General features: G+C 45.0%; 47 protein-coding genes and 1 pseudogene. 12 read left to right on the top strand and 36 right to left on the bottom strand.

The features are described 5' to 3' along the window. Nucleotides 1-541: 541 nt before the first annotated feature. The 7 genes from R7D93_RS23540 to dusA all read right to left on the bottom strand — a co-directional run bounded on the left by R7D93_RS23540 (nucleotide 542) and on the right by dusA (nucleotide 7,545). Complete coding sequence (locus R7D93_RS23540; protein ID WP_005382748.1) at nucleotides 542-1,321, bottom strand: phosphoadenylyl-sulfate reductase; 780 nt, start codon at nucleotides 1,319-1,321, stop codon at nucleotides 542-544. Beyond that, a complete protein-coding gene (gene cysI, locus R7D93_RS23535; RefSeq protein WP_017821724.1) occupies nucleotides 1,314-3,050 on the bottom strand; it encodes an assimilatory sulfite reductase (NADPH) hemoprotein subunit in 1,737 nt (578 codons plus the stop codon). The genes R7D93_RS23540 and cysI overlap by 8 nt, the downstream gene beginning before the upstream one ends. Then, nucleotides 3,050-4,921 (bottom strand): assimilatory sulfite reductase (NADPH) flavoprotein subunit, encoded by a 1,872-nt coding sequence (locus R7D93_RS23530; protein WP_213868980.1) that lies wholly within the window; start codon nucleotides 4,919-4,921, stop codon nucleotides 3,050-3,052. The genes cysI and R7D93_RS23530 overlap by 1 nt, the downstream gene beginning before the upstream one ends. A gap of 117 nt (nucleotides 4,922-5,038) precedes the next feature. Beyond that, a complete protein-coding gene (locus R7D93_RS23525; protein ID WP_005381264.1) occupies nucleotides 5,039-5,269 on the bottom strand; it encodes a hypothetical protein in 231 nt (76 codons plus the stop codon). Nucleotides 5,270-5,426: 157 nt separating this feature from the next. Next, entirely contained in the window at nucleotides 5,427-6,086 is a 660-nt protein-coding gene (locus R7D93_RS23520; protein ID WP_213908356.1) for a TIGR04219 family outer membrane beta-barrel protein, read from the bottom strand. A 98-nt stretch (nucleotides 6,087-6,184) separates the two neighbouring features. Next, entirely contained in the window at nucleotides 6,185-6,400 is a 216-nt protein-coding gene (gene pspG, locus R7D93_RS23515) for an envelope stress response protein PspG (RefSeq protein WP_005381266.1), read from the bottom strand. 164 nt (nucleotides 6,401-6,564) lie between these two features. Then, complete coding sequence (gene dusA, locus R7D93_RS23510) at nucleotides 6,565-7,545, bottom strand: tRNA dihydrouridine(20/20a) synthase DusA (RefSeq protein WP_017821727.1); 981 nt, start codon at nucleotides 7,543-7,545, stop codon at nucleotides 6,565-6,567. 321 nt (nucleotides 7,546-7,866) lie between these two features. Here dusA and zur point away from each other — a divergent pair, with 321 nt between their 5' ends. After that, nucleotides 7,867-8,331, top strand: coding sequence for a zinc uptake transcriptional repressor Zur (gene zur, locus R7D93_RS23505; protein ID WP_005381268.1), 465 nt, complete (start codon nucleotides 7,867-7,869; stop codon nucleotides 8,329-8,331). Nucleotides 8,332-8,340: 9 nt separating this feature from the next. Continuing rightward, nucleotides 8,341-8,802 (top strand): chemotaxis protein CheX, encoded by a 462-nt coding sequence (locus R7D93_RS23500; protein ID WP_005381269.1) that lies wholly within the window; start codon nucleotides 8,341-8,343, stop codon nucleotides 8,800-8,802. Nucleotides 8,803-8,901: 99 nt separating this feature from the next. On the opposite strand, the gene pgi is transcribed toward R7D93_RS23500, so the two are convergent. Next, nucleotides 8,902-10,554: a glucose-6-phosphate isomerase gene (gene pgi, locus R7D93_RS23495; protein WP_005381270.1), complete on the bottom strand. Its 1,653-nt coding sequence runs from the start codon at nucleotides 10,552-10,554 to the stop codon at nucleotides 8,902-8,904. A 306-nt stretch (nucleotides 10,555-10,860) separates the two neighbouring features. On the opposite strand from pgi, the gene R7D93_RS23490 reads away from it, so the two are divergent. Further along, complete coding sequence (locus R7D93_RS23490) at nucleotides 10,861-11,280, top strand: secondary thiamine-phosphate synthase enzyme YjbQ (protein ID WP_154204993.1); 420 nt, start codon at nucleotides 10,861-10,863, stop codon at nucleotides 11,278-11,280. Nucleotides 11,281-11,318: 38 nt separating this feature from the next. Here R7D93_RS23490 and alr read toward each other — a convergent pair whose 3' ends face one another. Together alr and R7D93_RS23480 are read right to left on the bottom strand one after the other, a co-directional pair. Then, nucleotides 11,319-12,395, bottom strand: coding sequence for an alanine racemase (gene alr / locus R7D93_RS23485; RefSeq protein ID WP_031777284.1), 1,077 nt, complete (start codon nucleotides 12,393-12,395; stop codon nucleotides 11,319-11,321). A 13-nt stretch (nucleotides 12,396-12,408) separates the two neighbouring features. After that, on the bottom strand, nucleotides 12,409-13,809 hold the full coding sequence (locus R7D93_RS23480; RefSeq protein ID WP_005382759.1) for a replicative DNA helicase: 1,401 nt from the start codon (nucleotides 13,807-13,809) through the stop codon (nucleotides 12,409-12,411). 221 nt (nucleotides 13,810-14,030) lie between these two features. Between R7D93_RS23480 and R7D93_RS23475 the strand changes: the two genes are divergently transcribed. Beyond that, on the top strand, nucleotides 14,031-14,795 hold the full coding sequence (locus R7D93_RS23475; protein WP_005381276.1) for a DUF481 domain-containing protein: 765 nt from the start codon (nucleotides 14,031-14,033) through the stop codon (nucleotides 14,793-14,795). 77 nt (nucleotides 14,796-14,872) lie between these two features. Here R7D93_RS23475 and rplI read toward each other — a convergent pair whose 3' ends face one another. From rplI to pilM, 14 genes are all read right to left on the bottom strand, one after another. After that, the gene (gene rplI / locus R7D93_RS23470) at nucleotides 14,873-15,325 is read right to left on the bottom strand and encodes a 50S ribosomal protein L9 (protein ID WP_005382760.1); all 453 of its coding nucleotides are present in this window, start codon (nucleotides 15,323-15,325) and stop codon (nucleotides 14,873-14,875) included. A gap of 33 nt (nucleotides 15,326-15,358) precedes the next feature. Then, a complete protein-coding gene (gene rpsR, locus R7D93_RS23465) occupies nucleotides 15,359-15,586 on the bottom strand; it encodes a 30S ribosomal protein S18 (protein WP_000090472.1) in 228 nt (75 codons plus the stop codon). 16 nt (nucleotides 15,587-15,602) lie between these two features. Beyond that, nucleotides 15,603-15,905 (bottom strand): primosomal replication protein N, encoded by a 303-nt coding sequence (priB, locus tag R7D93_RS23460; RefSeq protein ID WP_225497160.1) that lies wholly within the window; start codon nucleotides 15,903-15,905, stop codon nucleotides 15,603-15,605. A gap of 8 nt (nucleotides 15,906-15,913) precedes the next feature. Beyond that, complete coding sequence (gene rpsF / locus R7D93_RS23455; RefSeq protein WP_005381299.1) at nucleotides 15,914-16,303, bottom strand: 30S ribosomal protein S6; 390 nt, start codon at nucleotides 16,301-16,303, stop codon at nucleotides 15,914-15,916. Nucleotides 16,304-16,547: 244 nt separating this feature from the next. After that, nucleotides 16,548-17,219 (bottom strand): ribulose-phosphate 3-epimerase, encoded by a 672-nt coding sequence (rpe, locus tag R7D93_RS23450; protein WP_005381300.1) that lies wholly within the window; start codon nucleotides 17,217-17,219, stop codon nucleotides 16,548-16,550. A gap of 92 nt (nucleotides 17,220-17,311) precedes the next feature. Further along, a complete protein-coding gene (locus R7D93_RS23445) occupies nucleotides 17,312-18,151 on the bottom strand; it encodes a Dam family site-specific DNA-(adenine-N6)-methyltransferase (RefSeq protein ID WP_005382762.1) in 840 nt (279 codons plus the stop codon). A 69-nt stretch (nucleotides 18,152-18,220) separates the two neighbouring features. Next, nucleotides 18,221-19,732: an SPOR domain-containing protein gene (locus R7D93_RS23440; RefSeq protein ID WP_225497162.1), complete on the bottom strand. Its 1,512-nt coding sequence runs from the start codon at nucleotides 19,730-19,732 to the stop codon at nucleotides 18,221-18,223. 52 nt (nucleotides 19,733-19,784) lie between these two features. Beyond that, nucleotides 19,785-20,885, bottom strand: coding sequence for a 3-dehydroquinate synthase (aroB, locus tag R7D93_RS23435; protein WP_225497164.1), 1,101 nt, complete (start codon nucleotides 20,883-20,885; stop codon nucleotides 19,785-19,787). Nucleotides 20,886-20,917: 32 nt separating this feature from the next. After that, complete coding sequence (gene aroK, locus R7D93_RS23430; protein ID WP_005381319.1) at nucleotides 20,918-21,436, bottom strand: shikimate kinase AroK; 519 nt, start codon at nucleotides 21,434-21,436, stop codon at nucleotides 20,918-20,920. 187 nt (nucleotides 21,437-21,623) lie between these two features. Continuing rightward, on the bottom strand, nucleotides 21,624-23,369 hold the full coding sequence (locus R7D93_RS23425) for a type IV pilus secretin PilQ (protein WP_005382765.1): 1,746 nt from the start codon (nucleotides 23,367-23,369) through the stop codon (nucleotides 21,624-21,626). A 25-nt stretch (nucleotides 23,370-23,394) separates the two neighbouring features. Beyond that, complete coding sequence (locus R7D93_RS23420; protein WP_005382766.1) at nucleotides 23,395-23,910, bottom strand: pilus assembly protein PilP; 516 nt, start codon at nucleotides 23,908-23,910, stop codon at nucleotides 23,395-23,397. Beyond that, nucleotides 23,900-24,493 (bottom strand): type 4a pilus biogenesis protein PilO, encoded by a 594-nt coding sequence (locus R7D93_RS23415; protein WP_005382767.1) that lies wholly within the window; start codon nucleotides 24,491-24,493, stop codon nucleotides 23,900-23,902. Before R7D93_RS23415 ends, R7D93_RS23420 begins: the two co-directional genes overlap by 11 nt. After that, nucleotides 24,486-25,061: a PilN domain-containing protein gene (locus R7D93_RS23410; RefSeq protein WP_017821732.1), complete on the bottom strand. Its 576-nt coding sequence runs from the start codon at nucleotides 25,059-25,061 to the stop codon at nucleotides 24,486-24,488. The genes R7D93_RS23415 and R7D93_RS23410 overlap by 8 nt, the downstream gene beginning before the upstream one ends. After that, entirely contained in the window at nucleotides 25,045-26,061 is a 1,017-nt protein-coding gene (gene pilM, locus R7D93_RS23405; protein WP_017821733.1) for a type IV pilus biogenesis protein PilM, read from the bottom strand. The genes R7D93_RS23410 and pilM overlap by 17 nt, the downstream gene beginning before the upstream one ends. A gap of 144 nt (nucleotides 26,062-26,205) precedes the next feature. Between pilM and R7D93_RS23400 the strand changes: the two genes are divergently transcribed. Continuing rightward, nucleotides 26,206-28,767: a penicillin-binding protein 1A gene (locus R7D93_RS23400; RefSeq protein ID WP_005381325.1), complete on the top strand. Its 2,562-nt coding sequence runs from the start codon at nucleotides 26,206-26,208 to the stop codon at nucleotides 28,765-28,767. Between the two features lie 53 nt (nucleotides 28,768-28,820). Here R7D93_RS23400 and oxyR read toward each other — a convergent pair whose 3' ends face one another. Then, on the bottom strand, nucleotides 28,821-29,732 hold the full coding sequence (oxyR, locus tag R7D93_RS23395) for a DNA-binding transcriptional regulator OxyR (protein ID WP_005381326.1): 912 nt from the start codon (nucleotides 29,730-29,732) through the stop codon (nucleotides 28,821-28,823). A gap of 169 nt (nucleotides 29,733-29,901) precedes the next feature. Here oxyR and R7D93_RS23390 point away from each other — a divergent pair, with 169 nt between their 5' ends. From R7D93_RS23390 to R7D93_RS23380, 3 genes are all read left to right on the top strand, one after another. After that, entirely contained in the window at nucleotides 29,902-30,630 is a 729-nt protein-coding gene (locus R7D93_RS23390) for a redoxin family protein (protein WP_005382781.1), read from the top strand. A gap of 191 nt (nucleotides 30,631-30,821) precedes the next feature. Continuing rightward, complete coding sequence (locus tag R7D93_RS23385) at nucleotides 30,822-32,294, top strand: dihydrolipoyl dehydrogenase (protein ID WP_154204991.1); 1,473 nt, start codon at nucleotides 30,822-30,824, stop codon at nucleotides 32,292-32,294. Nucleotides 32,295-32,665: 371 nt separating this feature from the next. After that, complete coding sequence (locus tag R7D93_RS23380; RefSeq protein ID WP_025768083.1) at nucleotides 32,666-32,947, top strand: DUF3624 domain-containing protein; 282 nt, start codon at nucleotides 32,666-32,668, stop codon at nucleotides 32,945-32,947. 194 nt (nucleotides 32,948-33,141) lie between these two features. Here the strand turns inward: R7D93_RS23380 and argH are convergent, their stop codons facing one another. The 4 genes from argH to argC form a co-directional block, all read right to left on the bottom strand. Continuing rightward, a complete protein-coding gene (gene argH, locus R7D93_RS23375) occupies nucleotides 33,142-35,016 on the bottom strand; it encodes an argininosuccinate lyase (RefSeq protein ID WP_005381331.1) in 1,875 nt (624 codons plus the stop codon). A 242-nt stretch (nucleotides 35,017-35,258) separates the two neighbouring features. Further along, complete coding sequence (locus tag R7D93_RS23370; RefSeq protein ID WP_005381332.1) at nucleotides 35,259-36,473, bottom strand: argininosuccinate synthase; 1,215 nt, start codon at nucleotides 36,471-36,473, stop codon at nucleotides 35,259-35,261. Between the two features lie 84 nt (nucleotides 36,474-36,557). Then, on the bottom strand, nucleotides 36,558-37,349 hold the full coding sequence (gene argB / locus R7D93_RS23365) for an acetylglutamate kinase (RefSeq protein ID WP_137282407.1): 792 nt from the start codon (nucleotides 37,347-37,349) through the stop codon (nucleotides 36,558-36,560). A gap of 21 nt (nucleotides 37,350-37,370) precedes the next feature. Then, nucleotides 37,371-38,375, bottom strand: coding sequence for an N-acetyl-gamma-glutamyl-phosphate reductase (gene argC / locus R7D93_RS23360; RefSeq protein WP_053350729.1), 1,005 nt, complete (start codon nucleotides 38,373-38,375; stop codon nucleotides 37,371-37,373). Between the two features lie 144 nt (nucleotides 38,376-38,519). Between argC and argE the strand changes: the two genes are divergently transcribed. The 3 genes from argE to R7D93_RS23345 all read left to right on the top strand — a co-directional run bounded on the left by argE (nucleotide 38,520) and on the right by R7D93_RS23345 (nucleotide 43,527). Beyond that, a complete protein-coding gene (gene argE / locus R7D93_RS23355; protein WP_213868988.1) occupies nucleotides 38,520-39,656 on the top strand; it encodes an acetylornithine deacetylase in 1,137 nt (378 codons plus the stop codon). 272 nt (nucleotides 39,657-39,928) lie between these two features. Next, entirely contained in the window at nucleotides 39,929-42,562 is a 2,634-nt protein-coding gene (ppc, locus tag R7D93_RS23350; protein WP_225497166.1) for a phosphoenolpyruvate carboxylase, read from the top strand. A 425-nt stretch (nucleotides 42,563-42,987) separates the two neighbouring features. Continuing rightward, nucleotides 42,988-43,527: a PadR family transcriptional regulator gene (locus R7D93_RS23345; RefSeq protein WP_005382791.1), complete on the top strand. Its 540-nt coding sequence runs from the start codon at nucleotides 42,988-42,990 to the stop codon at nucleotides 43,525-43,527. A 70-nt stretch (nucleotides 43,528-43,597) separates the two neighbouring features. Here R7D93_RS23345 and metF read toward each other — a convergent pair whose 3' ends face one another. The 3 genes from metF to R7D93_RS23330 form a co-directional block, all read right to left on the bottom strand. Beyond that, the gene (metF, locus tag R7D93_RS23340; protein WP_005381345.1) at nucleotides 43,598-44,500 is read right to left on the bottom strand and encodes a methylenetetrahydrofolate reductase; all 903 of its coding nucleotides are present in this window, start codon (nucleotides 44,498-44,500) and stop codon (nucleotides 43,598-43,600) included. A 262-nt stretch (nucleotides 44,501-44,762) separates the two neighbouring features. Then, nucleotides 44,763-47,171: a bifunctional aspartate kinase/homoserine dehydrogenase II gene (locus R7D93_RS23335; protein WP_225497168.1), complete on the bottom strand. Its 2,409-nt coding sequence runs from the start codon at nucleotides 47,169-47,171 to the stop codon at nucleotides 44,763-44,765. 15 nt (nucleotides 47,172-47,186) lie between these two features. Further along, nucleotides 47,187-48,347, bottom strand: a complete 1,161-nt coding sequence (locus R7D93_RS23330; RefSeq protein WP_005382793.1) for an O-succinylhomoserine (thiol)-lyase — start codon at nucleotides 48,345-48,347, stop codon at nucleotides 47,187-47,189. A gap of 225 nt (nucleotides 48,348-48,572) precedes the next feature. On the opposite strand from R7D93_RS23330, the gene metJ reads away from it, so the two are divergent. Further along, nucleotides 48,573-48,893, top strand: coding sequence for a met regulon transcriptional regulator MetJ (gene metJ, locus R7D93_RS23325; RefSeq protein ID WP_005381353.1), 321 nt, complete (start codon nucleotides 48,573-48,575; stop codon nucleotides 48,891-48,893). A 113-nt stretch (nucleotides 48,894-49,006) separates the two neighbouring features. On the opposite strand, the gene R7D93_RS23320 is transcribed toward metJ, so the two are convergent. The 4 genes and pseudogenes from R7D93_RS23320 to tuf form a co-directional block, all read right to left on the bottom strand. After that, complete coding sequence (locus R7D93_RS23320) at nucleotides 49,007-50,284, bottom strand: malic enzyme-like NAD(P)-binding protein (RefSeq protein ID WP_005381358.1); 1,278 nt, start codon at nucleotides 50,282-50,284, stop codon at nucleotides 49,007-49,009. A gap of 206 nt (nucleotides 50,285-50,490) precedes the next feature. Beyond that, nucleotides 50,491-50,967, bottom strand: coding sequence for a bacterioferritin (bfr, locus tag R7D93_RS23315; protein ID WP_005381359.1), 477 nt, complete (start codon nucleotides 50,965-50,967; stop codon nucleotides 50,491-50,493). 93 nt (nucleotides 50,968-51,060) lie between these two features. After that, nucleotides 51,061-51,249 (bottom strand): (2Fe-2S)-binding protein, encoded by a 189-nt coding sequence (locus R7D93_RS23310; protein ID WP_005381360.1) that lies wholly within the window; start codon nucleotides 51,247-51,249, stop codon nucleotides 51,061-51,063. A 331-nt stretch (nucleotides 51,250-51,580) separates the two neighbouring features. Next, nucleotides 51,581-51,712, bottom strand: a pseudogene (gene tuf / locus R7D93_RS23305) (elongation factor Tu); the annotation flags it as partial.

Raw genomic sequence — 51,712 nt, 5'->3', positions numbered from 1 at the left:
GTAATGTTTGAATTGACTGTGCTGAATCTTTCGATTCAATGGTCACTTCGTTTCATTGAAACCTAATTTGATACCGAGGTATCCAATTGCATTATCATCAACGAGTGCCCACACAGATTGATAGGTCTATATTGTTAAAGAGCAACTCTTCTTTGTGATTGACATCACTTCGGAAGAGGCGGCCATTCTAGCGAGATAATTTATTGTGTCAAACACTTTCTTCAAATTATTTCGTTTTTCTTTTCAGCCTTATCAACTTCGCTTAACCCCTTGTGAGGCCTTGCCCTGTCGACGAGGAGGCATTATAGAGATCGCGCTCACATTGGCAAGTGTTATTTTTCAAAAATTGCAAAAATAATAGTTAAACGATGAGTTTTCGATCAAACCTTTATTTATTCAACTTTACCCCAAACTCTCACACAACTTATCCACAGAATTGTTCTTTGAGACGTGTTTTTCAAGTACCATAAATAAAGAAAGCTGCTTTATTGCAGCTATCTTTATTAAACTTAACCTAAACTCTATTTAAAGAGCATTATGGCTATATGCCAGACCCATCTTGTTCAGAGCCATCATCTTCGTGTAGGCCACATTCTCGCTTTAAGCCAAAGAATCGAGTTTCTTCCTCTGACATTCCCGGCTCCCATTTACGAGTAGTATGTGTATCACCAACTGAAAGGTAACCTTCATCCCACAATGGGTGGTATTTAAGGCCGTGTTGTTCTAAGTAGTAATGAACGTCTTTATTAGTCCAATCAATTACTGGTAGAAATTTAAACACACCGTTCTGAATTGATAGAATCGGTAAACCTGCACGAGATTTACTTTGCTCTCGACGCAGTCCAGAGAACCACGTTCCAACATTAAGCTCTTTTAACGCTCGACGCATCGGCTCAACTTTATTGAGCTTGTTGTATTTTTCAATTCCCTCTACGCCTTGCTCCCATAATTTTCCATATCGAGCTTCTTGCCAATTCGCACTTTCCTTGGCTCGATAAACTTTTAAATTTAGGTTGAGAGCATCTGTCAGCTCATCGATAAATCGGTACGTCTCAGCAAACAGGTAACCAGTATCGGTTAGAATGACGGGGATGTCCGCTTTGGCGCGAGTAACTAAATGAAGCATAACCGCGGCTTGAATACCAAAACTAGAAGAAACCGCGAACTCGCCTTCTAGATTATCTAAAGCCCACGCTACTCTCTCTTGTGCTGAAAGCTTTTCGAGCTCGACATTAATTTGAGCAAGACGGAGGATTTGCTCCGTCTTTGTTAATGTCAGTAACTCTGTGAGCTCCAGCTTGGATGCTACAGAATCAAGCATGAAAGTCCCTCTTTGATACGAGCACTTCTTGGATAATGCCAGCACGAATAGTGAAATCGCCAAAGGCTTCGCCTTCTTCACGCTCTTTCGACCATCGAGCCACCAGCAGATCAATCTCTTCTAAGATTTGCTTATCCGTGATGTTCTCTTTATACATTTTTGGTACTCGAGTACCGGCACGGTTACCACCTAGGTGCAAGTTGTAACGACCCGGCGCTTTGCCAACTAGACCAATTTCAGCCAACATTGCGCGACCACAACCATTTGGACACCCAGTTACACGCAAAATGATGTTGTCATTTTCTGGTAGGTTGTGCTTTTCCAGAATCCCCTCCACATCAGTAACAAACTGAGGAAGGAAACGTTCAGCTTCTGCCATCGCTAGCGGACAAGTTGGAAAAGCAACACACGCCATTGAGTTCTTACGCTGTTCACTTACGCCGTCGTCCATTAAGCCATGTTCACGAGCGATCTTTTCAATTTTCGCTTTTTCGTTTTTAGGTACACCCGCAACAATTAGGTTTTGGTTCGCTGTCATGCGGAAATCGCCTTTGTGGATTTTGGCAATTTCAGCAACACCCGTCTTAAGTGGTTTACCTGGAAAGTCTAATAAGCGACCGTTTTCGATGAAAAGCGCTAAATGATATTTACCATCAATTCCTTCTACCCAGCCAATACGGTCACCACGTTCTGTGAATTCATATGGACGGCTTTGCTCAAACTTAACACCAGCACGTTTCTCGACTTCCGCTTTAAAGACATCGCTACCTACACGATCCAATGTGTATTTGGTTTTTGCGTTCTTACGGTTTGAACGGTTACCCCAGTCGCGCTGAGTTGTTACTACAGCTGCGGCAACATCAAGTGTCTTGTCCAGCGGAATAAAGCCAAAGTCGTCAGCGCGGCGCGGATAAGTTGATGTATCGCCATGCGTCATCGCTAAGCCGCCTCCGACCAGGACGTTAAAACCAACCAGCTTGCCGTTATCTGCAATCGCTACGAAGTTGAGATCGTTAGCGTGTACATCTACGTCATTTTGCGGTGGGATAACCACTGTGGTTTTAAACTTACGTGGTAAGTAGTTCTTGCCTAGAATCGGTTCGTCTTCTTCCGTGCTTTCTACTTTTTCACCGTCTAGCCAAATCTCTGCATAAGCGCGTGTTTTCGGAAGCAGGTGTTCACTGATTCTCTTCGCCCATTCGTAAGCTTCTTGGTGTAACTCTGACTCCACTGGATTAGTGGTACACAACACGTTACGGTTTACATCACCCGCGGTTGCAATCGAATCAATGCCAATACTGTTGAGCGTTTGATGCATCAACTTAATATTCGGTTTTAATACCCCATGAAACTGGAACGTTTGGCGAGTCGTCAGACGAATACTTCCATATAAAGAGTGCTCCGTTGCGAACTTGTCGATCGCTAACCATTGCGTTGGCGTGATGATGCCTCCAGGCATACGAGCACGAAGCATCACATTATGTAATGGTTCTAGTTTTTGCTTTGTGCGTTCATTACGGATATCACGATCGTCTTGTTGATACATACCGTGGAAACGAATTAACTGGAAGTTGTCGGCAGTAAAGCCACCAGTAATACGGTCCTGTAAATCTTGCTCAATGGTGCCACGTAATAAGTTGCTTTCTCGCTTCAGGCGCTCGTTATCAGATAGCGGCCCTAACTCTTCACCTAATACAACCTGCTTATTATTGTCCGTAGAAAAAGTCATTAGTACACATCCCTCTGATAACGTTTCGCTTTACGTAGGTCATTAATAAATTGTTCTGCATCGTCACGCGGCATCTTGCCTTCTTGTTCAGCAACGATAACCAATGCGTCGTGCACATCTTTTGCCATACGCGTTGCATCACCGCAGACATAGATATAAGCGCCTTCTTGGATCCACTGCCACACATGAGCTGCGTTTTCTAAGATGCGATGTTGTACGTAAACCTTTTCTACTTGGTCACGACTAAAGGCAACATCCAATCGGCTTAGTACTCCTGACTTGAGATACTTTTGCCATTCCACTTGGTATAAGAAGTCTTGAGTGAACGTGCGATCACCAAAGAACAACCAGTTTTTGCCTTCAGAATCGCGGTTTTCACGTTCCTGAATAAAGCTACGGAATGGTGCGATCCCTGTGCCAGGACCAACCATGATAATTGGAGTGCTATCATCTTCCGGCAGTTTGAAGTTGTTGTTATGCTCAACAAATACTTTAACTTCATCCCCCTCTTCGAGACGCTGTGCTAAGAAACTAGACGCACCACCATACCGTTTTTCGTCGTTTTGTTCGTACTCAACCAAAGCAACCGTTAGGTGTACTTCTTCATCGACCTCTTCTTGGCTTGATGCAATAGAGTAAAGGCGTGGAGTAAGACGACGAAGCAAACCAATCAATTCATCTGCGGTTAACTTGGTTTTCTTTTCTGCCAGTACATCAACGATTTGAGTATTTGCAGAGTACTCGCGAAGCTTATCTTTATCTTCAACTAACTTTTGTAGCTTCTTGCTACCGGATAACTCGGCAAACTTTGTGATGAGCTGTGGGTTAGATGTTGTGATTTCATATTTACTCACAAGAGCACTGTGGATTGACAAGCTTTCACCATCAACGTCAACAGTCTCAACCCCAGACAAACCGACCTTACCAAGAATGGCATTTGCAAGTTCCGAGCTATTTTCAAACCACACACCTAGTGCATCACCAGGCTGATACGTTAAGCCCGAGCCTTCTAAGTCGATTTCTATATGACGAACGTCTTTTCCAGAGTCACGGCCCGTGATTTTTTGACTGGTCAGTAACGTCGCAGTGTACGGATTTTGTTTATTGTAAGGAGAGTGCGCAGTCGCAGCTTGACCCACAGGAAGTTGAACCACATCCGCTTCAGAGCCAGAAGACAGTGTATCTTTTACCTTGTCTAACGCATTCTTACGCCATTCAGTTGCAGGGGCTTCATAATCCACATCGCAATCAAGACGCTCGATAAATGGAGTCGCGCCTAGCTTTGATAGGTAAGTGTCGAAGTCTTTACCGGTCTGACAGAAGAACTCGTAGCTAGAATCTCCCAATGCAATAACACCATATTGCAGGTTTGGCAGCTTTGGAGCCTTCTTCGATTGCAAAAACTCATGTAGCTCAATGGCATTGTCTGGCGCTTCGCCTTCGCCGTTAGTCGATGCCACAATAATGACATGCGTTTCTTTGGCTAAGTTTTTACCTTTGTAATCGCTTGCATCAAAAAGTTCGACTGCAATTCCTTCTGCTTTTGCTTCCTGTTCCAGAGCTTCAGCAACACCTTTAGCATTGCCCGTTTGGGAAGCAAAAATAATACTCAACTTACCTGCTGGCTTCGCTGATACGGCTGCCGTTGCTTGTGCAATTGGCGTTACCGCTGTGTTTGGTTGATTTTGAGCTAATCCCCAAAAATACCCACTGACCCAAGCAAGTTGCTGTGAAGACAACTCAGAGACAGTTTGTTGGAGTGAGCTAATTTGTTGGTCATTCAGAGGGCTTGCGATTGGAGGATTTCCTCCTTGCCCATTATTATCTTCAGACACATTCTTGTGAGAATACTCATTCTTTTGAAAAGACATTATCACGACATCCCTATTCATTGCGTGACGATAGAGTACCCACTCTCCTTAATAACAAGAAAGAATAGAAGTGAATGTTTTATAACTTTTTGGAAGTAAGAACGGCTTACTTTTTGCTCATCGATCTTCAATGCGGACTTGTTGAAAGCCTACTGCCATTGCCGATTTTGACGCAGTATCCAAATCTTCATAAAGACATTCTTCGCCGTGACTGTCCGTTAGAAAAACAAAACCACCGCGCGCATGTCTAAACTCTACAACCCAACCACCCTCTTGGATTGCAGGCTCAATAATCGCTTCGATAAGCTGATTTTCACGGAATAGATGTCTTAGTTCATTTATTGTCATCGCTATCCCTGCTTTAACTTTCACATTGCTCCTAGGTAAGCATGGTCTAAGTCAGCCAAATAGGGAGAAATTTCGATTGGATATAATGAAGTGATATAAAAAAACGCCGCTTATAAAGCGACGTTTTAAGTAAATCGAATATCTAGTATGGCTGAGTTTAGAACGCGTATTCCGCACTCACAAAGAAGCCGTTAGCAAAAATAAACTCTTTCCCTAGATCCGACATGAATTTATCGGACTCTAAATCAATCACACGGTAACCTCCACGAAAAACCAGTCGAGCTTTTTCGAGCGGTACATTGTATTGAACACCTGCCATGAAATCGGTGCTTTTGATACCTTTGTTGTCACCAAAGTTTATCTCACCAATCACATCAAAGTTTGTATCCGGAACTTGAATTTCTGCGTAACCATACCAAGCCCAAATCAGCTCATCAAATTCTTCTACACGCCTGCTTGAGCCAGCATCAATGTATTTAGTGTCACTTAAATTACTGAACGTGAGACCCGCATCAAAGTGCAATAAATCATGCTCTAGAACGTGGTAATACAAGGTTAAATCGAGCTTATCGACCCCCATGTAATCCGCATCAACACTTGAGTAACGAAGGCGCGCATTAGGGACGTATTTTACATCATGTTCAATCGCCGCGTAAAAAGTGCCTGCGGTACTGCTATCTCGTCTCACTTCATTAACTTTAGTGTCGGCAGCCCATACCTCTGCGCCGACTTTTGTCGATACAGAGTACTCTGCAAAAACAGGAAAAGATACTGCCAACGATAATGCCGTTAAAGCGATGTTCGCTTTATTTGTCATGTAGTATTTACTCCGAGATAGCTGATATTCACGTAGAGGACGTGGGAGGAAATATACCATATTCTCACGCCTCTCCATCAACTAAATGATGTTACTCATTATTTATAGCGGGGCTGAGCGACGTAATTCTTGAAGAACCAAATACCCAATGCAATCACGATTAACCATGGTAATAGTTTGAGTACCGCTCCAACCATTCCCAGTAAAAACATCACAACTAACGCAATACCAGTTGCTGCGAATACGGTCATCATTGTGATACCCGTAACCAACAAGGTCGCCGCAAAGACTAAAATAAAGATTAGCTCCAACATAATCACTTCTCCATTTGTTTTCAATAAACAGAGCAGTTTCCATACCAACTTATAGAGAAGAATTTAAGATTATGATTTTTAATAAAAAAACAAAACCAGAGGCATTTCTGCACTCTGGCTTTATCATTCTTTAGTTGGTAATTTTAGCCATTCACTGGCGAATTTTACACATTCAATTCTTTTGGAATCTTAGCTAGCGCGTCTTGCAATACTTCTAGACCAGAACCTGGTTTGTGCGCATTTTCACTGATATGACGACGCCATTGACGAGCACCGGGCATGCTTTGGAACAAACCTAACATGTGACGGGTAATGTGACCAAGGTACGCACCTTTCGCTAATTGCGCTTCAATGTATGGGTACATCTCTTCAACAATTTCGCTGCGTTTCTTCACTGGAGCGTTAGAGCCAAACAACTCTTGGTCTACCGATGCCAGTAGATATGGGCTTTGGTATGCTTCACGACCAATCATCACACCGTCAAGATGCTGAAGATGTGCTTTTGCTTCTTCTAATGACTTCACGCCACCGTTAATCGCAATCGTTAGGTGTGAGAAGTCTTGCTTCAATTGGTAAGCGCGTGGGTAATCCAATGGTGGGATCTCACGGTTTTCTTTTGGGCTTAAACCACTTAACCAAGCTTTACGAGCATGGATAGTGAACTGCTCACAGCCACCCTTTTCTGAAACAATAGAAACGAAATCCGTTAAGAACTCGTAAGAGTCTTGATCATCAATACCAATGCGAGTCTTAACTGTTACAGGGATATCGACCACGTCTTTCATTGCTGCGACACAATCCGCAACTAACTGCGGTTCAGCCATTAGGCAAGCACCAAATCGACCGTTTTGTACGCGGTCAGATGGACACCCCACATTTAGGTTAATCTCATCGTAGCCACGCTCTTGCGCTAGCTTGGCACACGTAGCCAAATCTGCTGGGTTTGAACCACCAAGTTGAAGGGCTAACGGATGCTCTTCTTCGTTATAAGCCAGGAAATCTCCTTTTCCATGAATGATCGCACCTGTCGTCACCATTTCAGTGTACAGCAGGGTTTCTTTGGTCATTAAGCGATGGAAGTAGCGACAATGACGATCAGTCCAATCTAACATTGGTGCTACGGAGAGCCTGCAAGAATGAGTCATGATATAAACACCCGTTTTTATGTTGCCAAGGTCGAGCGCAGCAGTACGCTCAAAAAATAAGTCGGGTATTGTATACCCAAGCACCTCTGGGTGCTAGTTTCAGCGAGAATGATTTGGTTGGCTGACTAGCCAAGTGCTTAGGAATACGCAGAAGTAATACGAATCTGTCATTCGTTGATTCATTCTGTGATGATTATTCCGCCTTCACACCACCACCGACTTGCTTTAATTCATGATTTTCGTTCTGATAGTGGGTAAAATGAAGCATTTCTAAACGAACTTCGTATAGAAATGATTTATCATAGAGCACGTCCGATAGTTATGGTGAAAGGTTTGAACCCAACAATCATTGAACAAATTGAAAGTATCTGCGCAGAGCGTGGAGTACGACTGACTCCGCAACGCCGACGCGTATTTGAACTCATTTGTTCTAATCGCCGCGCCTCAAGTGCGTATGAGCTATTGGAGCAACTAAAAGAGAGTGAGCCTCAGGCTAAGCCGCCCACTGTTTATCGAGCATTAGATTTTCTCCTAGAACAAGGCTTCATCCACCGAGTGGAATCGACAAATAGCTTTATTACTTGTTGTTCTTTCAATACTCAGCAGCACTTTTTCCAATTACTAATTTGCGATAAATGTGGTGATGTCGTTGAACTCGAAGATGAGACGCTGATATCCTTGTTAGCCGAAAACGCCGAGAAGCATGGATTCAAACTGACCAACCAAGTTATTGAAACTCATGGTGAATGCCAGGCCTGTTCCTCCGAGACGAAAGAAAAAGTATAGAAGAACGTTATGCGCGCTGAATTTGTAAACCCGTTTTTAGCTTCTTTAATGAACGTGCTAAAAACTATGGCTTCTCTTGAGCTGAAGCCACAAAAACCGCGAATCAAAAAAGATGAGATCGCACGAGGTGACGTTTCTGGTCTGATTGGTATGGTAGGCCCACAAACTCGTGGTTCAATGTCGATCACCTTTGATGAAGCACTCGCCCTAGAAATCATGCAGAACATGCTTGGTGAACGTCCAAATGGGCTCAATGAAGAAGTGACCGATATGGTGGGTGAGATCACCAACATGGTTACTGGTGGTGCGAAACGCATTCTGGCGGAAAGTGGTTTTGACTTTGATATGGCAACACCGGTTGTGGTTTCGGGCCGAGGTCATACGATTCGCCACAAGTGTGAAGGCTCAATTATTATCATGCCTTTCTCTTCCCAATGGGGAAATGCCTTTATCGAAATTTGCTTCGAATAAAAGAGAAAAAATAGGTTGGCACTGGCCAACCTATTTTGTTTTTGCCTCAGGCAATAAAAAGGTCAGCATTTGCTGACCTTTTCTTTATCTATTCAAACATTAAGCTTTGAACGCTTTAAATGCGTTGATTAGACCGTTTGTTGAGCTGTCATGCGAGCTGATTTGAGACTCGTCTGCAAGCTCAGGTAGGATTTGGTTAGCCAGTTGTTTACCTAGCTCCACGCCCCACTGGTCAAAGCTGAAGATATTCCAGATAACACCTTGTACGAAAATTTTGTGTTCGTACATTGCGATCAAGTTACCTAGCGTACGAGGCGTGATTTGCTTCACTAGAATAGAGTTTGTTGGACGGTTACCTTCAAACACTTTGAATGGCGCAATCGCTGCCACTTCTTCAGCATTCTTACCTACTTTCACCAACTCTTCTTTCACGGTTTCTTCATTTTTACCAAACGCTAGAGCTTCAGTTTGCGCGAAGAAGTTAGACATCAGTTTTTGGTGATGATCGCTAGCTGGGTTGTGGCTAATTGCAGGTGCAATGAAGTCACATGGGATAAGCTTAGTACCTTGGTGAATTAGCTGGTAGAACGCGTGCTGACCGTTGGTACCTGGTTCACCCCAAATGATTGGGCCAGTTTGGTAAGTTACAGCATTGCCGTCACGGTCAACGTATTTACCGTTTGATTCCATGTTGCCTTGCTGGAAATATGCTGCAAAACGGTGCATGTATTGATCGTAAGGTAGGATAGCTTCTGACTCCGCACCGTGGAAGTTGTTGTACCAAATACCAATCAAAGCAAGAATCACTGGAATATTGCTTTCTAGATCTGTTGATACGAAGTGCTTGTCCATCTCGTGAGCACCATCAAGCAACTCAACAAAGTTGTCGAAACCTACTGCTAGTGCAATTGATAGACCGATCGCAGACCATAGTGAGTAACGGCCACCAACCCAGTCCCAGAATTCAAACATGTTCGCTGTATCGATACCAAATTCAGACACGGCTGTCGCGTTTGTTGAAAGCGCAGCAAAGTGTTTAGCCACATGAGCCTGATCACCCGCAGATTCTAGGAACCAATCACGAGCAGTGTGCGCGTTAGTCATGGTTTCTTGCGTTGTAAACGTCTTAGACGCGATCAAGAATAACGTCGTTTCTGGGTTAACTTTCTTCAACGTTTCAACGATGTGTGTACCATCAACGTTAGATACGAAGTGAAGGTTTAGATGATTTTTGTATGGCGCTAGAGCTTCCGTCACCATGTAAGGGCCAAGGTCAGAACCGCCGATACCGATGTTCACAATATCAGTAATTGCTTTGCCTGTGTAACCTTTCCATTCACCGCCGATAACGCGCTCAGTGAATGATTTCATTTTTTCTAGAACCGCGTTCACTGCTGGCATTACGTCTTCGCCGTCTACCATAACTGGAGTATTAGCGCGGTTACGTAGTGCAGTGTGAAGAACAGCGCGACCTTCTGTTTGGTTGATCGCTTCACCACTGAACATCGCTTCAATTGCAGATTTCAGCTCGGTCTCTTTCGCAAGAGCAAACAGGTGCTTCAGAGTTTCCTCATTGATGAGGTTCTTTGAGTAATCGACTAGGATGTCTGAGCCGAAACGTGCAGAGTATTTGTCGAAACGCGCTGCGTCTTGAGCAAACAGCTCTTTAAGATCCATATCTTGTGCAGATTCGAAATGCGCCGTTAGCGCTTTCCAAGCTTGTGTTTGCGTTGGATTGATATTTTTCAACATGGTCTTTATCCCGATGTTACAGTAGGTTCCATTCCTTACAGTCTAGCGAAAACTGTGGAATCCCCGATTTAGCAAATAGAATATAAATTAGATGTTTGGGCAAATTGCCACAAAACAAGTCTTTGTAATTTTTTTTCAGGCGCCAATTATGACCGAGAGCTTTTACACTCACATTGAGTTAGGTCACGTTCCCTGCCCTGAAATTGAACAATTCATTTACGATGACAAGAATCATATCATTTACTAATGACAGGCTCTAATTGGAATAGGATAGACGCCAATTTATAAATTTCCAAAGGAACACGTATGTGGGCACAAAAAACACTGCAATTAAAAGCGAGAAGCCGCGGTTTTCACCTGATAACTGATGAAATTGAACAACAATTACCACAAATAAACGAACTTTCAGTAGGTTTATTACACTTATTTATTCAGCACACTTCCGCCAGTTTGACCTTAAATGAGAATGCTGATCCAACCGTGCGTATGGACATGGAAGCGCACTTCAATAAGTTTGTGCCAGAGCGTGCTCCTTATTATCAGCACACCTATGAAGGTGACGACGACATGCCGGCACATATTAAAGCATCACTGCTTGGCAGTAGTGTGACGGTACCAATCCAAAATGGTCGATTAGCTTTAGGAACATGGCAAGGTATTTACTTGGGTGAGCATCGAGACTTTGGTGGCGACCGCCGCGTTATTGCTACGATTAACGGTGAGTAGATAAAACAAAGGCTAACCTTGGGTTAGCCTTTCGTTGTTTATTTGGAGTATTCCATCTCGACGCGAGGCGTTAGCTTAGTCACGAGTTCATACGCAATCGTACCAATGTGACCCGCCACTTCTTCTACTGGGAGCTCTTTCCCCCAAAGAATCGCTTCGTCGCTGACTTTATCCGTTGCGTCTGGTCCCAAATCGACCGTCAGCATATCCATGGAAACTCGACCTGCAATAGGTACTTTACGGCCATTAACCCACACCGGCGTACCGTTTGGAGCACTTCTTGGGTAACCGTCGCCATACCCTACAGCGATGACCCCAACTTTTGTATCTCGCTCACTGGTCCAAATACCACCATAGCCAACACTTTCGCCCTTCTTCACTTCACGTACCGCAATAAGGTGGGATTTAAGTGTCATGACAGGCTGATACCCAAGATCTTGCGCCGTTTTGTCATCGAATGGCGACACACCATACATGATAATACCCGGACGAACCCAATCTAAATGGCTTTGAGGCCATGCCAATAACCCCGCAGATGCCGCCAGTGAACGTTCCCCTTGGCAACCAGAAGTCAACGATTTAAACAGCTCAATCTGTTGTGGGGTAATATCGCTATCCAGCTCATCTGCACAGCCAAAGTGGCTCATGTAACGCAACGGTTTCGCTACATTTGGACACTCCTTCAGCCGCGTTACAAACTCGTCATATTGTTCAGGACGAACCCCAAGGCGGTGCATGCCACTGTCAATCTTCAGCCACACGACAACCGGAGTTTCAAGGTCTGCTTGCTCCAAGGCGATAAGCTGCTCTTCACAGTGCACCACGGTTTGGATGTTGTTCGTCACAAGAACAGGTAAATCACCAGGAGAGTAAAAACCTTCTAGCAATAGAATCGGCTTTACTACTCCACAAGCGCGCAGTTGCAATGCTTCTTCAATGCGAGCCACGCCAAACGCATCCGCATGGTTAGCATGTTTTGCGACATGACGTAATCCGTGACCATAACCATTGGCCTTGACGACAGCCATCACTTTACTTTGTGGCGCTTGAGCTTTTACGCGCTGTAAGTTGTGCTGCAACGCAGACAAATCAATGCACGCCTTGGCCGCTTTCATATAGCTCATGGAATTACTCATCATCAATATCGAATGCAGGACCCGCGTAGTTGTCGAAACGCGAATGTTGACCTTGGAAAGTGAGGCGAACAGAGCCGATAGGACCGTTACGCTGTTTACCAATAATGATTTCGGCCGTACCTTTGTACGGACTATCTGGGTGATAAACCTCATCACGGTAGATGAACATGATCAAGTCGGCATCCTGCTCGATGGAACCGGATTCACGCAAGTCCGAGTTTACTGGTCGTTTATCCGCACGTTGCTCTAGGGAACGGTTTAGCTGCGACAGTGCCACAACAGGCACATTTAGCTCTTTTGCCAGCGCCTTAAGAGAGCGAGAGATCTCAGCAATCTCAAGAGTACGGTTATCGGTTAACGAAGGCACGCGCATCAACTGAAGGTAGTCGACCATGATCATCGATAGACCGCCATGTTCACGAGCGATACGGCGAGCGCGCGAACGCACTTCGGTCGGAGTTAGACCAGAGCTATCATCAATGTACATATTTTTCTTCTGCATCAGGATACCCATAGTAGAAGAAATACGCGCCCAATCTTCGTCATCTAGCTGACCCGTACGGATCTTGGTTTGGTCAACACGAGACAAAGAGGCCAACATACGCATCATCAACTGTTCAGCTGGCATCTCTAACGAGAAAATAAGTACGGGCTTTTCTTGTTGCATGGCCGCATTTTCACACAAGTTCATTGCAAAGGTCGTTTTACCCATCGATGGACGCGCTGCGACAATCACCAAATCAGAGCCTTGCAAACCTGCGGTTTTCTTATTGAGATCGGTGAAACCGGTATCGACCCCGGTAACACCATCTTGTGGCGTTTTATACAACAACTCGATACGTTCTAACGTCTTTTCGAGGATGTTGTCGACGTTTTGTGGTCCTTCGTTTTCACTAGTTCGAGACTCGGCGATAGCAAAAACTTTACTCTCCGCCATGTCTATTAAATCTTCAGAACTGCGACCTTGAGGGTCATAGCCCGCGTCCGCAATTTCATTCGCGACACCAATAAGGCCACGAACAATCGCACGCTCAGCGACAATATCAGCATACGCATTGATGTTAGCTGCACTTGGCGTATTCTTCGCCAAGTCAGCGAGGTAAGCAAAACCGCCTACATCTTCTAACAACTCGTGACGCTCTAGATATTCCGATAAAGTAATAAGATCGAGAGGTTTACCCGCTTCAAGAATGGTTTTTACACCTTCAAAAATCAGGCGGTGTGGACGACTATAGAAATCACTGCTCACAACACGTTCGGCAACGGTGTCCCAACGTTCATTATCCAGTAAAAGACCACCAATTACTGATTGCTCGGCTTCTAGTGAGTGAGGTGGCACTTTGATTGCGTCGACCTGACTGTCTGAAGGTTTGCGATTTCTGTTTTCCGCCATGACTTTGCTCGATAACTACTATTGACCCACGATTATAACCTTAACCTAGCTGAGATGCTTCCCCGAAGCGACAATTACTTGTTAAGAAATCATCATGTGAACCATCCGGGTAATAGCCTGGTTCTTCCGCCTAGCTCTAATAAAAATTAACCTACCATTGACCCAACCAAATATCTGTATCAGTATCATGCCCCTCCTTTTTGATTACGTTCGAGGTTGATGTGTCCCGATACTGGTTACTTAGCTTTAGCCTACTGTGCGCTAGTGCATCGTATGCTGACGAATCAGTACAGCCAGAGCAAAATATTGATGTACCCGACCCACTAAAAACCGAGGTGGAGTTCGGCTATCAAGCTCACACAGGTAACACGGACTCTCGTTCCCTGAATGCTCGTTTGAGTGCTGAATATACGTCAGGTCGACACCGTTCTAATGGTGAATGGAAGTACTACAACTTGTACAAAGACGGTGAAGAAGACAAACGCTCATCCACCTATTCCCTGCAGAGTGACTACAAGTTAGGCCCTAAGACGTATTTGTATGGCAGCTTTAAAGGAGTGGATTCTCGCTACAGTGCTTATTTTAAAGACTATACGTTGTCAGGTGGTTTGGGTTACCAGTTCTCCTACACTGAGAACTTCATTTTAGAGGTAGAAGTAGGCCCTGGTTTTCGCTATCAAGAGCCAAACTTAGACGAAATAGATGATGACGATATTGTCTTTCCCGATATCGTTAGAGAAGGCATTTTTCGAGGAAATATCAACACAACTTGGCATGCGTTGGATAATTTAAGTTTCGCAGCTGATATTACGTTGGTAACAGGTAGAAGTAACACACGTACTGATAGTGAACTCAGTGTAACCAATGATATTACTGAAGATATCGCACTGAAACTGGCGCACTCTCGTCAGTATCACGATAAAGTGCCTGAAGGCTTAAGCAAAGCAGACAGCGTATTTTCCGTTAATTTACTTTTCGCTTTTTAACCCTTTTTCTCTCAGTTTTAGAAATAAAAAAAGCACCTCCAAGGAGGTGCTTTTTAGTATTTCGTCTTGATACTGAATTACTCAGCAGCAACAACTTGTAGGTTAACTGTCGCGAAAACTTCAGAGTGAAGTTGAACGCTGATCTCGAACTCACCAGTGTTACGTAGAGCACCTTCAGGAAGGCGAACTTCGCTCTTAGCAACTTCAACGCCTGCAGCTGTGATAGCGTCAGCGATGTCACGAGTACCGATAGAACCGAATAGTTTGCCTTCGTCACCAGCTTTAGAAGCGATAACTACCGCTTCTAGAGCGTTAACTTTCTCTGCGCGAGCTTCTGCAGCAGCTAGTTGCTCAGCAACTTTAGCTTCTAGTTCAGCACGACGAGCTTCAAACATTTCAACGTTAGCTTTAGTTGCCATAACTGCTTTACCTTGTGGGATAAGGAAGTTACGAGCGTAGCCAGATTTAACGTTTGCAGTATCGCCAAGACCACCTAGGTTACCAATTTTATCAAGTAGAATAACTTGCATTGCTTAATCCTCTTTCTTAATAAAATGAACCGATTACTGATGCTTGTCAGTGTACGGTAGTAGAGCTAGGTAGCGTGAACGCTTGATAGCACGTGCTAGTTGACGCTGGTACTTAGCGCTTGTACCAGTGATACGGCTAGGTACGATTTTACCAGCTTCAGTGATGTAGTTTTTAAGAGTTGCTACGTCTTTGTAATCAATCTCTTGTACGCCTTCTGCAGTGAAACGGCAGAATTTACGACGACGGAAGAAACGAGCCATGGGCTATCTCCTGATCTTAAATTTGAGTAATGTTGTCGGCGTGTAACACTAATTTTCCCACGCCATTTCGGCCGGTTTGATAAGTGACAAAACCACTTACCTTAATGTTACTGCCTTGAACTAAATTCTGAGTTAGTACTTGTGACCCAAGCCCGCTGACGACTACCGGCATACGACAATAAACTTGTCGAGGTAAGTCAGCTTCGATAATAGTAGAGCGATGCTCCAGCCAAAACCGACAGTGTTCAATGCCACCAGGGCTTTTACTACGAATGGGCGGTTTGGCAATGGTGCCGCTCAGCTCCATTCGATTGGCCATAAGAAAACTTACTCAGCAGCTTCTGACTTAGCTTCAGGCTTAGCTTCAGAACGCTCTTCACGACGTGGAGCACGCTCTTCTTTTTGCTTAAGCATGATAGATTGCTCAGTGATCGCTGCTTTAGTACGCATGATCATGTTACGTAGAACTGCATCGTTGAAACGGAAAGCAGTTTCTAGCTCATCAATTACAGCTTGGTCAGCTTCAACGTTCATAAGAACGTAGTGAGCTTTGTGAAGCTTGTTGATTGGGTAAGCCAGTTGACGACGGCCCCAGTCTTCTAGACGGTGGATTTTACCGCCAGCTTCAGTGATTGAACCAGTGTAACGCTCGATCATGCCAGCAACTTGCTCGCTTTGATCTGGGTGCACCATGAATACGATTTCGTAATGACGCATTGGTTGCTCCTTACGGATTATTCAGCTTCCACAAATGGCTCAGTCGTCCAGAGGAAGCAAGGAACTAAAGATAATTGACTGAGTTTAAGGAGCACGAATAGTACAGAAAGGGCGTAAAATAGGCAAGTGATTATTTGCTCAGCGCAGTGGATATTTAATTTCTTCTAATACTAGAAAACACAAAGGCTGCCAACAAGCTGGCAGCCTTTAAAATCAGCGTGTTATTGCGCTGGCTTATCGGTGCTTATTTAACTTCAGCCAGTTCAGCGCGCATTTGATCGATCACTTGTTTGTAATCTGGCTCACCGAAAATCGCCGAGCCTGCAACAAACATGTCTGCGCCCGCTTCTGCAATTTCACGAATGTTGTCAACCTTCACACCGCCATCGATTTCTAAGCGGATATCACGGCCAGACTCGTCAATCATCTTACGAACGGCACGCAGTTTATCTAGTGTATGAGGAATGAATGATTGACCACCAAAACCAGGGTTTACCGACATCAGTAGAATCATGTCGACTTTATCCATAATAAACTCAAGACTTGCAAGTGGCGTTGCTGGGTTTAGTACCACACCAGCCTGACAGCCGTGCTCTTTAATTAACTGCAGTGTACGGTCTACATGATCAGAAGCTTCTACATGGAACGTAATCATCGACGCACCCGCTTTTGCGAAATCAGGAATAATACGGTCAACGGGTTTCACCATTAGGTGAACATCGATTGGCGCTGTGATGCCATAATCGCGTAGTGCTTTACACACAGGCGCACCAAAAGTCAGGTTTGGTACATAGTGGTTATCCATAACGTCGAAATGCACCACATCCGCACCCGCTGCGAGTACTTTTTCTACATCTTCACCGAGACGAGCAAAATCTGCCGATAAAATGGATGGAGCAATAAGAAAATCTTTCATACCTGACCTCAGTAGTAATGAGCAAACAATCTGCGCGCAATTCTACCGAAGCCAGTGGGGAGATCCACTATTTAGATATAATAGTGTGAGAATTAAGAGCTTGATTTATCCATGTCTGGGGCATGAAAAAGCGCAAGTAGCTCATCAACTTTATTACGACCGTTACCATTACGGCTAATGGTACGCTTTACTTTTACCACATTAAGATCCGCACCGTGATACAACCGACGTGTCAAGGTAGTGTCGTGGTTAGAAATCAACACAGGAATGCCACGTTCAGTCGCTGTTCTTTCAGCAATGTCGGCTAATGCAGCTTGGTCGTCCAACGTGAAACCATTACCTGCGTATGAGGTGAAATTTGCCGTATTTGAAAGCGGCGCATAAGGTGGATCGCAATACACGACGCTCCCTTTGCGCGCACGACGAAATGTTTCAGGATAACCTTCACAAACAAACGTAGCTTTTTTGGCTTTTTCTGCAAAAAACTCCAGTTCCGCCTCAGGGAAATACGGCTTTTTGTAAGAGCCAAACGGTACATTGAAGCCACCTTTTTTGTTGTAACGGCATAGGCCATTAAAACCAAAGCGGTTCATGTACAAAAACGCTAAAGAGCGGTACATCACGTCATCGGTTTTATTAAACTCAGCGCGAATGTGTAGGTAGGCTTCTTTGCGGTTGTTCTCAGCGACAAACCAACGCTTCGCTTCAGAGATATACTCTTCAGGGCGTTCTTTCAGCAGGTTGTACAGATTGATCAAATCTGGATTGATATCTGCAAGTAGATAATGGTCATAATCGGTATTCAGAAACACTGAGCCCGCACCAACAAAAGGTTCAACTAGCTTTCGAGCCGGCGGCAAATGACGTTGGATGTCTTCAACCAGTCCGTATTTTCCTCCTGCCCATTTAAGAAAGGCTCGTTGCTTTTTCATCTACTGCTCTATCTATCGACCAAAAATTAAGGCTGCGGAATGTAACATATTTTTCAGGGAAGCTCAGGTTTATTTCACTCGTTCAATTTCACGGTGAACCTGACGGAGTGATTTTGCCCAAGGACTCACCGACTTAACCGAATCTGGCAAGCTTGCGACGGCATCACGAGCCATTTGAATTGTCGGATAATCTTGATATGTGATGATATACCACTCGGTGTCATTACGAACGGTAGGATAAATTCGCACTTGATTATTCAGTTTATGCTCATTGAGAAAGGATTGTACATCTTCCATTGAGGTCATAGCTGCGAGTTGTAAAGTATAAGCTCTTGGCGATAGCGCTTTTAGTTCTTCACGAGCAAATGAAAACTTCACAACAGGTTGGTTTGCCTCACCCTCTTCTGACTGAGCAGGTGCTTGCGCCATATCTTGATTCGGTTTTACGACTTTAATCAAAGGAGAGCTAGTTTCATCGGCGGTTTCTGTCTTCTCAGTACCTACGACGTCATCAATCGCTTTTGTGTCTGCTGAATCAGCTTTACCTTCAAGCAATGCATCGACCACATTCGACTCAATCACCACTCTTTGTTGATTGTCATCACTGCCTACGCTCGCTACTTCTTCTGTCACTGCTGGCGGTAATGAATCAGAATCATCAACCGCACCAGACTTATCAAGACTGCTAGAGCCATCGGTTACAGGTTGCAGTGAAGACTGCGCTGCACTGACTCCTGACTCTTCAAAAGTTGGAATAACCGTTTGCTCTAAACTGCCAGCAATTTGCTGCGCTTTATCATCAGGACTTGGTTGACTAAGCATCCACCAATAGCCACCAGCAGCAAGCAACAGTAAGACTAATACCACCAACGCAATATTCAGGGGTGAACCGACAATCGAGCGGATAATGATCCTTTTTTCCACTTTCATCTCTCCTAACGCCATAATGTCACCCGGTACTGGGTCGACTTTTTTAAATGCATCTCGAACCCGTTTCTCAGACTCATCATCGACGTAGCGCGCAACAAGTGACTCAAAGAAACGACGAGCTTCCACTTCGGACAACATATCAATATCAAGCTCAACAGGCTTTATCTCTTGTCCATAACTGAGACGTGCTAGCAAACCTTCTAAACGTCCAGACTGTGTAAACAGTAAGACATTGATGGTCCAATTTGGCTTATGGTGCGCCTCTAAGACCAGCATCCAAAGCTCAGAGATAAGTGTCTCACTCAATAAATGCGCATCATCGACAACAATTGCAATGTCACACGGCTCATCACCTAAAAGCCTTTCAAGGCTATCAAGTAAAGGCTCTTGCTGATTAAACAATGCGTCTGAAACCAGTTGACTCAAAATAAGGACGCGATGCTGCACATCGTCTTGATTAGAATGACAAAGTAACAAACATTGATTCTTGTTACTGGCACCCACTTCAAGGTATCGCTGCGCTAACCAAGATTTCCCGTACCCATCATGACCATTAATCGCAATGAGATTGGAACCAAAGTTAGTCAGTAGACCTAATCTATCAAGCAACTCGATTTGAGAATCTAATTCCAGTACGTGAGCAACACTCATCTAATAACCTTAATACACTACAAGAATGACGCCCAAAGGCGCCATTACAAGGTTAAATATCGCGACCGAAGTCTATTGCCTGTTTGAGTACGTCTTGTGTCGTATCAGCAATTACCTCGGCAGTGCCAATGCCTGTAGGCAAAACCAATCGTAATTGACCAGAGAGGACTTTCTTATCTCGCATCATGTGCTTGATGAAGTCATCGAAATTCATACTGTCTGGAGTATGCACAGGCAGTTTTGCACGACGCAAAATCGCAACAATACGCTCAAATTGCTCTTCCGAGATCAGACCACGTAGATGCGACGTTTTGGCCGCCATAACAGTGCCGGAAGATACCGCTTCACCATGCAGCCAATTGCCATAGCCAAGTTCCGCTTCAATCGCATGACCAAAGGTGTGACCTAAGTTAAGCAAAGCACGGATGCCCGACTCTTTCTCATCCTGAGCCACCACTTCCGCTTTTATTTCACAGCAACGTGCGATCGCATAAGTTAGTGCTTCTTCATCCAACACATACAAGCGCTCAAGATTGTCTTCTAACCATACAAAAAAATCTGCATCGTAAATAATGCCGTACTTAATGACTTCGGCGATACCCGCAGCGAACTCACGTTCAGGCAACGTCGACAGACAGTTGGTATCAATGATCACGGCTTTAGGTTGGTAAAACGCACCTATCATGTTCTTACCCAACGGATGGTTCACCGCGGTTTTTCCACCAACCGAAGAGTCCACTTGGGATAGTAATGTGGTCGGTATTTGAACAAAGTCGACCCCACGCTGGTAACAGGCAGACGCAAAACCCACAAGGTCGCCAATAACACCACCACCTAACGCGATGATCACAACATCACGAGCATAACTCCCTTCCAGTAAGAAGTTCATTACTTGATTAAATACATCCAAGTTTTTGTACTGTTCACCGTCAGGCAATTCTAACAAGGATGCACTACAACCGAGCTGCTCGAGTTGCTTTAAAATTTTGTCTGCATACAAAGGCGCCACTGTGACATTACTGATCACAACAACTTTTTGTTTTGCATTTTTGTTTGAGAGAACTTGAGAGAGGTACGCCGGGTCCTCAAATAACCCGGCGCCAATAGAGATTGGGTAGCTACGCTCAGCTAGGTTGACCGTAATCCGTTCCATCGGTTTGCTCCAATTAAAAAAAAGATAAAGACTTATCTCTCTTCTAGCATTTTTACGATCTGGTTGGCTACCACTTTTGCACTTTGATCGTCAGTGCGAACAGTGTAATCCGCTACTTCTTCATATAAAGGATTACGTTCTTCAGCTAATTGCTCCAGTACTTCGCGAGGGTTATCCGTTTGAAGTAAAGGACGCTTCTTGTCGCGGTTTGTACGCGCAAGTTGCTTTTCAATCGTCGTTTCTAAGTAAACAACAACACCACGTGCCGAAAGACGATTGCGGTTTTCTTTGCTCTTAACAGAGCCACCGCCAGTCGCAAGCACGATGCCTTGCTCTTGTGTTAGGTCTTCAAGTACCGCTTCTTCACGCTTGCGGAAGCCTTCTTCACCTTCTACATCAAAAACCCAAGAGATGTCTGCACCAGTGCGTTCTTCGATCACTGTATCGGAGTCAACAAACTCCATATGCAGTTGCTGTGCTAGATGTCTACCAATTGTACTTTTGCCGGCGCCCATTGGGCCAACAAGGAAAATATTACGTTTCTCAGCCATGTTTAGCAGTAATTTACAACATTGATTCAATAAGATCGCCACAAGAAAACACAGCTAAACTGCTGTTCTACAAGGCTTGTGGCACCAGTTCCTCACAGATAATTCGTGATAAGACCCGAAATTATCCAAGCATGGTGCCACTATTGCAACTTTATTTTTGATTTAATCAGTTTTTCCCGAGACAGAACTACTGAATCACCACCTTAGGCGTGACGAAAATTAACAGCTCACTTTTGCCAACATTCTCATAACTTCGACGAAAAAGAGCACCTAATAGCGGCAGGTCGCCCAACAAAGGCACTTTGTCCACCGAGTTAGTAATGCTGTGCTGAAAAATACCACCAAGAACGACCGTTTCACCGTTATTCACTAACACTTGTGTCCCGATACGTTGAGTATCAATCGCAACAGCTTCACCAGTGCCTGTCTTCACGACTTGTCCAGGTCTATCTTGCGTGACACTTAAATCCAACACTAAGCGGTTATCCGGTGTGATTTGCGGGGTCACTTTCAAACTTAATACCGCCTTTTTGAACGTCACCGTCGTTGCACCACTTGATGATGACTCAAGATAAGGAATCTCTGTACCTTGTTCAATATAGGCAGGCTTCTTATTGGTAGTGATCAAACGTGGGCTCGAGATAATCTCAGCTTTAGACTCTTGTTGCAGAGCAGAAAGCTCAAGATCCAACAAGGTGTCTGAACCTAACTTTGCGACCTGAAAAGCAATGCTGGTCGCATTCGGGCTGGTTGCAGCTAAGTTTACATTTAGGAAGTCATCGATCCCTACTCCATCACCGTCACCACCGTCATCACCCCCTTCTCCATTATAGAGACCGATCGTGGCGAGGTTGTTCTCAATAGAACCGCCCACTGTATTACTGCCATTAATAGACGTAAAACCCCAACGAATCCCTAACTCGTCCATGTTACCTTCATTGATGGTCACAATACGCGCCTCAATTTGAACCTGTTTAACTGGAATATCCAAAGACTCAATAATTTCTCGAATCACCTCGATGTTTTCAGGTAACTCTCTAATCAATAACGAGTTAGTTCGCTCATCAATGGTCATACTGCCGCGCTCTGACAGCATGCTGATATTTCCTTCTCCATTGATCATCTCCGCAATGTCTGATGCTTTAGCAAAATTAACTTTGATGATTTCAGATGAAAGCTCTCCCATTTCTTCCGTAAGTTTTTGTTTTTCTAACTGCTGCTTCTCACGCAAGTCCAACTCATCAGTCGGAGCAACTAAAATCACGTTGCCATCAACACGCTTATCTAACCCCTTAACTTGCAAAATAATATCCAGCACTTGCTGCCAAGGGACACCATCAAGACGAAGCGTGAGGTTGCCTTCTACAGAGTCGGAGACAACCAAATTGAATTGGTTGTAATCAGCAATAAGCTGCAAGACGTTTCGCACAGGAATATCTTGGAAGTTAATCGAAATAAGCTTACCTTCTCTTTCTAAAATGCTTTTATCTGGGGCTTTCTCATTGGGTTTGATCTTCGCTACTTTGATTTCCAAAAAACGCCCCGTTAAACGGTAATCATGCATGTATTCTTCATTGATGTGCGCAACCAAGCGCGTCGTCGAGGTGTCGCGAAACACTTCTACGCTCTCAACCACAGTCGAAAAATCTTTCACGTCTAGGAGATACAATTGCTCGTCTTTTACTGAAGTGTTAAGCAAATCGATACTTAACCCTTCCTGTACACGCTTGATATCTACAATCGCGGCCGGTGACGCCAATTCGACGACAATCACGGCGTCTTTATCTTTATTAGTTCGAAAGTCGATACTTTTTAGGGCATTGGACGAAACTTCTTCAGCTGCCGCTAAAGGGGCTAAAAATACAAACAACCATAAGGAGAAGAGCCCAGTAAGTATCCTTGGTGTACGTGTTAATCCTTGTCTCATTTTCATTACTCAATATCAAAAATAAATGGGGCTATCTCAAAGCCAACTTAACTTTACGTTTTTGCCAACATCCTAAGCCGTCGGGCAACGTTTCATTAATCAACAAGTAGGAGTGGCTGACATGGGTCACTTTGCCATTATTGCGTCCGAGGTATTGACCCGGCTTAACTTTATAGACGGTGCCATTGGGAGCCTGAACAAGGCCAGAAACCGTGTTATCCATGCCCATGACACCTTTCAAACGTAATTGGCTTAATGGGAATTTTTCTAATTTACCAGTTCGCCTTCTTGAGGGCGGTTGCCAACAATCTTTTCTTGCAACTGGCTGAGTCGCGATAGTGGCTTCTTTGGGTAATTCAAAGGGTGCACGCTGTACTTCCGGTGCGTACGTGACTGCAACATACTTGTCTGCGGGCTTAAGCTTCTCGACCTCTCGACGCGCCTGTGTTTCCACTCCTCGAATAAAATCCGTCAATGATTCATCATTCGCCTGGCAGCCCATCAATAGAGAACCCATCAGTACCAGCAACAAAGACTTACTTGTCATTTTTCGTCTCCTCCGGCTTAAACTGATAGGTATTAGCACGCACCCGAAAGTGCAGGGTTTCGCTCTCTTGGCTGACACGTTGCCAAGTCACATCTTTAAACGTGATGATTCGAGGTAGCGTCGCTATCGCCTGAGAAAAATGGCCGATGTCATGAAAGTCGCCCGTTAACTCTATGTTTAAAGGAAGACGATAAAGGAAGTGCTCTGATTGTTTTTCGCCCCAGTCGATTCGGGTGAAAGTCAGCTTATTGTCGATGCCAAGCTCATTCACTGAAGCGAGCATTGTAGCCAGCTCTTTTTGCGCAGGCAGTTGTTGCAGTAATAACTCGTAACGAGTGGTAAGTTCATCCAATTGAGATTGAAGCTGAGGCAACGCTGCCACTTTGTTCGCTTTGATCTTCAATGCCACCTTGAGTGTCTGCTCCTGCTGAATCAAGTGATTCAACTGTTCTTCTTTCGGTTTAAGGTAAAACCAATAACCTAAGCCTTGAATCGCCATGATCAGAAGTACGATTACTACAATCTGGGGCAACAATGGCCACTCGGCCATTTCATCTATTTCGAGATCCTGCCAATCAACCACGTTGAGCCTCCAATTTCTTCTCCGTTACTTTGAACATGAAAGACACTTTGAATGTTTGAAACTCTTTCCCAAAACGGGCTTTGCCGTGAACGATGGAATGCATTTCTACGTCGTTCAACTTGGCCGAGCGCTCCATGTTGTCCAGCATCGTGGCAAGTTTTGGAGTGCTATCAGAGATCCCAGAGATCTCAATTTCCAGATCATTCATTTTGATCTTGTCGACATATACACCTTCAGGGATAACGGCAGGCATTAAGTTCATGAACTCGGTCGTTTTGTTTCGTCCGTTTTGTAAACCTTCAACGACCTTTAGACGTTCGAGGATTTTGCTGTGCTCTTGCTCTGCAATTTTCATTGCTTCAATACGCTGGTCGAGTTCGGCAATGTAGTGAGTGAGGTAATCGAGCCGCTCCTGTTGTTGATCTTGTTGGTACTCAAAAAACTTTCCAATACCCCACTGGATGCCAACAGCGACCAACATGCCTAATGCGACCAAACTGATGAAACGACGTCGGTGCTCTTCTCTTTGACTCTCTCGCCAAGGAAGTAAATTAATGCGATAAAGCACGGGCGCCTCCTAGCCAATGAATGCCACGAACGGCCAGTCCGGCTGCTGTTGAGAAATGCTGCCAATCCACAGCACGACGCTTACGCTTAGACACCTTCATCTCAAATAGCCCTAGCGGATTTAGCAATTCACACTCTAACGACAATTGTTGAGACAACTCCTCTGCGAGCATGGGAGTGGAGGCCCCTTCCCCTGATAACCAGATACCCTTGATGTTTTGTGAGCCATTGATTGAGGTATAGAGCTGCATCTGGCGCTTTACTCGCTCTATGATTTGACGGTTAAACAGCTCTGTTTTCTCCTGAGCATCATCGGACAGAAAATCGACTGGAGAAGCGCTGTTTGCTCCGCGTGTGCCGTAAGCAAACTCTTTGTGAAACAGTTCACCTTGTTCGGTAAACATGGTGAAGGAGCTCGATAAGGTGCCAATATCGAGTAAGCAGTATTTGTTTTTGTCAGGAAAGCGATCGGCGGTGAGCTTCCAGATATGACCAAGGCTTTGCGAATGCACGTCCACTAAAACAGGTTTTAGTCCGGACTTTTGTAATGCATCGACTCGGCCTTCTACCACATCTTTTCTTGTCGCAAACACTTGATAGCTATCACTGCCACTCTGCCCGCCCTCAGCGCGAAGACGAACGAAGTCTAAACTCAGCTCTTCGACAGGGAATGGCGATTGATGAGAAAAGGCTTGTATCACTGCAAACTCAACTTCACTCTCTTCAAGATTTTGTTCTATTTGCAGTTTCTTGCTAATTACCGAGTTATCAGGAACTGAGATCGCAACTTTTTTAGCACCAAAAGGCAGTTCTTTTTTTATCTGCTTGAGGGTCTTTACAATTTCTTGATGATTTATGGTGTTATTTTCAGCGACAATACCTTCCTTTAGTAATATTTCTTTGTAACCCAACAGAGCGTAATTGTTGCCTGTGGGTTTAAGTACTACGGCTTTGAGGCTGTTATGGCCTATATCGATGCCGGTAACGATTAGCTTATCCATCTCTTACTCTCGCTCCGAAATTTCTTCGTGCAAAGGTTGTTATTAGCATCCAAATAAGAGTTAATATCTCTTATGTGCTAAATTTTTGACCTAAGAGTACAAGGGTTTGCCGTTACACAGCCTCAACCAATCAGGGATTCTCCGGTGAAGTTCATAAAGCGTTTATTATTTTTAACATTGATTTGCATAATTCTTGGAGTCACCACAATATTTGGCTTCTATCAGTACGTGAAGCCTGAATTGCCAGATGTTGCAACTCTAAAAGACGTTGAATTACAAACACCTATGAAGGTGTTTAGTCAAGACGGGAAGCTGATCGCACAGTTCGGTGAAAAGCGTCGTATTCCTGTTACTTATGACGAAATTCCTCAAGACTTAATTCACGCGCTCATCGCAACCGAAGATAGTCGTTTCTATGAGCATCCTGGTATCGACCCTATCGGCATCACTCGTGCAGCGGTTGTTGTTGCGGTTTCAGGCTCGGCTAAACAGGGTGCAAGTACGATTACGCAACAGCTAGCTCGTAACTTCTTCTTATCTAATGAGAAGAAGATCATGCGTAAGATTAAAGAGATTTTTATTGCTATCCATATTGAGCAGCTTTTAAGTAAGCAAGAAATCATGGAGCTTTATGTCAATAAAATCTTCCTTGGTTACCGCTCATATGGCTTTGGTGCTGCCGCTCAAGTGTATTTTGGTAAGAGCCTTGATGAATTGACGTTAAGTGAGATTGCAACACTCGCTGGTATGCCAAAAGCGCCATCAACCATGAACCCAATTTACTCTCTTGAGCGCGCAACAAAACGCCGTAACGTTGTATTAATGCGAATGCTTGATGAGAAATACATTACACAAGAGCAGTATGACGAAGCACGCAATGAGCCTATTGTGGCGCGTTATCATAGCGCTGAGATTGAGCTTTCCGCACCTTACGTAGCAGAGTTGGCTCGTGCATGGGCAGTAAAAGAATACGGTGAAGAAGAAGCTTATACCTCTGGCTTGAATATCTACATGACTGTGGATTCTAAACTGCAAGATGCTGCAAATACGTCTGCGGTAAATAACCTCTTGTCATACGATGAACGTCATGGCTACCGTGGTGCAGAAAGTGTGCTTTGGAAAGAAGGGGAAGCGGCCTGGGACAATGAGCAAATAGAAAAGCACCTGAAGAAACAGCCAACTTATGGTGACCTTTACCCTGCGGTTGTGACGAAAGTCGATGATAAGACGGCACAAGTATGGGTTAAGAACCATGAAGAGCAAACCATCCCTTGGACTGGAATGCACTGGGCGCGTAAGTACATTACTGATAACCGCCAAGGCTCAACACCAAAGTCAGCGCATGATGTGCTAGCGACAGGTCAACAAGTTTGGGTTCGCGAAGTAAGTGAAACCGATGAAGATGACAACACAACACTGAGCTGGAAACTGAGCCAAGTGCCGACAGCAAACACCGCGTTTGTTGCGATGAACCCAGAAAATGGCGCGATATTGTCGCTGGTTGGTGGTTTCAACTTTGTTCACAGCAAGTTTAACCGTGCAACCATGTCAGTGCGTCAGGTTGGTTCAAGTATCAAGCCTTTCATCTACTCGGCAGCAATTGACAAAGGGCTGACTCTAGCCACTTTGATTAACGATGCGCCGATTAACAAGTGGGATGCAGGTTCTGGTTCAGCTTGGCGACCAAAAAACTCACCACCGACTTATGGTGGTCCAACGCGTCTTCGCCTCGGCTTAGCTCAATCAAAAAACGTCATGGCAGTGCGTACACTCCGTGAAGTTGGCCTCGAGGAGACACGTCAGTACCTTACTCGTTTCGGTTTTGATATTAACCAAGTACCACGCTCTGAGACCATCGCACTCGGAGCTGGCAGCTTAACACCAATGAAAGTGGCACAAGGTTACTCTGTGTTTGCGAACGGTGGTTATTACGTTGAACCATTCTATGTAGAACGCGTGGAAGATGCATTCGGTGAAGTACTGTTTAAAGCCAATCCAAAGAGTGTTTGTCATAAGGATTGTCCGCAAATGAGCGAGCAGCCAGAAAATCGCTACGCTGATGAATTTGGCGAACAAGACGTCGCGATTGATGGCCTTGCAACAGACAATGCCCTTGAAAATGATGAACCTCAATATGCACCGCAAGTTATCTCTGAACAGAATGCATTCTTAATGCGTGAGATGATGTACAGCAACATTTGGGGTGGCGGTAACTGGCGTGAAGGCACAGGTTGGAATGGTACAGGCTGGCGCGCGCAAAAACTTGGTCGTCGTGATATCGGGGGTAAAACGGGTACAACGAATGATTCCAAGGATGCTTGGTACAATGGCTATGGACCTGGTGTCGTTGCCATAGCTTGGGTTGGCTTTGATGATCACTCACGTGCACTTGGCCGCACCACCGTTAACAGCAACCTAGGGCAAGGCCAAATTTCTGGTGCCGAGTCGGGTGCGAAAACCGCAGAGCCAGCTTGGATTGACTTCATGCGTGTTGCGCTAGAAGGGACGCCGGAGCAAGGTAAAAATATTCCAGAGGATATTATTCGAGTTCGTATTGATCGCAACAGCGGTATGCTAACGCACAAGGTAGATAGCACATCAATGTTCGAATACTTTGAAAAAGGCACGGAGCCTACCGAATACGCTGGCGACCGTTTAGAAGATAGTATTTATTCTTCAGGCTCTGGCGCAGAAGAACTGTTCTAAATCACAAAAGCACAAGGGAGAGCATCAAGCTCTCCCTTTTTTATTTCTGCTTTTTATGCTGCAGCATTCAATGATGGATAAGAAGCCAACACCTCTTTAATCTTCGCTGCTAAAGCTTCAAACCTAGCTCGTAATGGTGAGCCCGGACGGTATACGAGCACGATATTACGCGAGGGGGTTGGGTTAACAGCTGGTACGTAGCATACGCCATCTTTTTGCTTCTCATTAGGGATAGAAAGCTGAGGCAATAACGTAATCCCCGCACCGGCAGCAACCATATTGCGTAACGTCTCCAAGCTGGTGGCTTTAAAACGCTCATCGTCTTTTGCACCAGCGGCAAAACAAAAACCTAACGCTTGATCTCGCAGACAGTGGCCGTCTCCCAACGCTAAAACGGTTTTACCATTCAGCTCCAACATATCAACATGGTCGAGAGAGGCCCACTCGTGGTCACATGGCACTGCGACACTTAATGGCTCTTGATACACTTCGATCTCTTTAAATGGCGCAGTTTCATCAACCGAAGCTAAAACTAAGCAATCTAGTTTGCCTTCTTCCAATTGACGCACTAATTGATGTGTTTGAGCTTCGTGCAGAAATAGTTCCAACTCAGGAAATGCTTCTTTTATCTGCGGCAGAATTTTGGGTAATAGATAAGGCCCAACCGTCGGGATGAAACCAATATGCATCGGTCCAGTCATGGCTCCGCTTTGACCGCTTGCCATATCTCTGAAGGTTTTCACTTCACTTAAGATGCGTTTAGCCTGCTCCACCAGCTGTAACCCTGAATCGGTAAACAAAACACGTCGGCTGCTTCGCTCTAAAAGCGTGGTCCCGAGTTCATCCTCTAGTTTACGAATTTGCCCACTCAATGTTGGCTGGCTAACAAAACATGCCTCTGCCGCTTTGCGAAAGTGCTTATGTTCCGCAAGTGCAACTAAGTACTCAAAATCTCGAATATTCATAATTCACGCTTCGCTTCTTTAACAATAGCTAATACCTATCAAAACCATAACACCAAACGATTAGAGCTATCAAAGGATTTTTACAATAATGGGCTCAACAAAACGAAACAGAGCGACGAAAAACGCTAAGCTCTATACGCATAATTTAAAATAGTTAAAGGAAATCATTATGTTTGTATCTAAAGAAGGTCAACAAGTCCCTCAAGTTACTTTTCCAGTTCGTCAAGGTGACTCTTGGGTGAATGTAACGACCGATGAGCTATTTAAAGGTAAGACCGTTATCGTATTTAGCTTACCGGGTGCATTTACTCCAACATGTTCATCAAGCCATCTACCTCGTTACAACGAATTGTTCCCTGTATTTAAAGAGCACGGAGTGGATGAGATTATTTGTGTCTCGGTCAATGATACGTTCGTGATGAATGCATGGAAACAAGACCAAGAAGCAGAAAACATTACCTTCATCCCGGATGGTAATGGTGAATTCACCGATGGCATGGGTATGTTAGTGGATAAAAACGACATCGGCTTTGGCAAACGTTCATGGCGTTACAGCATGCTAGTAAAAGATGGCGTAGTGGAAAAAATGTTCATTGAGCCAAACGAACCAGGCGACCCATTCAAGGTGTCAGACGCAGATACGATGCTGAACTACATAGCGCCTGACTACAAAACGCAAGAATCCATCACGGTGTTCACTAAACCAGGCTGCCCTTTCTGTATGAAAGCGAAACAAAATCTGATTGACCACGGTCTTCAATATGAAGAAGTGATTCTGGGTAAAGACGCAACAACAGTTAGTCTACGAGCTATATCTGGTCGCACGACTGTTCCACAAGTTTTTATCGGTGGCAAGCACATCGGCGGTAGCGAAGAGCTAGAAGCGTATCTAGGCTAAGCTGTCCATAGCCTACACCCTCGGTCTCCGGTGCCTTTTGGCTCGGAGGCCAACCCTAAACCACTTCTTCTACTAGTCTAGATAAGTAGTTATCTGCCAATAAGGTGACTACTTATCCAGATTCAACTATCCAATTCACTCTCCAAGCTCAATGTAGCTAGCTTGGCTTAAAACAAAAGCGAGAGTTCACGATGAAACAAGTTAATGTCGACGTAGCGATTATTGGTGGCGGGACGGCTGGTCTTGGTGCTTATCGAGCAGCAAAAGCTCATACCAACAGCGTGGTAATGATTGAGGGCGGTCCCTACGGAACAACCTGTGCTCGTGTCGGATGCATGCCGTCTAAGCTGTTAATTGCGGCAGCAGAAAGTGTTCATCAAATCGAAAAAGCACCTGGATTTGGGATACACCCGCAAGGTGAAGTACTAATTAACGGACGAGAAGTTATGGATCGTGTAAAGCGCGAACGCGATCGTTTTGTTGGCTTTGTGCTTGAAAGTGTCGATGATATTCCCGCTGAAGACAAACTATCGGGCTACGCGAAGTTTGCCGATGACCACACTCTCATCATAGATGATCATACTCAGGTCACCGCACAGCGCATTGTTATTGCGACAGGATCTCGTCCGACATATCCGGCAGCTTGGAATGAACTGGGTGATCGCCTAGTGATTAACGATGATGTATTTGACTGGGATGACTTACCAGAGTCCGTGGCAGTATTTGGCCCAGGAGTCATCGGCCTTGAATTGGGTCAGGCTTTACACCGCCTAGGAGTGAACGTGAAGCTCTTTGGCCTTGGAGGACAAGTGGGCCCACTGACAGACCCAGAGGTGATGGCGTATGCAGATAAAGCCTTTAAGGAAGAGTTCTACCTTGATGCAGATGTAAAAGTCGAAAGCATGAAACGCATTGCTTCGTCAGACAATGACGGCGAAGACAAGGTCGAAATCCAATTCATCAACCATGATGGCGAATTAGAAACTTTCGTTGTCGATTACGTATTGGCCGCAACGGGTCGTCGTCCAAACGTCGATAAGCTGGCGATCGAGAACACCAATGTGGCGCTCGATGAACGTGGCGTACCAACGGCGGATCACTATACATTGCAAACTTCGGTAGAGAGCATCTTCATCGCAGGTGATGCAAGTAACCAAATTCCACTGCTGCACGAAGCCGCTGACCAAGGCCGTATTGCTGGAGACAACGCAGGCCGTTTCCCAGATATTCGTGCGGGTCTGCGTCGCTCACCAATTTCAGCCGTGTTCTCCGACCCTCAAATTGCTATGGTTGGCGAAACATATAAACAACTAGAAACACGTCTAGGCACATGTGGATGTTTCGCAACCGGTGAAGTCTCGTTTGAAAATCAAGGACGTTCGCGCGTCATGCTTCGTAATAAAGGCATTCTGCATGTCTACGGAGAGCAAGGCACTGGACGTTTTTTAGGTGCAGAAATGATGGGCCCGAATGCAGAGCATCTTGCTCACCTTTTAGCATGGGCGCACCAAAATAGGATGACGATTTCTGAGATGTTAGATATGCCCTTCTATCACCCAGTGATTGAAGAAGGCGTCCGCACCGCTCTACGTGATTTGAATGCAAAACTACACTTAGGGCCAGAAATGGTGAAACATTGTCTTGACTGCGGCCCTGGCTGCTAACGCTTTCAGGCTTCTATCTAAATATAAAGCAAAGCCTCGTCATCAACGAGGCTTTGCTTTACTACTTCGGCGCAATAAAATCTCTCTTACGCTGCCATCATTGCATAGCGGCTGACCATATAAATCGCGACAACACCGATCATAAAGAACCCACCAGCGATACTCAGCGCAAGTTTCAACTCTGTCGACATCATTATATTTCCTGTTAAAGACTGACAGCACACCATACATCAATTACGTGCCACAAAGCTTTTACAAAGCTAACTTTCCATTTTGGTTGTGTCATGGCGCTCTAAGCCCGTGTAAGAAACGCTTTCCACCATTTAGTTAGATATATAATCTGAAGCAACACTAATGGTTTGGAAAACACTATGACTTGTCGCCGCTGCGAGGAACATTGGTTTTGGAAAAAACTTGGACGTTGCCAACGATGCTTGGATCAATTGACGGTACTTTCTGTACTGTGTTGGATTGTGTGGTGGTTTACGCTCAAAGATGATCCACAAAGCATCGAGTCGATCGCTTTGATCTTTGCCGGCTTCGCTTTCAACGTTTTGTTGTTTCTACACTTATGGATGCGTTTTGTCATCTTGCCTTGGCAACGTCGAAAGGGACAAAAAAAGGCCAATAAAAAAGAGAAAAGTGACAGATAGAAAAAAGCCCCAAAACCAATGTCAGTTCTGGGGCTCTCTTAGATTCTTCTAAGAAAAAGCAGTGGTACTTTAATAGACCGGGCTTCCTCTCAAAGGTTCCAAATTTTTTCGATTTTTTTAGCGAATACTGATGTAAGTAAACAGGAAAATGACTATGTCATTGAATGCTAATAAAATCACTCCACAACTTCAGTTCATGCCACATGCGTTTTTTGGATCACTTGCTCCATTAAATTGATCTCAAGCGCTACCTCATCACATGCATGTTGACGTGGGCACTGATCGCAATCTTTCAGAACTTTCTCCGGCAGTAATGACTTCGATGTAGGTAAAAAGCTTTGCTTCATAAAGAACTCAGGCGTTCGCGTTAGAACAAAGACTTTCTTGATCGCCATCTGGCGCGCTTTCTCAACCAAATAGTTCACAATCGCACTGCCCTGCCCTTGGCCTTGCCAGCCCGCTTCGATACCAAGAGAGCGTATTTCTGCCAACCCTGAGTCATACACATATAGAGAAGCGCAACCCGTCACTTCACCATGATGCTCAGCCACCGCAAAAGAGCCAATATCTCTCACGAGCTCATTACGAGAGCGCGGAAGATTCTCACCAAGGTTCGCCCAGTAAGCAACCATACCTTCCAACGTTTCAATGTCCGTCAAACGTGCAGGACGCACTTTCACCGCCGAGCTGTCACGCTGGCTCAGGCGCTTATCCGCTTGTTCTACCGCGTAAGCGACCTGGTGAGGCGAAACACCCCCCAAAGCACAACGCTTTTCCAAACACGAATCGATAGTCAGAATGTCATACACATCCGCTTCAATGACTTCTGAGAAGGCTTTTAACTCTTCGATAGACAGCTCTTCTAGCGCACAACCTTTAGCAATAGCACCAACGACCGCGACACCGACGATGTGGTGAGCTTCACGGAATGGGATGCCTTTCGCCACTAGGTAATCAGCTAACTCCGTCGAGTTTGCGTAACCTTGTTTCGCCGCTTCTAGTGTGCGCTCGCCATTCACTTTAATACCGTCAAAACACAGAGCTGCCATTTCCATGCAGTCGTTCCATGTATCTAAAGCGTCAAACAACCCTTCTTTATCTTCCTGCATGTCTTTGTTGTACGCCAATGGCAAAGCTTTAACTGTCATCATCATGCTCGATAATGCGCCATAGACACGCCCTGTCTTACCACGGATCAACTCAAGTGCATCTGGGTTTTTCTTCTGTGGCATTAATGACGAACCAGATGTCACCGTATCCGCTAACTCAATGAAGTTTGACTCGCCTGAATTGTAGAAGATCATATCTTCTGCAAGACGAGAAAGGTGCAGCATAGAAATCGACGCCACCGACATCAGTTCCATCACATGATCACGATCTGAAACCGAATCGAGTGAATTACGCGTAGCACGGTGGAAACCGAGATTATGTGCTAATTGTTCGCGATCAATCGGATAAGCCGTTCCCGCTAAAGCACCCGAGCCAAGTGGACAAGTGTCGAGACGCTGTAAGGCATCATTCAGACGAGAGTAGTCACGCTCGAACATTTCAACATAAGCCAAGCACCAGTGAGCAAAGGTTACAGGTTGAGCACGCTGAAGATGAGTATAGCCTGGCAATACGGTGCCTTGGTGCTGTTTAGCAACATGGACCATTTGTGCTTGTAGGCGATCTAAAGCAATCAATAATTGCTGACCTTGCTGACGACACCAAAGTTTCAAGTCTGTGGCGACTTGGTCATTCCGAGAACGCCCAGTGTGGAGTTTTTTACCTAAATCTCCCACTTTACTGATTAGCTGCTGTTCAACCCAAGAGTGGATATCTTCTGCATCAGAGCGAAGAATTTGGTGAGGGTCTTCCATCACTTCTAACTTCAGCTCATTTAAAGCAAGTTCCAGTTTTTGCTGTTCTTCTGCCGATAGCACATCAACAGAAAGCAGAGCTTTAGACCATGCGATTGAACCTACGATGTCTTGCTCAGCCAATCGGTAGTCAAAACGCAACGAATCATTGAACTCTTTAAATCTGGTGTCTGCCGCTTGGGTAAATCTTCCGCCCCATAATGCCATTGCGTCTCTCCTGATGACTATTGCTTACTCTAACGTTCTCGAATGAGTAGTAACCAATTTGATGGTCATTTGCTCACTTTTTCTTATGGGTCAACGTTACGGCAATTTCGATAAAAAATAAAGTATAAATTCAATATTTTTACATATATATTCAAACAAACTTTAGATACTCGCTTTTAGAAACCAAAAGACCCGCCTATAAATGGCGGGTCTTTATTCAATCCAAGATGGATGTTAATGGATTATTTCTTCTGGCTGTTCAATGCACGAATACGGCTTGATAGCGAGTAAAGACGGATGAACCCACCTGCATGGCTTTGGTCGTAAACTTCATCTTCACCAAAAGTCGCGAACTCTTCTGAATACAAGCTGTTGTCAGAACGTTTTTGCGTCACTGTCGCTTGACCTTTGTAGAGCTTAACAACCACTTCACCGTTAACGTCTTGCGCTAGCTCTTCTGAAGCGGCAAGGATCGATTTACATAGTGGCGTAAACCAACGGCCATCGTATACAAGGTGAGACGCTTTTAGACCTAGCTCCTCACGGAATTCGAATGATGATTTGTCTAGCACAAGCTGCTCTACAGCACGCAGCGCTTCCATCATGATGGTGCCTCCCGGTGTTTCATAACAACCACGAGACTTCATCCCAACAAGACGGTTTTCCACGATATCGATACGGCCAACACCGTGCTTAGCGCCCTTCTCGTTTAGGTAAACCAGTGCGTTATATGGTGTCATCACTTCACCATCAACTTCGACCACTTCACCTTTTTCTACTTTCAGCGTGACGTATTCCGCTTCATTTGGCGCTTGCTCTGGGTCGACAGTCCACACCCAGCAGTCTTCGTTTGGTGCGTTCCACGTATCTTCTAAAACGCCGCCTTCCGTCGAAATGTGCCATGCGTTTGCATCACGTGAATAGATCTTAGTAAGAGACGCAGAGCAAGGAATATTACGCTCAGCTAGGTAATCCAAACACTCTTCACGGCTCACTAGGTCCCACTCACGCCAAGGTGCAATCACTTGTAAGTCCGGTGCTAGTGCTGCGAATGCGCCTTCAAAACGTACTTGGTCGTTACCTTTACCTGTACAGCCATGACACAGAGCGTCCGCGCCCACTTTACGTGCCACTTCAACCTGCGCTTTGGCAATGATTGGACGCGCCATTGATGTACCTAGCAGGTACTTACCTTCGTAGTACGCGCCGGTTTTTAGCGTTGGGTAAATGTAGTCTGCGACCATTTCTTCTTTCAAGTCAGCGATGTAGCACTCAGAAGCACCAGAGGCTTTTGCTTTAGCTTCAATGCCTTCTAGCTCTTCGGCACCTTGACCAACATCGGCAACGAAAGCCACTACTTCACAGTCGTAGTTCTCTTTTAGCCACGGGATAATTACTGAAGTATCTAGACCGCCTGAGTATGCGACTACCACTTTATTTACGTTCACTTTGCTCATGTTTTTTCTCCAAACTTAACTGGCGCTGCGCTCGGCGGTCAGTGCCAACTGCGACTTCCTAATATTGAATTCTTTTGCTGATGCTTATTGAGGCAAGAATTGAGTACCAATACTTTCACCAGCGAATAACTGTGCTAATTTTTCTGGGTAACGCCAGGTCGCGACTTCAATTGGACGGCCAAGATCATTGGCGGCCTCCAAAGCGGCTTTAACTTTGACGATCATGCCATCGGTGATCACATGTCCATCGATCAACGAGTTAGCTTGCTGCTCTGACAGGGTTTTGATCAAATGGCCTTTTCCATCTAATACACCACTCACGTCTGATAACAGGACCAACTCCGCATCTAATGCGCCCGCAACCGCGACTGCTGCTTGATCAGCATTCACATTCATCATCTGGCCATCTTTGGTTAAACCAATTGAACTGATGATCGGCAGTGCACCTGTGTTTAGCACCGCTTGTAATAGTGCTGAGTCACCCGGTGATGCTTTGCCTACCGCGCCGAGTTCTGGGTCAAGTTCTTCAACAAGACACAAACCACCATCCGCAAGGCTAAGGCCCACAGCGTTAAGACCGTCCGCAATCGCTTGACCTTGAAGTAACTTATTCGCAGTGCCCGCAAGCGCGCCTGCAATCACAGGAATTTGCTCGTAAGGCGTTACGCGTAAACCGTTTTTCTTTACGGTTTCAAGCTGAAGCTTTGCCATCAACTCATCAACTAGGTAGCCACCGCCATGAACGATGGCGATTTGTCGCTGTGCCGATTTTTGGTAAGCCGCAATGGCACCAAAAAGTTGGCTTAAGGTTTGAGTGCATGATAGAGCTGCACCACCTAGCTTAATGACTAAAGGAGCTTGATTGGTTTGCGTCATCGCATTTCCCTCTTTCAACGACTACAGCAACGCTGTCAGTTCTGGGTAACCGTAATGAATATTGAGACATTGCATCGCTTGACTCGATGCACCTTTAAGTAGGTTGTCGATAGCTGAAATCACAATGATGTGTTCGCCTTGTACCTTCCAGCCGATATCACAGAAAGGGGTATTTTCGACATCCTGAATACGTGGAATACCGTCGCCTTTAAGACGCACCGCAGGCTTGCCTTGATAAGCTTGTTCAAACGCCTGTGCCACTTGTGCTTCTGTCACACCTTGCGCAAGCTTCATGGTGATAGTGGCAAGAATGCCGCGTTTAAAGTTGCCGAGGTGCGGAGTAAAAATCACATCGCAACCCAAGTGCTGAGCAATCTCTGGCTGGTGACGATGGTTAAATACACCATAAGGTTGCAAGCTCACTTCACAGAAGCTGTTAACCATGGAGGCTTTACGCCCTGCACCTGATACACCACTGGTTGCGTTGATCACTGGCCATTGGTTGGTATCGAGCAACGCATGTTCTAATAAAGGTTTGATTGCAAGCTGTGAAGCGGTTGGGTAGCAACCTGCTACTGCAATCAAAGGAGTGGTTTTTATTGATTCTTGGTTCCACTCTGCTAAGCCGTATGCTGCTTTATCTAGCCAGTTGTTATGTTGATGTGCGAAGCCATAAAAAGTGTCGTAAAAGCCTTCACTTTTCACACGGAATGCACCCGATAAATCGAATACCTGACAGCCTGTCTCCAAGAAAGTTGGGGCTAAATCATGGCTGACTTCATGAGCCGTTGCCAAAAACACCACGTCCGATTCTTGAGCGATTTGCAGTGGATCCGTTAGTGGTAAAACTGGCATATCAATGATGCCCGCTAGCTTACCGTGTAGCTGCGCGATGCTCTTTCCCGCATCAACACTGTTGGCGGAAACGTATAAACCTGATAGCGTGAGTTGTGGGTGTTTATTAACCATTAACGCTAACTCTGCGCCGGTGTAACCGCTGGCTCCAATAATCGTGGTTTTTAGCATTGTGTGACATCCATATACTTAAAGGCTCAAATGACTATTCATATTTAATTTTTGCTTTATTTTGATTTTTTATTCATTAAATATGATTTAATATGTGTTTTACATTTTTGTGGTCTGTCTGTCAACAGGAGATTTGAAGAATCCATGCAATTACCAACTTTTCTAGAGGTCTATGAAGGACTCATCAGCACCTCTTCTATCAGCTCCACGGATCCGAGCTGGGATCAGGGCAATGCAAAAGTCATCGAAAAACTCGCATCTTGGTTTAAAGATCTGGGTTTTAGCGTTGAAGTGATCGAAGTCGAGCCAGGCAAGCACAATATGATCGCACGTATGGGTGAGGGTGAAGGTGGCCTTTTACTTGCTGGCCATAGTGATACCGTGCCATTCGATCAAGGGCGATGGAATTTCGATCCGCATAAACTGACGGAAAAAGACAACCGCTTCTACGGTTTAGGCACAGCAGACATGAAAGGCTTTTTCGCCTTTATTTATGAAGCAGTGAAGAAAGTCGATTGGAGCAAGCAGAGCAAACCACTTTACGTATTAGCCACTTGTGACGAAGAGACCACCATGTTGGGCGCGCGACATTTCACAGCAAACGCCCCATTTAAGCCGGATTACTGCATCATTGGTGAACCCACCAGCCTTGTACCAATTCGAGGTCATAAAGGTCATGTGGCAAATGCCATCCGCGTAACAGGCAAGTCCGGTCACTCATCGGACCCAGCGCTTGGTGTTAACGCTATTGAGATCATGCATGAAGTCATGTTCGCCATGATGCAACTGCGTGACAAATTGATTAAAGAATATCACCATCCGGGTTTTGCCATTCCAAGCCCTACCCTAAACCTTGGACACATTCACGGTGGTGACAGCGCTAACCGTATTTGTGCTTGCTGTGAGCTGCATTACGACGTGCGTCCTCTTCCTGGCATTAGCCTTGATGGTTTAGAGAACATGTTGCGCGGAGCATTAAAAGAAGTCGAAGCGAAATGGCCAGGGAGACTGGAGATTATTCCATTGCATGAGCCTATTCCGGGTTACGAATGCCAACATGACCACCCATTTATCGGTGGTGTTGAAGAGATCTGCCAAACCAGTTCAGAAACCGTGAACTATTGTACTGAAGCACCATTTCTACAACAGTTGTGTCCAACCTTGGTGCTCGGCCCTGGGTCAATCGACCAAGCCCATCAACCGGATGAGTTTCTATCCTTCGACTTTATCGACCCCACAATTGATGTGCTTTCAAAGGCAATGGTCAAGTACTGCTGTTAATACGCGTTTAAGCTCAAAAGTCTGTGCAGCTCGATTGAGCTGCATCTTTTTATCTTCACAATTTAGCGCTAGTCTTAACACTTATTTAACTTGTTATTTTGTAATTAATTTTCACTTCTTACTCTATGGCTGCCGTAAATTTGCTCTAAATCAGGAGACAGCGGAATAATTGCAAACTTAGTCTGCTTTATTTGACTATAACTGGTGCTTTTCGCTAGATTGGAGTCTTAACAAGGACAATGGATGTAGTTTTTTTACGAGGCAGGACGACAATGAACGAGAAATACGCCGCACTCAAAAGTAATGTGCGCATGTTAGGCCACTTATTGGGTAACACCATTCGCGATGCCCATGGCGAAGAAATCTTCGAGAAAGTGGAAACCATTCGTAAATTATCCAAATCAGCTCAAGCAGGGAATCAAGCAGACAGGGACAGCTTGATCGAAGAAATCAAACATCTACCTGATGAGCAGCTAACGCCCGTTACTCGCGCGTTTAACCAATTTCTAAACCTCACCAATATCGCTGAGCAATACCACACGATTTCACGCCATTGTGAAGAGCACATTTGTGAACCAGACGCGATTAACTCGCTGTTTTCTAAACTGGTACAAAACGATGTGAGCAAACTGGACACTGCCCAAGCGGTTCGTGATCTAAATATTGAATTGGTATTGACGGCTCACCCAACAGAAATTACGCGCCGCACGATGATCAACAAACTGGTCAAGATAAACGAGTGCTTATCAAAGTTGGAGCTAAGCGATCTTTCTTCTAAAGAGCGCAGAAAAACCGAACGCCGCCTAGAGCAACTGATTGCCCAAGGCTGGCATTCAGACGTGATTCGACAACAACGCCCAACTCCGTTGGATGAAGCAAAGTGGGGCTTTGCGGTCGTTGAAAACTCGCTATGGGAAGCGGTACCGGACTTCCTACGTGAGATGAATGACCGTCTAAAATCTTACCTTGGAGAAGGTTTACCCATTGATGCTCGCCCAGTGCACTTCTCCTCTTGGATGGGCGGTGACCGTGACGGTAACCCGTTTGTTACTCACAACGTTACGCGTGAAGTCTTACTTTTGTCTCGTTGGAAAGCCGCCGATCTTTATCTCAATGACATCAACGAGTTGATCAGCGAGCTGTCTATGACAGTTTCAAACGATCAAGTCCGTGAGCTTGCTGGCGAAGATCAGCACGAACCATACCGTGCGATCCTGAAGCAATTACGCACTCTGCTCAATGAAACCAAAGATATTCTCGATGCTAAGATCCACGGTCAAAAACTGGCCGTTAAAGCACCACTGCAAAAAGTCGAGCAACTTTGGGAACCGTTGTATGCCTGCTACCAGTCACTAAACGAATGTGGCATGGGTGTAATAGCCAACGGCTCACTACTGGATACACTACGCCGCGTAAAAGCATTTGGTATCCATCTTGTACGTCTTGATATCCGCCAGGAGAGCACGCGTCACTCAGACGTCTTGTCTGAACTGACTCGCTACTTAGGTATTGGTGATTACGAACAATGGAGTGAGCAAGATAAGATTGCTTTTCTAACTAACGAGCTGGCATCTAAACGTCCGCTTCTCCCTCGTGATTGGGAACCGTCTGAACCCGTCAAAGAGGTTTTGGATACCTGCAAGATTGTTGCAGCACAACCGCGTGAAGCGTTTGGCGCTTACGTTATTTCAATGGCACGTACCGCCTCTGACGTACTAGCCGTTCATCTACTGCTACAAGAAGCTGGTTGCCCTTACCGCATGGATGTGTGTCCTCTGTTCGAAACGCTAGACGATTTGAACAACGCGGAATCGGTCATCAAGCAGCTTATGGGGATTGACCTTTACCGTGGTTTTATCCAAAACCACCAGATGGTCATGATTGGTTACTCTGACTCAGCGAAAGATGCAGGTGTTATGTCTGCAGGTTGGGCTCAGTATCATGCGATGGAATCGTTAGTTAAAGTGGCTGAAGAAGAAGGCGTTGAGCTAACTCTATTCCATGGTCGTGGGGGCACAGTCGGTCGCGGTGGCGCACCTGCGCATGCTGCGCTTTTGTCGCAACCACCAAAAAGCTTGAAAGGCGGTTTACGTGTAACAGAGCAAGGCGAAATGATCCGCTTTAAACTGGGACTCCCAGATGTCGCAGTAAATAGCTTTAACCTATATGCAAGTGCGATTCTGGAAGCCAACTTGTTACCGCCACCGGAGCCAAAACAAGAATGGCGCGACTTGATGGAAGTGCTATCAGAAGTAAGCTGTGAGTCTTACCGAAATGTGGTTCGTGGCGAGCCAGATTTCGTGCCTTACTTCCGCCAAGCAACACCAGAACTCGAACTCGGCAAGTTGCCACTTGGTTCTCGTCCTGCAAAACGCAACCCTAAGGGCGGAGTAGAAAGCTTACGTGCAATCCCGTGGATCTTCTCATGGAGTCAAAACCGTTTGGTACTTCCTGCATGGCTAGGCGCAGGTGAAGCGATTCAATACTCGATCGATAAAGGCCACCAAGCATTGCTCGAAGAGATGTGCCGCGAATGGCCGTTTTTCTCTACTCGTCTCGGCATGCTAGAGATGGTGTACTCGAAGTGTAATATTGATATCTCTCGCTACTACGATGAGCGATTGGTGGATGAGTCGCTCCGTCCACTCGGTGAAAAACTTCGTGCTCAGCTTCAAGAAGACATCAAAGCGGTACTGAATGTAGAGAACAATGAAAACTTGATGCAGCATGACCCTTGGGGACTCGAGTCTATTCGCTTACGCAATACCTACGTTGAGCCATTGAATATGCTACAAGCAGAGCTGCTATACCGCACGCGTCAAACCGAAGAAGCCTCTGCAAACTTGGAAGAAGCGTTGATGGTGACGATTGCTGGTATTGCTGCTGGTATGCGCAACACAGGCTAATCGTTTCATTTTTAATAAAAAGCTGGGCAAATGCTCAGCTTTTTTTTATCACAGGATAATCGCACCAAAACAAAAGCAGTTAAATAAACCATAATAGACCCAAAAAATACCAAAATAAAAGAACAAAAAACCACAAGTTAACACTATTGATTATTATGTTAGTTTTTTAGGGTAATTTTGTCCTACTATTCCACTTCATGCTTATTATTTATATACTACTTGCCTGCTGAGAGCTCATAAATCCAATCATACCTGCTCCAGCCTTGATGGGACTCCCCATCGCTCTAGGTGATAAACGGCTTTAAGGTGACAGGACCAACATTGTTGGTGCTACTTATACATTAAAAAACTCAAGTGCCAGTAAGAGCGCAGCTGAAAGTATAAGTAGCTTGTTTACAAGTTTATTGACCATTTGGATTGAAGACATGTCATTACCACACGTAATCTTAACTGTTCTTAGCACTCGCGACGCAACCGGTTACGATATCACTAAAGAATTCTCTGCTAGCATCGGTTACTTCTGGAAAGCAAGCCACCAACAAGTGTACCGTGAACTCAACAAAATGGCTGAGAAAGAACTGGTTACTTGCGTATTAGAACCCCAAGAAGGCAAACCAGACCGCAAGGTTTACTCTATTACAGACGCTGGTCGCAGCGCTTTGGGAGAGTGGTTTGATCAACCAACTGCACACCCAACAGTTCGTGATGAGTTTTCAGCGAAATTGATGGCATGTGCCGTTCAACCTGCGGCTCCATTCCGTGACCAACTCGCCGAGCTAGTTGAAGAGTCTCGCAAACTGGTTTCTCACTACAAAGAAATTGAAGCGGCTTACTACGCAACTCCGTCAACTTTAGATAAACAAGCTCGCCTAGAACGTCTAACGCTTCGCCGTAACCTTCTGTTACGTGAAACTTGGATCACTTGGGCAGAAGAAGTTCTAACTGAACTTGAAGTGATTGGTTAAACTCCTTTTGCTTTGATAAAACGAAAAAGGCTTGCCACTTGGCAAGCCTTTTATCTTTTTGAAACCAGATTTACGCACCGACTACTGCGCGAGGACGAACACCCAACGTATGGCATAACGCGTAAGTCATCTCTGCACGGTTTAGTGTATAGAAGTGAAAATCCTTAACCCCTTCACGACTCAGCACACGCACCATATCAATAGCTTGGCTAGCTCCTACAAGCTGGCGAGTCACCGGATCATCATCCAAGCCATCGAATTGTTTGCTCATCCACCCTGGTACTTTCACGTTGTTCTGTGCCGCAAAGCGAGACGCTTGCTTAAAGTTCGATACAGGCAAAATTCCTGGCACAATTTCTACGTCAATTCCTGCTGCGACACAACGGTCACGGAATCGCAGGTAAGACTCAACGTCAAAAAAGAACTGAGTAATAGCACGGTTTGCACCTGCATCTACCTTACGTTTTAGGTTCAATAAGTCAGACTGTGCGCTTTTAGCTTCAGGGTGAACCTCAGGGAATGCAGCAACGGAGATATCGAAATCGTGGCGTGATTTCAGCAGCTCAACCAAATCCGAGGCATACATATCAGGCGCACCGCCACCTGGAGGAATATCACCACGCAGAGCGACGATATTTTCAATACCATTGTTCCAATAATCATCGGCAATATTAATCAACTCTTCACGAGTCGCATCAATACAAGTGAGATGGGGAGCGGCAACCAATCCGGTTGTGGCTTTAATTTCTTTAATGATGGAGTGTGTTCTGTCACGCTCGCCGGAGTTAGCACCGTAAGTCACAGAAACAAATTTAGGTTGAAGCGTTTTAAGACGGTGCACTGAATTCCAAAGTGTTTCTTCCATCTTAGCGCTGCTTGGCGGAAAAAACTCAAACGATACATTGATGTTATCTGATAACTCAGCAATATTCTGGTTCAAGGCGTCGATATGGCCTGCGTGCGTATATCCCATCTTACTCTCCCTGCGGCACTCCGCCACGAAAACAAATCCTTAAAATCGACGTTTAGACGTCTATATGTCTACAGAATGTATTGAATACGATTTAATGTCAACCTTGTAATTATGAATTTTTCTCAAGTTAATAATGAAGATAGTTCAAGTTTCTACTTGAGCATCATCTCGCCATTTTGCACGGGTTATGACTTCAGTATGGCACTGATAGGGGAATAAAAAACCCTGGATTAATTCCAGGGTTTTTAGGTCAATCGCAACTTTAAAATAAACCAGCCAATCGGTTGAGGTCGGATTGAATAGCGCCGGCTGTCACTTCTCTGCCTGCGCCTGGTCCTCGAATGACCAGAGGGTTATCTTTGTACCACTTGCTTTCTATGGCAAAAATGTTATCGCATGGCAATAAGTTGGCGAGCGCGTGCTCACGAGATAACGCTTCGACTCCCACCGTTGCTTTACCATTTTTTTCTAAACGCGCCACATAGCGAAGCACTTGATCGTTTCTCTGTGCTTTTGTCAGACGCTCTTGAAGTATTTCACTCAACAACGCTCCATTATCGAAGAAATCATCTAAGCTCAGTTCTCTTAATTCTTCTGGCACCAAAGACTCAACTTTAACGCTGTCTGGTTCTACATCTAGGCCCGATTCTCGAGCCAAGATGACTAACTTACGCATTACATCGGAGCCATCTAAATCAGAACGAGGGTCAGGTTCGGTTAACCCTTGCTGCCAAGCAAGATCGACTAAATCATTAAATGGCACAGAACCATCAAACTGTTGGAACAGCCATGATAACGTCCCCGAGAAAATACCCGATAGAGCGACGATTTCATCCCCACTTTCACGAAGATCTCGCACGGTATGGTTTATCGGTAACCCAGCACCAACCGTTGCGTTGTATAGCCAATGACGACCAATTTTAGCGAATGCATCTTGAACCTGATGGTAGTACTGGCTATCTGCGGAACCGGCCACTTTGTTAGCGGAAATCAAATGAATGCCTTGCTGTGCGATTTCTACGTAGCGCTGAGCTAACTCTTTACTCGCGGTAACATCAAGCACGACGGCTTCATCATAGCTTTTAAGCGCTCCCAAACGTGCCAGCCAATCCCCATTGTTTGCTATGCTTTCATCATCAAATCGTTCAGCAACACTCGCCGCCTCAATACCTTGCTCATCGAACCAATAGGTTTGGCTATCCACAACCGCGACAAGATCAAAGCTCATACCATGACGTTTTTCGAGCTCACTTTTTTGCGTCGCAAATAAATTTAACCAACTAGAACCAATATTACCCTTGCCACATAAAGCCACTGCCACGCGTTTTTGCGCTTGGAACAACTGGCTATGAATCGTTTGAACCAACGCCTCGGTATCAGTACGGCGCAAAACAGCGACTAGGCTCAGTCCTGAGTCTGTTTCAGAGATAAATTCTACCGGAGAGTGCTTTAGCTTCTGATAAAAGCCAAAGCAATGATTGGCGTTTTTCGTAACGCCTGCACCTACCGCAGCTAAGAGCGAGTAACCTTCTTTTAGCTTAATTTCAGCCTCTACCGCAAGCTCTTGCAAGTGTTTCAATGCACCACCGGCGATTTCTGCGGTGTAAGCCAAGCGTAGCGTGTGCTGATCGGATTGAGCTTCAAATGCCAGTGGCTCTAATTGCGCGCGCTGCAACGCTTGTAATACATCACTCTGTGTTTTTTCGAAGTCGTGCCCATGCATGAAAGACAACTGCACCAATAAAACATCATCCAGTGAAGTAATAATTTTAGCGCCACGACCAGATGCCAATACACGCTCAATACGAGTAGAACCCGACTCTGGCAGATAGCTACACTTGAGATTAAGGTCCATGGTACTTTGCGCCACAGGCTGAAGCGTACGACTGTGTAGCACTGGGGCAGCTAAGCGAGCAAGTTCACTGGCTTCATCCAATCGAAGTAACGGTAATAAACAAGCGTCAGACACCAAACGTGGATCGGCACTATAAACACCAGCAACATCACTCCAAATCGTGACAGTACTGACTTCAGCAAGCGCGCCTATGACCGTTGCAGAATAGTCAGAGCCGTTACGACCAAGTAGAATGGTTTCTCCTGCCTCGTTCTGAGCCATAAAGCCAGTAATTACCACACGTTTATGGTTATGCTGCGCGAGGACCTCTTTAATTAAAGGGTATGAACGAGCGCGATCAACCTCTGGTTGAGTTCCCGCTTCTGCACGTAAAAACGCTCGTGCATCTTGTGCAACCGCAGGGATAGAACGTTGAGATAATAACGCGGCCAATAGGCGAGCAGACCATACTTCTCCGTGCCCCAGTACCGCGGCTTTTTGCGCATTAGTGAGTGGTGCAGTCAGCTCCGAGAGAGTACTGAACTCATCATGTAATAAAGCTAACAGCTCTTCTTTTGCTTCACTCTCCAACAAGCTTTCTATTAGCTCAGTTTGGAACTGTCTCAAGCTTTGAAGCGCTTCATGCGCAATTCGGCCATCTTTATTTAACCCTTCCAAAAACTCAATCAAGCGGTTAGTGGTTTTTCCTGCAGCAGAGACGACCACCAGATCATTTTCTGTCGAATACTCCTTGAGAATACCCACAACGCGTAAGTAGCATTCTGGGTTTGCTAAGCTACTGCCACCAAACTTATGCAGCTGACGTTGTACAGTCATTGTTATCGTCTCCTATTACTGGGTAGCTTTAGCGAACGCTTGTTCTAAATCTGTGATGAGGTCTTGTGCATCTTCCAAACCGACAGACAAACGCAATAGTTGATGAGAGACCCCAGCCTCCGCCAGCGCCTCCTCACCCATTGCACGGTGAGTCATGGATGCCGGGTGGCAAATCAAACTTTCTACACCACCTAATGACTCTGCTAATGAAAACAGTTGGAGCTCTTTCACAAACACCTTTAACTGCTCAAACGAACCAGCAAACTCAAAACTCAACATAGAGCCAAAGCCCGTTTGCTGCTTTTTAGCAATATCGTGACCTGGATGTTCCGGCAGGCTTGGATGATAGATAGTTTTAACTAACGCTTGTTTCTGTAGGTAAGCTAGTACCTGCTGTGAGCTCTCTTCATGTACTCTCATACGAGCAGCAAGCGTACGAATACCTCGCAGTGTCATGTAACTATCGAAAGGTGTGCCCGTTGCACCAATACAATTACCCCACCATGCAAGCTCTTCTGCATGCGCTTCTGTGTTGGTGATGATTACTCCACCAATTACGTCCGAATGACCGTTGATGTACTTTGTTGTGGAGTGGATAACAAAATCCGCACCTAGCTCTAAAGGTTTTTGGTACACGGGTGTCAAAAAGGTATTGTCCACCGCAACTAACGCGCCGATTTGTTTCGCTTTTTCACAAGTAGCTGCAATATCCACTACGCGAACCAGAGGGTTTGACGGAGTTTCTAGCAAAATGAGTTTTGGTTTTTGTGCCAATGCAGCATCTAAAGCCTGTTCGTCTGATTGATCGACAAACTGAACCTTAAAATCGCCTTTGTTAGCTCGGGTATTAAAAAGACGATAGGTACCACCATAACAATCGTGAGGAGCAATAATGAGATCATCTGGGCCGAGAAAAGCGGAAACCCATAAATTTAATGCCGACGTACCGCAGTTAGTAACAACCGCTCCTTTTCCAGACTCAAGTTCAGATAGCGCACTTTCCAACAGTCCGCGGTTTGGATTACCAGATCGTGTGTAATCATACTTGGGCACTTCACCAAAAGCAGGAAAACCATAGTTAGTGGAAAGATAAATAGGTGGAACGACAGCATGATATTGGCTGTCTGATTCAATACCAGTGCGTACTGCAATGGTCGCAGGTTTGCGAGTGCTCATGGGTGTATCCTTTCACGGGTAATGACTTCTAAATAGGAATGCGCTATATCTAATGAGTAACATAAAGTGATCAACACGCTTCCTTTGCTGTTATGTTTACTTTACTCGTCAAAAAATGAGACGTCAACACTTCTAGACGTCTATATGTCTTTGCTTATGGCGGTAAATGCAGCTAAAATCAGCACCTAAATTATTTTTAACCGATTACATAAATGAAGGTGTGCAATGGCTGACTGGAATGGCGAATACATTAGCCCATATGCAGAGCACGGCAAAAAAAGCGAACAAGTAAAAAAAATTACCGTCTCTATCCCGCTAAAAGTTTTAAAGGTGCTAACTGATGAGCGTACTCGCCGTCAGATCAATAACTTACGCCATGCAACCAATAGCGAATTGCTATGCGAGGCATTTTTGCACGCGTACACAGGTCAGCCACTTCCGACAGATGAAGACCTTCGTAAAGACCGTCCTGATGATATTCCAACAGAAGTAAAAGCGCTGATGACGGAAATGGGCATCGAATTTGAGTCATTCGACGAAGAATAAAAAAGCCTGATAAAAGGTTTCAGGTAATAACTCTTGCCTCGAGCCAAATGGATGACATAAAAAATGGGACGCAATAGCGTCCCATTTTTTGTGTATCACATCTGAAAGATATATTACTCTGCCATGTAGTTTTCAGGCATCTCGATACGAGCTACACCTGAATTAACCGCCGCCTGAGCAACCGCTTTTGCAACACGTGGTAGCAAACGTGAATCCATTGGTTTTGGAATAATATAGTCCGCACCAAACTCTAGCTTATCAACACCGGCAGCCTTCAATACGGCTTCAGGTACAGGCTCTTTTGCTAGCTCGCGAATCGCCTCAACGGCTGCAAGTTTCATTTCATCATTGATTTCACTTGCACGCACATCAAGAGCACCACGGAAAATGAATGGGAAACACAATACGTTGTTAACTTGGTTAGGATAATCACTACGGCCAGTACCCATGATCAAGTCATCACGAACTGCGTGAGCAAGTTCCGGCTTGATTTCAGGATCCGGGTTAGAACATGCGAATACGATTGGCTTATCAGCCATCAACTTCAACGCTTCCGCTGGCAATAGGTTTGGACCAGATACACCTAGGAACAGATCTGCACCTTCAATCACGTCTTCTAGTGTGCGCTTATCTGTATTGTTCGCAAATAGCTGCTTATATTCATTAAGATCATCACGACGAGTGTGAATCACACCTTTGCGATCTAGCATGTAGATTTTTTCGCGCATTGCGCCGCATTTGATCAGAAGCTCCATACACGCTACAGCGGCAGCGCCAGCGCCAAGACAAACAATTGTTGAATCTTCAAGTTTCTTACCTTGAAGTTCGATTGCATTCAGCATACCCGCTGCCGTTACAATAGCAGTACCATGTTGATCATCGTGGAATACTGGTACATCACAACGTTCAATCAGACGCTTTTCAATCTCAAAACAGTCTGGTGCTTTAATATCTTCAAGGTTAATACCGCCAAAAGTGTCTGCAATGCTCGCAACAGTATCAACAAATTCATCGATCGTGCGGTGCTTAACTTCAATATCAATAGAGTCAAGACCTGCAAAACGCTTAAACAGTAACGCTTTACCTTCCATCACTGGCTTAGATGCAAGTGGACCTAGGTTACCTAGACCTAGAATAGCGGTACCGTTAGAAATAACAGCAACCATGTTCCCTTTTGCAGTGTACTTGTACACGTTATCCGGGTTTTGTGCGATTTCACGCACTGGCTCTGCAACTCCTGGGCTGTATGCAAGGGCAAGATCACCCGCCGTTTCCGCAGGCTTTGTCAGTTCGACAGCAATCTTTCCTGGAGTTGGATAAGCATGGTAATCCAATGCTTTTTGGCGATGTTCTTCTTCTGGAGTGGCTGCTTGGTGGTTGTCTTCAGACATGGACGTTTCTCTTTTTTATTTTTAGGTAAGGGGGCATAAATTCTATCGGATAGAAATCAAACTTCATAGGCAAGATTGCGAGCAATATCCTTAAAAAGCCGATAATAAAAGAGATTAGACCAGATAACGGGGTTAAGCACCTGATTTTCGAGTCAGGTGCTCTTTCTTCTTACTATTATTGGAGTATGCAAACTCAGAAAGTATCGTTACTCTTCGTCCACGTATTGCGCTTGGAGATAATTCTCAATACCAGACATTTCAATCAAGCCAAGTTGCGTCTCTAGCCAATCAACATGTTCTTCTTCATCTTCAAGAATATCTTGGAAGAGATCTCGAGACACATAATCTCGAATGTCTTCAGCGTAGGCAATCGCATCTTTTAAATCTGGAATAGCCGCCATTTCAAGCTTTAAGTCACACTCGAGCATTTCCTTGGTATCTTCACCAATCATCAACTTACCTAAATCTTGTAGGTTCGGTAGGCCTTCAAGGAACAAAATACGCTCAATTAGATGATCGGCATGCTTCATCTCATCGATAGATTCGTGATATTCCTTGTCTGCTAGGTGCTTTAAGCCCCAGTCTTTATACATTCGGGCGTGAAGAAAATACTGATTAATAGCGACGAGCTCGTTACCGAGCACTTTATTGAGATGTTGAATGATGATTGGATCGCCTTTCATGACAAAACCCTCCTCTTTGGCTTCATTTAAATGTAGAAGCAAATGAGAAGGTGTCAAAATGTAAGGCAAATAATTACTGCATACTTACAGCAATTAGCTGGCTTGTTTAAATTCCGTGTAACTAGTTTCCGCTAAAATTTCCTTGGCCTGTCTGATGCACTTACCACATTGGCTGCCCAATGCCGTGCACTTTTTGATTCCTTTAATATCTGTTACGCCTTCATCTATCGCCAACTTCCTAATTTTTTTGTCGGAGACACCATGGCAAAGACAAACGTACATACTCAAAAAACCTATAAAACTAATCTGTGACAAACAATATAAACAAGAATAGTTCTTGTTACCAGTCGCATTATGGTGTCCGCTCAGAATATTTGGTTATAACGATTTTACCGCTGCAGGAAAAGATCAAAGGGTTAAGAGGGGTGAGTAAAAGCGTTAAGAAATAAAGTCGGTAAAACTCTGTTTTTAAATCGAAAAAGTGACGTCTTTTCTTTCAACACTTATAACTAAATGTAATCTAGAAATGAAAAAGGGAAGCCTAAGCTTCCCTTTTCGATGCACTTTCTTCAAAAAGAAGAACAGTGCAAGATTTCGTTTAATTCGTTATGAATTAGTCGAAGATCTTAGCAACAACACCAGCACCTACTGTACGGCCACCTTCACGGATCGCGAAACGTAGACCTTCGTCCATTGCGATTGGTGCGATTAGCTCTACAGTCATCTGTACGTTGTCGCCTGGCAT

Source organism: Vibrio sp. YT-15, from assembly GCF_033337445.1.
GTDB classification, from domain to species: domain Bacteria; phylum Pseudomonadota; class Gammaproteobacteria; order Enterobacterales; family Vibrionaceae; genus Vibrio; species Vibrio alginolyticus.
This window is presented reverse-complemented; position numbering and strand designations above follow the sequence as displayed.

Coding starts and splice junctions, on each gene's coding strand:
- R7D93_RS23540 (WP_005382748.1), bottom strand. CDS start 1,321: ATGCTTGATTCTGTAGCATCCAAGCTGGAGCTCACAGAGTTACTGACA.
- cysI (WP_017821724.1), bottom strand. CDS start 3,050: ATGACTTTTTCTACGGACAATAATAAGCAGGTTGTATTAGGTGAAGAG.
- R7D93_RS23530 (WP_213868980.1), bottom strand. CDS start 4,921: ATGTCTTTTCAAAAGAATGAGTATTCTCACAAGAATGTGTCTGAAGAT.
- R7D93_RS23525 (WP_005381264.1), bottom strand. CDS start 5,269: ATGACAATAAATGAACTAAGACATCTATTCCGTGAAAATCAGCTTATC.
- R7D93_RS23520 (WP_213908356.1), bottom strand. CDS start 6,086: ATGACAAATAAAGCGAACATCGCTTTAACGGCATTATCGTTGGCAGTA.
- pspG (WP_005381266.1), bottom strand. CDS start 6,400: ATGTTGGAGCTAATCTTTATTTTAGTCTTTGCGGCGACCTTGTTGGTT.
- dusA (WP_017821727.1), bottom strand. CDS start 7,545: ATGACTCATTCTTGCAGGCTCTCCGTAGCACCAATGTTAGATTGGACT.
- zur (WP_005381268.1), top strand. CDS start 7,867: ATGGTGAAAGGTTTGAACCCAACAATCATTGAACAAATTGAAAGTATC.
- R7D93_RS23500 (WP_005381269.1), top strand. CDS start 8,341: ATGCGCGCTGAATTTGTAAACCCGTTTTTAGCTTCTTTAATGAACGTG.
- pgi (WP_005381270.1), bottom strand. CDS start 10,554: ATGTTGAAAAATATCAATCCAACGCAAACACAAGCTTGGAAAGCGCTA.
- R7D93_RS23490 (WP_154204993.1), top strand. CDS start 10,861: ATGTGGGCACAAAAAACACTGCAATTAAAAGCGAGAAGCCGCGGTTTT.
- alr (WP_031777284.1), bottom strand. CDS start 12,395: ATGAAAGCGGCCAAGGCGTGCATTGATTTGTCTGCGTTGCAGCACAAC.
- R7D93_RS23480 (WP_005382759.1), bottom strand. CDS start 13,809: ATGGCGGAAAACAGAAATCGCAAACCTTCAGACAGTCAGGTCGACGCA.
- rplI (WP_005382760.1), bottom strand. CDS start 15,325: ATGCAAGTTATTCTACTTGATAAAATTGGTAACCTAGGTGGTCTTGGC.
- rpsR (WP_000090472.1), bottom strand. CDS start 15,586: ATGGCTCGTTTCTTCCGTCGTCGTAAATTCTGCCGTTTCACTGCAGAA.
- priB (WP_225497160.1), bottom strand. CDS start 15,905: ATGGCCAATCGAATGGAGCTGAGCGGCACCATTGCCAAACCGCCCATT.
- rpsF (WP_005381299.1), bottom strand. CDS start 16,303: ATGCGTCATTACGAAATCGTATTCATGGTGCACCCAGATCAAAGCGAG.
- rpe (WP_005381300.1), bottom strand. CDS start 17,219: ATGAAAGATTTTCTTATTGCTCCATCCATTTTATCGGCAGATTTTGCT.
- R7D93_RS23445 (WP_005382762.1), bottom strand. CDS start 18,151: ATGAAAAAGCAACGAGCCTTTCTTAAATGGGCAGGAGGAAAATACGGA.
- R7D93_RS23440 (WP_225497162.1), bottom strand. CDS start 19,732: ATGAGTGTTGCTCACGTACTGGAATTAGATTCTCAAATCGAGTTGCTT.
- aroB (WP_225497164.1), bottom strand. CDS start 20,885: ATGGAACGGATTACGGTCAACCTAGCTGAGCGTAGCTACCCAATCTCT.
- aroK (WP_005381319.1), bottom strand. CDS start 21,436: ATGGCTGAGAAACGTAATATTTTCCTTGTTGGCCCAATGGGCGCCGGC.
- R7D93_RS23425 (WP_005382765.1), bottom strand. CDS start 23,369: ATGAAAATGAGACAAGGATTAACACGTACACCAAGGATACTTACTGGG.
- R7D93_RS23420 (WP_005382766.1), bottom strand. CDS start 23,910: ATGACAAGTAAGTCTTTGTTGCTGGTACTGATGGGTTCTCTATTGATG.
- pilM (WP_017821733.1), bottom strand. CDS start 26,061: ATGGATAAGCTAATCGTTACCGGCATCGATATAGGCCATAACAGCCTC.
- oxyR (WP_005381326.1), bottom strand. CDS start 29,732: ATGAATATTCGAGATTTTGAGTACTTAGTTGCACTTGCGGAACATAAG.
- R7D93_RS23390 (WP_005382781.1), top strand. CDS start 29,902: ATGTTTGTATCTAAAGAAGGTCAACAAGTCCCTCAAGTTACTTTTCCA.
- R7D93_RS23385 (WP_154204991.1), top strand. CDS start 30,822: ATGAAACAAGTTAATGTCGACGTAGCGATTATTGGTGGCGGGACGGCT.
- R7D93_RS23380 (WP_025768083.1), top strand. CDS start 32,666: ATGACTTGTCGCCGCTGCGAGGAACATTGGTTTTGGAAAAAACTTGGA.
- argH (WP_005381331.1), bottom strand. CDS start 35,016: ATGGCATTATGGGGCGGAAGATTTACCCAAGCGGCAGACACCAGATTT.
- R7D93_RS23370 (WP_005381332.1), bottom strand. CDS start 36,473: ATGAGCAAAGTGAACGTAAATAAAGTGGTAGTCGCATACTCAGGCGGT.
- argB (WP_137282407.1), bottom strand. CDS start 37,349: ATGACGCAAACCAATCAAGCTCCTTTAGTCATTAAGCTAGGTGGTGCA.
- argC (WP_053350729.1), bottom strand. CDS start 38,375: ATGCTAAAAACCACGATTATTGGAGCCAGCGGTTACACCGGCGCAGAG.
- argE (WP_213868988.1), top strand. CDS start 38,520: ATGCAATTACCAACTTTTCTAGAGGTCTATGAAGGACTCATCAGCACC.
- ppc (WP_225497166.1), top strand. CDS start 39,929: ATGAACGAGAAATACGCCGCACTCAAAAGTAATGTGCGCATGTTAGGC.
- R7D93_RS23345 (WP_005382791.1), top strand. CDS start 42,988: ATGTCATTACCACACGTAATCTTAACTGTTCTTAGCACTCGCGACGCA.
- metF (WP_005381345.1), bottom strand. CDS start 44,500: ATGGGATATACGCACGCAGGCCATATCGACGCCTTGAACCAGAATATT.
- R7D93_RS23335 (WP_225497168.1), bottom strand. CDS start 47,171: ATGACTGTACAACGTCAGCTGCATAAGTTTGGTGGCAGTAGCTTAGCA.
- R7D93_RS23330 (WP_005382793.1), bottom strand. CDS start 48,347: ATGAGCACTCGCAAACCTGCGACCATTGCAGTACGCACTGGTATTGAA.
- metJ (WP_005381353.1), top strand. CDS start 48,573: ATGGCTGACTGGAATGGCGAATACATTAGCCCATATGCAGAGCACGGC.
- R7D93_RS23320 (WP_005381358.1), bottom strand. CDS start 50,284: ATGTCTGAAGACAACCACCAAGCAGCCACTCCAGAAGAAGAACATCGC.
- bfr (WP_005381359.1), bottom strand. CDS start 50,967: ATGAAAGGCGATCCAATCATCATTCAACATCTCAATAAAGTGCTCGGT.
- R7D93_RS23310 (WP_005381360.1), bottom strand. CDS start 51,249: ATGTACGTTTGTCTTTGCCATGGTGTCTCCGACAAAAAAATTAGGAAG.